The 43,503-nt window shown below is 70.9% G+C and carries 40 protein-coding genes (1 of these 40 cut by a window edge); 19 read left to right on the forward strand and 21 right to left on the reverse strand.

Features of this window, described 5'->3' with window-relative positions; genetic code table 11:
• The 3 genes from HNR00_RS19085 to HNR00_RS19095 form a co-directional block, all read left to right on the forward strand.
• Positions 1–580: the 3' portion of a class I SAM-dependent methyltransferase gene (locus HNR00_RS19085; protein WP_183571973.1), read on the forward strand. Its footprint begins 365 nt before the window's first position; only the last 580 of its 945 coding nucleotides appear in the window; the start codon falls outside the window, past its left edge; its stop codon occupies positions 578–580.
• A 62-nt stretch (positions 581–642) separates the two neighbouring features.
• Positions 643–966, forward strand: coding sequence for a hypothetical protein (locus HNR00_RS19090; protein ID WP_376770396.1), 324 nt, complete (start codon positions 643–645; stop codon positions 964–966).
• Between the two features lie 46 nt (positions 967–1,012).
• The gene (locus tag HNR00_RS19095; RefSeq protein ID WP_183571975.1) at positions 1,013–1,564 is read left to right on the forward strand and encodes a Uma2 family endonuclease; all 552 of its coding nucleotides are present in this window, start codon (positions 1,013–1,015) and stop codon (positions 1,562–1,564) included.
• On the opposite strand, the gene HNR00_RS19100 is transcribed toward HNR00_RS19095, so the two are convergent.
• Entirely contained in the window at positions 1,561–2,604 is a 1,044-nt protein-coding gene (locus HNR00_RS19100; protein ID WP_183571978.1) for a threonine aldolase family protein, read from the reverse strand. The two genes, HNR00_RS19095 and HNR00_RS19100, sit on opposite strands and share 4 nt — an antisense overlap.
• A gap of 240 nt (positions 2,605–2,844) precedes the next feature.
• Here HNR00_RS19100 and HNR00_RS19105 point away from each other — a divergent pair, with 240 nt between their 5' ends.
• Entirely contained in the window at positions 2,845–3,543 is a 699-nt protein-coding gene (locus HNR00_RS19105; RefSeq protein WP_183571980.1) for a GntR family transcriptional regulator, read from the forward strand.
• Here the strand turns inward: HNR00_RS19105 and HNR00_RS19110 are convergent.
• Both HNR00_RS19110 and HNR00_RS19115 read right to left on the reverse strand, forming a co-directional pair.
• Positions 3,530–4,342: an enoyl-CoA hydratase/isomerase family protein gene (locus HNR00_RS19110; RefSeq protein ID WP_183571982.1), complete on the reverse strand. Its 813-nt coding sequence runs from the start codon at positions 4,340–4,342 to the stop codon at positions 3,530–3,532. The two genes, HNR00_RS19105 and HNR00_RS19110, sit on opposite strands and share 14 nt — an antisense overlap.
• Before the next feature lie 22 nt (positions 4,343–4,364).
• A complete protein-coding gene (locus tag HNR00_RS19115; protein WP_183571984.1) occupies positions 4,365–5,585 on the reverse strand; it encodes a CaiB/BaiF CoA transferase family protein in 1,221 nt (406 codons plus the stop codon).
• 301 nt (positions 5,586–5,886) lie between these two features.
• On the opposite strand from HNR00_RS19115, the gene HNR00_RS19120 reads away from it, so the two are divergent.
• On the forward strand, positions 5,887–6,360 hold the full coding sequence (locus tag HNR00_RS19120) for a hypothetical protein (protein ID WP_183571986.1): 474 nt from the start codon (positions 5,887–5,889) through the stop codon (positions 6,358–6,360).
• Positions 6,361–6,639: 279 nt separating this feature from the next.
• On the forward strand, positions 6,640–7,059 hold the full coding sequence (locus HNR00_RS19125; RefSeq protein ID WP_183571988.1) for an FKBP-type peptidyl-prolyl cis-trans isomerase: 420 nt from the start codon (positions 6,640–6,642) through the stop codon (positions 7,057–7,059).
• A gap of 13 nt (positions 7,060–7,072) precedes the next feature.
• Here HNR00_RS19125 and HNR00_RS19130 read toward each other — a convergent pair whose 3' ends face one another.
• The 6 genes from HNR00_RS19130 to HNR00_RS19155 all read right to left on the reverse strand — a co-directional run bounded on the left by HNR00_RS19130 (position 7,073) and on the right by HNR00_RS19155 (position 16,497).
• Complete coding sequence (locus tag HNR00_RS19130) at positions 7,073–11,113, reverse strand: PAS domain S-box protein (RefSeq protein ID WP_183571990.1); 4,041 nt, start codon at positions 11,111–11,113, stop codon at positions 7,073–7,075.
• Positions 11,114–11,388: 275 nt separating this feature from the next.
• Complete coding sequence (locus tag HNR00_RS19135) at positions 11,389–12,402, reverse strand: adenosine kinase (protein WP_183571992.1); 1,014 nt, start codon at positions 12,400–12,402, stop codon at positions 11,389–11,391.
• Positions 12,403–12,726: 324 nt separating this feature from the next.
• Positions 12,727–13,854, reverse strand: coding sequence for a carboxylate-amine ligase (locus HNR00_RS19140; protein ID WP_183571994.1), 1,128 nt, complete (start codon positions 13,852–13,854; stop codon positions 12,727–12,729).
• 144 nt (positions 13,855–13,998) lie between these two features.
• Positions 13,999–14,376, reverse strand: coding sequence for a hypothetical protein (locus tag HNR00_RS19145; RefSeq protein ID WP_183571996.1), 378 nt, complete (start codon positions 14,374–14,376; stop codon positions 13,999–14,001).
• Positions 14,373–15,983 (reverse strand): S10 family peptidase, encoded by a 1,611-nt coding sequence (locus HNR00_RS19150; RefSeq protein ID WP_183571998.1) that lies wholly within the window; start codon positions 15,981–15,983, stop codon positions 14,373–14,375. Before HNR00_RS19150 ends, HNR00_RS19145 begins: the two co-directional genes overlap by 4 nt.
• 61 nt (positions 15,984–16,044) lie before the next feature.
• The gene (locus HNR00_RS19155; RefSeq protein ID WP_183572000.1) at positions 16,045–16,497 is read right to left on the reverse strand and encodes a DNA polymerase III subunit chi; all 453 of its coding nucleotides are present in this window, start codon (positions 16,495–16,497) and stop codon (positions 16,045–16,047) included.
• A 132-nt stretch (positions 16,498–16,629) separates the two neighbouring features.
• Here HNR00_RS19155 and HNR00_RS19160 point away from each other — a divergent pair, with 132 nt between their 5' ends.
• Positions 16,630–16,929, forward strand: a complete 300-nt coding sequence (locus HNR00_RS19160) for a hypothetical protein (RefSeq protein WP_183572002.1) — start codon at positions 16,630–16,632, stop codon at positions 16,927–16,929.
• A 51-nt stretch (positions 16,930–16,980) separates the two neighbouring features.
• On the opposite strand, the gene HNR00_RS19165 is transcribed toward HNR00_RS19160, so the two are convergent.
• From HNR00_RS19165 to secG, 5 genes are all read right to left on the reverse strand, one after another.
• Positions 16,981–18,144 (reverse strand): glutathionylspermidine synthase family protein, encoded by a 1,164-nt coding sequence (locus HNR00_RS19165; RefSeq protein ID WP_183572004.1) that lies wholly within the window; start codon positions 18,142–18,144, stop codon positions 16,981–16,983.
• On the reverse strand, positions 18,144–18,764 hold the full coding sequence (locus tag HNR00_RS19170; RefSeq protein WP_183572006.1) for a DUF1190 domain-containing protein: 621 nt from the start codon (positions 18,762–18,764) through the stop codon (positions 18,144–18,146). Before HNR00_RS19170 ends, HNR00_RS19165 begins: the two co-directional genes overlap by 1 nt.
• A 4-nt stretch (positions 18,765–18,768) precedes the next feature.
• Positions 18,769–19,167 (reverse strand): DUF350 domain-containing protein, encoded by a 399-nt coding sequence (locus HNR00_RS19175; protein ID WP_183572008.1) that lies wholly within the window; start codon positions 19,165–19,167, stop codon positions 18,769–18,771.
• Positions 19,168–19,180: 13 nt separating this feature from the next.
• On the reverse strand, positions 19,181–20,809 hold the full coding sequence (pyrG, locus tag HNR00_RS19180; RefSeq protein ID WP_183572011.1) for a CTP synthase: 1,629 nt from the start codon (positions 20,807–20,809) through the stop codon (positions 19,181–19,183).
• A 168-nt stretch (positions 20,810–20,977) separates the two neighbouring features.
• Entirely contained in the window at positions 20,978–21,442 is a 465-nt protein-coding gene (gene secG, locus HNR00_RS19185; RefSeq protein ID WP_183572013.1) for a preprotein translocase subunit SecG, read from the reverse strand.
• Positions 21,443–21,658: 216 nt separating this feature from the next.
• On the opposite strand from secG, the gene HNR00_RS19190 reads away from it, so the two are divergent.
• Positions 21,659–21,931, forward strand: a complete 273-nt coding sequence (locus tag HNR00_RS19190; RefSeq protein ID WP_183572015.1) for a hypothetical protein — start codon at positions 21,659–21,661, stop codon at positions 21,929–21,931.
• Between the two features lie 95 nt (positions 21,932–22,026).
• Here HNR00_RS19190 and tpiA read toward each other — a convergent pair whose 3' ends face one another.
• Positions 22,027–22,791: a triose-phosphate isomerase gene (gene tpiA, locus HNR00_RS19195; protein ID WP_183572017.1), complete on the reverse strand. Its 765-nt coding sequence runs from the start codon at positions 22,789–22,791 to the stop codon at positions 22,027–22,029.
• A gap of 307 nt (positions 22,792–23,098) precedes the next feature.
• Between tpiA and HNR00_RS19200 the strand changes: the two genes are divergently transcribed.
• The 10 genes from HNR00_RS19200 to HNR00_RS19240 all read left to right on the forward strand — a co-directional run bounded on the left by HNR00_RS19200 (position 23,099) and on the right by HNR00_RS19240 (position 33,894).
• Complete coding sequence (locus HNR00_RS19200; protein WP_183572019.1) at positions 23,099–25,003, forward strand: peptidylprolyl isomerase; 1,905 nt, start codon at positions 23,099–23,101, stop codon at positions 25,001–25,003.
• Positions 25,004–25,011: 8 nt separating this feature from the next.
• Entirely contained in the window at positions 25,012–26,532 is a 1,521-nt protein-coding gene (gene trpE, locus HNR00_RS19205) for an anthranilate synthase component I (RefSeq protein ID WP_183572021.1), read from the forward strand.
• Between the two features lie 254 nt (positions 26,533–26,786).
• A complete protein-coding gene (locus tag HNR00_RS19210; protein ID WP_183572023.1) occupies positions 26,787–27,389 on the forward strand; it encodes an anthranilate synthase component II in 603 nt (200 codons plus the stop codon).
• A 193-nt stretch (positions 27,390–27,582) separates the two neighbouring features.
• Positions 27,583–28,596, forward strand: coding sequence for an anthranilate phosphoribosyltransferase (gene trpD / locus HNR00_RS19215; protein ID WP_183572025.1), 1,014 nt, complete (start codon positions 27,583–27,585; stop codon positions 28,594–28,596).
• Between the two features lie 31 nt (positions 28,597–28,627).
• Positions 28,628–29,476 (forward strand): indole-3-glycerol phosphate synthase TrpC, encoded by an 849-nt coding sequence (trpC, locus tag HNR00_RS19220; protein ID WP_183572028.1) that lies wholly within the window; start codon positions 28,628–28,630, stop codon positions 29,474–29,476.
• Positions 29,477–29,968, forward strand: coding sequence for a cyclic pyranopterin monophosphate synthase MoaC (gene moaC, locus HNR00_RS19225; RefSeq protein WP_183572030.1), 492 nt, complete (start codon positions 29,477–29,479; stop codon positions 29,966–29,968). It abuts the gene before it with no gap.
• Positions 29,969–30,167: 199 nt separating this feature from the next.
• Positions 30,168–31,394: a molybdopterin molybdotransferase MoeA gene (locus HNR00_RS19230; protein WP_183572032.1), complete on the forward strand. Its 1,227-nt coding sequence runs from the start codon at positions 30,168–30,170 to the stop codon at positions 31,392–31,394.
• Between the two features lie 103 nt (positions 31,395–31,497).
• Positions 31,498–31,992, forward strand: a complete 495-nt coding sequence (locus tag HNR00_RS19235) for a hypothetical protein (protein ID WP_183572034.1) — start codon at positions 31,498–31,500, stop codon at positions 31,990–31,992.
• Positions 31,993–32,176: 184 nt separating this feature from the next.
• On the forward strand, positions 32,177–32,302 hold the full coding sequence (locus tag HNR00_RS25860) for a hypothetical protein (protein WP_281383332.1): 126 nt from the start codon (positions 32,177–32,179) through the stop codon (positions 32,300–32,302).
• A 605-nt stretch (positions 32,303–32,907) separates the two neighbouring features.
• Entirely contained in the window at positions 32,908–33,894 is a 987-nt protein-coding gene (locus HNR00_RS19240; RefSeq protein ID WP_183572036.1) for a DUF6925 family protein, read from the forward strand.
• 38 nt (positions 33,895–33,932) lie between these two features.
• On the opposite strand, the gene HNR00_RS19245 is transcribed toward HNR00_RS19240, so the two are convergent.
• Complete coding sequence (locus tag HNR00_RS19245) at positions 33,933–35,720, reverse strand: pyrroloquinoline quinone-dependent dehydrogenase (RefSeq protein WP_312886082.1); 1,788 nt, start codon at positions 35,718–35,720, stop codon at positions 33,933–33,935.
• 249 nt (positions 35,721–35,969) lie between these two features.
• Between HNR00_RS19245 and HNR00_RS19250 the strand changes: the two genes are divergently transcribed.
• Positions 35,970–36,260: a hypothetical protein gene (locus tag HNR00_RS19250; protein WP_183572038.1), complete on the forward strand. Its 291-nt coding sequence runs from the start codon at positions 35,970–35,972 to the stop codon at positions 36,258–36,260.
• A 4-nt stretch (positions 36,261–36,264) separates the two neighbouring features.
• Here HNR00_RS19250 and HNR00_RS19255 read toward each other — a convergent pair whose 3' ends face one another.
• From HNR00_RS19255 to HNR00_RS19275, 5 genes are all read right to left on the reverse strand, one after another.
• On the reverse strand, positions 36,265–37,410 hold the full coding sequence (locus HNR00_RS19255; RefSeq protein ID WP_183572040.1) for a sensor histidine kinase: 1,146 nt from the start codon (positions 37,408–37,410) through the stop codon (positions 36,265–36,267).
• Between the two features lie 136 nt (positions 37,411–37,546).
• Positions 37,547–37,930 carry a hypothetical protein gene (locus HNR00_RS19260; protein ID WP_183572043.1) on the reverse strand — a complete coding sequence of 128 codons (384 nt, stop codon included), beginning with the start codon at positions 37,928–37,930 and terminating at the stop codon, positions 37,547–37,549.
• An 83-nt stretch (positions 37,931–38,013) separates the two neighbouring features.
• Entirely contained in the window at positions 38,014–39,684 is a 1,671-nt protein-coding gene (locus tag HNR00_RS19265; protein ID WP_183572045.1) for a methyl-accepting chemotaxis protein, read from the reverse strand.
• A gap of 370 nt (positions 39,685–40,054) precedes the next feature.
• A complete protein-coding gene (locus HNR00_RS19270; RefSeq protein WP_183572047.1) occupies positions 40,055–42,424 on the reverse strand; it encodes a xanthine dehydrogenase family protein molybdopterin-binding subunit in 2,370 nt (789 codons plus the stop codon).
• Positions 42,421–42,897: a (2Fe-2S)-binding protein gene (locus tag HNR00_RS19275; protein ID WP_056243214.1), complete on the reverse strand. Its 477-nt coding sequence runs from the start codon at positions 42,895–42,897 to the stop codon at positions 42,421–42,423. The genes HNR00_RS19270 and HNR00_RS19275 overlap by 4 nt, the downstream gene beginning before the upstream one ends.
• Positions 42,898–43,503 lie beyond the last annotated feature (606 nt).

Raw genomic sequence — 43,503 nt, forward strand, 5'->3', positions numbered from 1 at the left:
GCAGGCCGATTATACCGGCCTCGATCCGCACTTCTCGGGCGATCCGGCCAAGGATCCCTGGGCGCGCAAGCAGACGCTGGGCGAGCATTTGGCGGAGCGGGCCGGCCGCTACGATGCGGTCTGCGCCTTTCAGGTGATGGAGCATGTCGAGGACCCGCTCGCGCTGATGCGCGAGATGGCCGCCGCGCTCCGCCCCGGCGGGCTCGCCTTCGTCGGGGTGCCGCACGTGCCCTCGGCCCAGAGCCGCATCCCGAACTGGCTCACCAACGCCGTGCCGCACCACCTGACATGGTGGACGGACGGCGCGCTCCGGGCGCTGGCCGAGCGGGCCGAGCTGACCGATGCCGAGGTGCTGGTTTCGCCCTGGTCGCGCGGCGACGTGTTCGTGCACTGGCTCGCCCGGTTCTCTCCGGTGAAGGCGGTGACGCGCCACTACCGCCACGCCGCCGCCTGGCACCTCGCGCCGCTGGCGGCGGCGGTGCCGGCCTATCTCGCCAGCCGCCTTTTGCCCCTGCCCGCGCCGGGACGCGACGAGGGCGTCTCGCTGCTGCTCGTCGCGCGAAAGCCCGGCCTTCCTTGACGCGGGGCGCCGCACTCGGGAGAAGCCGCTGCGTGACGCGGAAGACGGCGGGGAATGCGGCGATGACGATGGCGACACGCGCAGCCCTCGGCCTGATCGGTCTTCTCGCCGGCCCGGCGCTGGCCGCCCCCTGCACGCCGCCGCCCCCTCCCCCGGCCGAGGCGCGCCCGCAGAAGCCGAAGCTCCCCGACAAACCCGCCTGCCTCGACGCCAAGGGAGGCTGCCCCGGCTGGGAAGCCTACAGCTACAACGACGCGATCAAGGCCTACAACGCGCAGGCCCAGGCCTTCCGGCCGCTCGCGGAGGCCTACGTGCAGCGTCTGAACGCCTACGTGAAGGCGAGCGCCGAGTACGCGCAATGCGAGGTGAAGGCGCTGCAACCGTAACGGCCCCGCCTTCGCGCCGCGAAGGCCGCGTGGTAAGCTCATCCTCATGAGCGTCCAGGCCAAACCCGGCATGACCGTCGACGCGTTCCTGGCCTGGGCCGAGGGGCGACCGGGCCGCTACGAACTCATCGACGGCGAGATCGTGGCGATGTCTCCGCAGCGCGCTCGGCACGCCCGTGTGGAGTTCCGGATCCAAACCGCCCTCAGCCGAGCCATCGCGGACGCCGGCATCCCCTGCGAGATGCTGCCTGACGGCATGACGGTGCGGATCGACCCGCGCACCGCATTTGAGCCGGATGCGCTCGTACGATGCGGCGAGCCCGTACCCGATGACGCCGTGGAGGCAGAGAGACCGGTCATTGTGGTGGAAGTGCTCTCGCCCAGCACTGCGAGTATCGACTTTTCGGACAATCTCGACGGCTACTTCCAGATCCCGAGCGTGGCCCACTATCTCATTGTCGATCCCAGGCGGTCCGCCGTCATCCACTACCGGCGCGGTGACGGCGACCTGATCGAGACCCGCATCGCCTCGTCCGGCGAGCTTCGCCTTGATCCGCCGGGGCTGACGCTTTCGGTCGCCGCCCTGTTCGAGCGTTAGCTCCGTTCCGCGAAGGCCAGCGCCGTCGCCCGCATCACCTCGGCCGCCCGCGCGATGCCCGCCTGGTCCACGTCGAGATTCGTCGTGACGCGGATGTGGTGGGTGCCGAGTGCGCGCACCCGCACTCCCTCCTTCATGCAGGCGGCGGCGAAATCCGCCGCCGTGATGCCGAGACCCTCCACCGAGAAGAACAGGATGTTCGACTGCCCCGCGGTCGGATCGAGGCCGAGCCCCGGCAGGTCGGCCACCGCCCGATGGAGCTGCGCCGCGTGGGCGTTGTCGCGGGCCAGCTGCGCGATATGGTGGTCGAGCGCGTAGAGCCCGGCCGCGGCGAGCACGCCCGACTGGCGCATCGCCCCGCCGAGCCGGTACTTCCACTGCCACGCCGCCTCGACGAACGCGGCCGAACCGCACAGAACCGCCCCCACCGGGCAGCCGAGGCCCTTGCTGAGATCGATCCAGGCGCTGTCGAAGCCTTCCGCGTAGTCGGCCGCCGGGATGCCGGTGGCGGCGACCGCGTTGAGGAGGCGGGCCCCGTCGATATGCGCCACCAGTCCGCACCCCTGCGCCACGTCGCGGATGCGGCGCATCTCGGCCAGATCCCACACCGTGCCGCCGGAGAAGCTCGTGGTCTGCTCGATCGAGACCAGCGCCGAGCGCGGGGCGGTGCGCTGGCGCGGTCGGATCGCCGCCTCGACCATGTCCGCCGTGAACAGGCCGACCCGCGTCGGCAGCGCCCGCACCGACACGCCGCCGAGCGCCGCCGCACCCGCGGCCTCGGTGTTGTAGATGTGGGACTGGTCGTCGACGACGATCTCGTCGCCGCGGCGGGTGTGAACGAGGATCGAGGCGAGGTTGCACATCGTGCCCGACGGCATGAAGACACCCGCCTCCATCCCGAGCAGGGCCGCCACCCGCTCGCAGAGTGCGTTGGTGGTCGGGTCGGAGCCCGATTGCTCGTCGCCGACCTCGGCCCGCGCCATGGCCTCGCGCATGCCGGGCGTCGGTCGGGTCTGGGTGTCGCTGAACAGATCGATCATCGCGGCTTCGTGTCCGGGCCCCCCGATGCGGGGCGACCGAAAACGATATTGCATGAAAAATACAATTCATGCCAAGCTCGATCCATGCCAGGGGCGATCGCGGGCGCCCTTCACAGCCGTTCCGTGAAGTTTCCGTGTGACTCGCGAAGTTGGGATGTCGCTCCCGTCTCGACATCGGGCGACCCTATCCTTAGAGCTTGCGACAGGATGTCTCGCATTCAAGAATGATTTGACTGGTCGATGAATAGAATTGAGCCCAGTATCGGAATCAGCCGCCGCTACCTTCACGATGAGGTGGCCGACCGCATGCGCGAGCTGATCAACGACGGCGAACTGGAGCCGCGCGCGCGCGTCAACGAGAGCGAGCTGACCGAGCGCTTCGGCATCTCGCGCACCCCCTTACGCGAGGCGATCAAGATCCTGGCGACCGAGGGATTGCTGGAATTGCTGCCGAATCGCGGCGCGCGGGTCGCCAGCATCTCGCAGACCGAGCTGGAGGAGATGATCGAGATCGTCGCCGGCCTGGAGGCGACCGCCTGCCACATCGCCTGCCGGGTTATCTCCGACGCGGAGATCGAGGCGATCGCGGCCAAGCACGACGCGATGATCGAGGCCTGGAAGGCGCGCGATTTCGTGCCGTATTTCCGGCTCAACCGCGAGATCCACGAAGCCATCATGGAGGCGAGTCGCAACACCAAGTTGCGCAGCCTCTATATCGGGATCAGCGGCCGCATCCAGCGCACCCGCTACACCGCCCACCAGACCGACGAGCAGTGGGCGCAGGCGGTCGACGAGCACGAGCGGATGATCAAGTACCTGCGCGCCCGCGACGGCGAGGCGCTGGCCTCCGTGATGCGCCATCACATCCGCTCGAAGAAGCCGGTGATCGCCGCGATGTACGGCGAGGAGGACGGCGCGGGGGGCGTCACCGCCCCTTAAAGGCCGGCGGGCGCTTCGACAGGAACGCGTCCATGCCCTCGCGGAAATCCTCGCTGGTGTAGCAGAGCACGATCAGGTCGTCGCCGGACTGGTCCGAGCCCTCCCCCGTCGGCCCCTCGGAGAGGCGGCGCAGGCCCTCCTTGGTCGCCTGGAGCGTCAGCGGGGCGTGGCTCGCGAGCAGCGTCGCGAGTTCGCCCGCGCGGGCCTGCACGGCCTCGGCATCCCCCACGACCTCGTTGGCGAAGCCGATGGCGCGGGCCTCGTCGGCGCCGACGAGGCGGGCGGTGAACAGGATGTCCTTCACCCGCGGCGCTCCGATCAGGCCGGACAGCCGCCGCAGCGTCGATTGCGACAGGCAATTGCCGAGCGTGCGCGCGATCGGGATGCCGAAGCGGGCGTCGGCGGAGGCGATGCGCAGGTCGCAGGCCGCGGCGATGGCCATGCCGCCGCCGGTACAGGCGCCAGCGACCGCGGCGATGGTCGGCACCCGCAGGCGCTCCAGGCTACCGAGCACCGTGTCCATGAAGCGCTCGTAGCCCAACGCCGCCTCCGCCGTGCGGAAGTCGCGGAACTGGCCGATATCGGTGCCGGCCGCGAAGGCCTTGTCGCCCGCGCCGGAGACGATCACCGCCTTGACCGAGCGGTCGGCCTCGATCCGCCGGCAGAGGGCGACTAACCCCTCGTACATCGCGAAGGTGAGGGCGTTGCGCGCCTGCGGCCGGTTGAGGGTGATGCGGGCGATGCCGGCCTCGTCCACCGCGTAGAGGAGTTCGTCGGTCGGCGCGGCCTCGAGGGTCATCGATCAGGCTCCGGAGCTTTCATCAGGCTGTCGTCTCGCCCACGATGCCGCGGGCGATCAAGTCGTCGATCTGCGCCGCATCGTAGCCGACCTCTGTCAGGATCGCGCGGCTGTGCTCGCCGAGGAGCGGGGCCGGGCCGTGGACGCGGCCCGGCGTCTGCGAGAACTTCACGGGCAGGCCCAGCGTCTCCATCCGCCCGGCCCTCGCGTGATCGACCGCGACCACCATCTCGCGGGCCCGCGCCTGCGGGTCGGCCTGCATCGCCCGCACGTCGAGCACCGGCCCGGCGGGCACGCCGCCGGCCTCCAGCCGGGCGAGCCAGTCGGCCGACGGGGCGCGGCGGAAATGCGGGGCCAGCGCCTCGGCGAGCGCGGCGCGGTTCTCCATCCGATCGCGGTTGGCCGCGAAGCGCGGATCGATGGCGAGGTCCTCGGCCCCGAGCACGGCGAGCAGCCGCAGCCAGTTGGTCTGGTTGGCCGCCCCGATGGTGATCCAGCCGTCGGCGGTCTCGAACGCCTCGTAGGGCGCGTTGAGGGGGTGGGCCGAGCCCATCGGGCCGGGCGCCACCCCCGTCGCCATCGCGATGGCCGATTGCCAGTAGGTCAGGGTGATGCCGGCCTCGAACAGCGAGGTGTCGACCACCTGCCCCTGCCCGGTCTTCAGGCGGTGGACATAGGCCGCGAGCACCCCCATCGCCGCGAGCATGCCGGCGGTGATGTCGGTGACCGGCGGGCCGCACTTCATCGGCGGGCGCCCCGGTCCCTCGCCGGTGATGCTCATGAGCCCGCTCATGCCCTGCGCCACGAGATCGAACCCGGCCCGCTCGGCATAGGGCCCGGAGCGGCCGAAGCCGGAGAGCGAGCAGTAGATCAGCGCCGGAAACTCGGCCTCCAGCACGTCGTATCCGAGGCCGAGGCGTTCCATCGTTCCGGCCCGGTAGTTCTCGATCAGCACGTCGGCATCCGCCAGCAACCGGCGCAGCACCGCCTTGCCGTCATCGCTCTTCAGGTCGAGGCTGATCCCGCGCTTTCCGCGGTTCATCATCATGTAGGCGGCGCTCTCGCCGTCGATGGCGGGCGGCACCGAGCGGCGGGTGTCGTCGCCGCCGTCGATCTTCTCGACCTTGATGACCTCGGCGCCCATGTCGCCGAGCATCAGCCCGCAGACCGGACCGGCCATGATGTGGGCGAGTTCGACGACCCTGAGGCCGACGAGCGGCCCGGAGCGGGACGGCGTCCCCATCGCGCGCCTCACCGCGTCCGGCCGGAGATGGGCCTCGCGAACGCCTGGCTGCGGGATCGGCCCATCGTGAACACTCCCTTTTCCGCGGCGTCTTCCGGCGCTCGCGCTCCCTGCGGAGAGGCTCCGACAGGTGAATGATGGATCGAATCTACGCGTCGCGCCGACCCACCGCCATTCGGGTTCGGCCGTTTTCGTGGACATGCCCCTTGCCATAGGCGGGAACGTGTCGCACGGCCAAGCGGTTGATGGCGCGAGCGTGACCATTCGGTGCCGGAGCGCCGGGCGACGGGGAGACCAGGGGATGCACGGGGTGAGAACGGCGTTCGGCATCGCGGCGGTCCTCGGCGGGCTCGCGGGCGGTCTGTTGGCCGCCTCGTCGGCGGAAGCCGGCTGCACCCGTCAGATCATCAACCGCTCGGGCTACACCGCCCTGGTCAGCCGAGACGGCGGGCCGTGGGTGGCGGTGCGCCCGCACCGTGCGCAGGCGATCCGCTACGCGCATTCCGGCCGCATCGACGTGGCCCTGACCTGCGGGCGCGGCGCCTTGCCCGAATCCGCCGCCTTCCGGGCGAGCTTCGGCACGGTCGCGGTGATCGACCGCTGCTACATCCAGTTCGGCGACGGCTTTTTCGAGGAGCAGCTCGGCGGCGGTTTCTGGGGCCGCAAGGACACGGGCCCGCTCGCCCTCAACAACCCGCGCCAGGGCGACCTCGTGGTCGGTCCGGCGGCAGGCGCCTGCGCGCCCGAGCGCGGCGCGCTCAGCGCCCGGTACTGACGACCCATCCACCGCTGTCATTCCGGGGCCGCGAAGCGAAACCCGGAATCCACCCGTGATGCGGGATAGCCAGCTGCAGTTGAACCTTCGTGCCAGACATGGATTCCGGGTTCCGCTGACGCGGCCCCGGAATGACGGCGGTGGGATGAAGGAGGGGCGGTGAACCCAAGGGCTCACCTTTGCTTCCGACCGATCCCCGACCCCGAAATTCGCTTTCCGAACAGCAGCGTGGTAACCCGCCGGCCCCGTCGTCACGAACGACGCGCCGAGAAGAGATCCATGCGCTCGATCCTTCCCATCGCCGGAGCCTTCGTCCTCGCCATGACCGCAGCCGCCTCCGCCCAGCCCGTCACGATGCCCTCGGGCCTCTCCTACGTCGACGAGGTCGTCGGCACCGGTCCGGAGCCGAAATCCGGGCAGCAGGTCACGGTGCACTACACCGGCTGGCTCGATGCGGGCGGCGGCAAGCGGGGCAAGAAGTTCGATTCCTCCCGCGACCGCAACCAGCCCTTCTCCTTCACCATCGGCGCCGGGCAGGTGATCCGCGGCTGGGACGAGGGCGTGGCCACGATGAAGGCCGGCGGTCGCCGCATCCTGACGATCCCGCCGGAGCTGGGCTACGGCGCCCGCGGCGCGGGCGGCGTGATCCCGCCGAACGCCACGCTGATCTTCGACGTCGAGCTGATCGGCTCGAAGTAAGCAGGCGAAGCGCCTACGCCGCCCGGGCGTAGGCGCAGTCGGCCATGGCCGAGCGGGCCCGGTCCGTGGCCGCGCGCAGCTCCGCGACCCGCGACCGTCCGTCGAGCCCCGTCGCCCGCCCCTCCAAGTCTCGGCACAGCTCCGACAGCTCGACGAAGCCGAGCTGGCCGCTGAGCGAGACCAGGGCGTGCGCCTCGGTCGCGAAGTCCGCCGCCGCGATCTCCGCCGCGCATAGCAGCGCGACCCGCCGCTCGATCTCGCGCATGGCCACCGCGAGCAGATCGCCGATCCGCTCGCGCCCGACAACGCCCGCCATCATCTCTAGCATCGCCTCGTCGAGCACGCGGGCGGCCGTCCGTCCCGCCGAGGGTTCCGATCGACACAGCCGGTCGATCGTGGCGAACAGGTCCGGCCAGTGCACGGGCTTGGCCACGTGCGCGTCGGTGCCCGCGGAGCGGCAGCGCTCCACCTCGTCGCTCATGGCGTTGGCCGTCAGGGCGATGATCGGGATGCGGGCGCCGCCGTCGCGCCGCTCCAGCGCGCGGATCGCGGCGGTCGCCTCCAGCCCGTCCATCTCGGGCATCTGCACGTCCATCAGGATCACGTCGAAGGCAGCGCCCCCCTGCACCGCCGCCACCGCCTCGCGGCCATTGCCGACGACGGTGACCGCGTGACCCTTCCGCTCCAGGACGGTTGTGACGATCTCCCGGTTGATGCGGTTGTCCTCGGCCAGCAGGATGCGTCGGCGGCTCGGCGCCGCGCCCAGGAGTTCGGGCCGGCCCGCGACCGCGCGCTCGGCCTGGGCCAGCGGCAGGGGCAGCGCGAACCAGAAGGTCGAGCCCTCGCCGATCCGGCTCTCGACCCCGATCTCGCCACCCATCAGCGCAGCGAGCCGCTTGCAAATCGCCAGCCCCAGCCCGGTGCCGCCGAAGCGGCGCGCCATCGAGCCGTCGGCCTGACTGAAGCGCTCGAACAGTTTCGGGACCACCTCGGGCGCGATGCCGATGCCGGTGTCGCCGACCGCGATGCGCACCAGCGGGACGCCGCCGCCCGCATCCTCGCGCGTGACCGTGATGGCGACGCGTCCCTGCGCGGTGAACTTGACCGCGTTGGTGGCGAGGTTGAGCAGGATCTGCCGGATGCGGGTCGGATCGCCCTTGAGCCAGTCGGGCAGATCCGGCGCGATCGAGACGGTGAGTGCGAGGTCCTTGTCGCGGGCGGCTTCCGCCGCGAGGCGTCGACAGCTCTCGACGAGGTCGGAGAGGCTGAACGGCACGCTCTCGATGACGAGTTCGCCGGCCTCGATCTTCGAGAAGTCGAGGATGTCGTTGACGATGGTCAGGAGCGAGCGGCTCGATTCCTGCGCGAGGCCGACGAGGCGGCGCTGGGCCGGATTCAGGCTCGCATCGCTCTGGAGCAGGTCGTGGGTGCCGAGCATGCCCGCGAGCGGCGTGCGCAGCTCGTGGCTCATGTTGGCCAGGAACTCGGCCTTGATGCGCGCGCCGGCCTCGGCCTGCGCCTTGGCCTGCTCCAGGTGGCGGGCCTGACGCTGGCGCTCGGTGACGTCGCGGATCGCCGTGACGATGCGCACGTCCCCCGCGTCGCCCGCGACGCGCCGGAAGGCCGCCTCGACCCAGATGTGATGCCCCGCCTTGTGGCGCAGGCGGTACACGACCTTGGCGGTCGGGCGCGCATCGGTGAGGCCGCTGGTGGTGCGGAACACCTCGGCGATGTCGTCCGGATGGATCCAGTCGCGCATGGCGATCCCGTGCGCCTCCTCCACGGTGTAGCCGAGCATTCCGGTCACCGCAGGCGAGATGTAGCTGCGCCGCCCGTCGGCGTGTCCCAGCACGATCAGGTCGGAGGCGTTGTCGGCGAGCAGGCGGTAGCGGGCCTCGCTCTCCCGGCGGGCCTCGTCGGCCCGGCGGCGCTCGTCGATGTTGCGCACCGAGACCACGAAGCCGCCCGAGCGCCCGCCGGGCAGGGCGAGGGCCTTGAGCGAGGCTTCGATCCAGATCCAGTGACCGTCGCGACGGCGCAGGCGGTTGACGGCCACGGCCCTGTCGCCGCGGCCCGCGTCGAGATCGCTCAGGATCGCCCCGAACTCCGCCGCGTCGTCGGGGTGGATCAGATCGGCGAAGGCAGTGCCGACCAGCGTCTCGGGCTCGCGGCCGAGCAGGTCGCGCACCGCGGGCGACGCGTAGAGGCAGCGCCCGTCCGGGCCGGTCTGCACGACCATGTCGGTCGCCGCGTCCGCGAGCATCCGGTAGCGCGCCTCGTTGGCCACCACCGAGGCCTCGGCCTGGATGCGCTGGGTGATGTCGGTGAAGACGCCGAACAGGCCCGTCACGACGGACGCCTCGCCGTCCGCCGCCCGCCCGAGCATGCAGACGCCGCGCGACTGGACGTAGCGGATCTCGCCGTCCGGCCGGACGAGGCGCCGGGTGAACTCGAAGCTTCCGCGCCGCCCGATCGCCGTGGAAACCATTTCGGCGACGGCGGCGCGGTCGTCCGGGTGGTAGGCGGCCAGCCCGTCCTCCAGGGTCGGGCGAAAGCTCTCCGGATCGCGACCGTGGATGCGGTAGACCTCGTCGGACCAGCGCATGGTTCCGCTCGCCACGTCGAGATGCCAGTGGCCGACCTGGGCCATCTGCTCGGCCATGAGCAGGAGGCGGTTTGCGTCGAGCGCGGTGGCCTCCGCCGCCCGCAGATGCGTGATGTCGCGCGCGCTCGCGAAGATGCGACCGACCCGTCCGTCCGGCCCGGCCAGCGGCACGTGGACGATCTCCCAGATACGCCGGGCGCCCTCGCCGCCGTCCTGCACCTCGAACGCGTGCGGGACGCCGCCGCGGATGGTGCTTTCGAGGTCGGCGGCGACCTGTCCGTACAGGTCCGACGACGGAAACTCGCTCGGCAACCGGCCTTCGAGCGTCTCGGACAGACGGCCGAGCATCTGTGCGGCCCGGCCGTTCAATGCTTCCAGCCGGACGCCGTCGGGCTCGATCCGGTGGACGAACAAGCCGTCGGTGGAGTGGTCGAACAGCGCGCGGAACAGCGATTCGGCCTCGACGACCTCGCTTTCCGCCGCACGGATGCGACGCTCGCGCCGCTCCAGCCCGATGCCGAGGCCAATCAGGGCGACGACCGCGAGGCCGAGGGCGGCGGCCTCGATCGAGGCTTCGCGGCGCCAGCGCGCGACGAGGGTATCGAGGCTCATGCCGACGGAGACGATGAGGGAGGGGTGATGCGCCAGCCGCTCGTAGCCGGTGATCCGGCGCACGCCGTCCACGGCGCCCGGCCGCTCGAACACGCGGGCGGTGCCGAGCCCGGCGCTCATCGCCCGGAAGAAGTCGGTCCCGGCGAAGTCACGGTCCGTCGGGGCGACGGCCGGACGGCGCACCAGCAGGCGGCCGTCGTCGCGCCAGAGCGCGACGGCGCTGCCTTCGGCGAGCAGCACGCTCTCGTAGACGCTCTGGAGCACCGCCGTATCGAGGGCGGCCAGAACGATGCCGCCGAAGCCGCCGTCCGCCCGGGTCATCCGCCGCGACAGCGGGAGGACGGTGCCGGCATGGCCCTCGTCCGGCCGCGGGATCCCGACATGGAGGCCGGTGCCCGGATGCTCGCGATGCCATCGGAGATCGTCGCTGCCGGAGGCCGGGGCGCGGCTCGACGCTTCGGGATCGCGCGAATCCGCGAGCGGCCGCCCGGTCTCGTCGAGCACGGCAAGAGAGCGGACGCCGACGGCTTGCTCGGCAAAGCGGCGGACATCGCGCGACAGCGCCGCGGGGTCCTCGCCGCCGCGCTCGGCGAGTCCCGCGAGCATCGCGTCGATGTCGTCGAAGAGGCCGGCGGAATGTCGGGCGAGCGAGCGGCTGAGATTGGCGACGTCGTCCTGCGCGGCGTCCATCGCCGCGTCCCAGGTCCGCGACACGTGCCAGACGCCGATCACGACGACCAGCACGGCGCAGGCGAACGCCGTCACCGCCCCGGAGCCGAGGCGGAAGGCGTTGAGGCGCTGTCCTCGACCGGTGCGCACGATGTGACGGCCTTCCATGGGGCCGCCCGTACGACGACCGAAACCCGCGACTGCGCCGAGCAGGGCTCGACGCCGCGCACCATTCACGGGACCGGACAAACAAAGGTTAACGCAACGGTAACTCGGTCGGACTTGCCGCGATGCGACGCGAAAAGGTCTGTGCGGCCAGTCCTTTAAAGGACCGCCTCGCGCTTCTCACGATTTGGTGAGCGCCGCCGGCCGGATAAGGCTTTCTCAACCTTCGCGGCGGAACCGGACGATCCTGCACCGTCGGTCCGGTTCGGATGGGCGGATCACACGAGCTTGCGTTCGCGGGCGAGCGCCAGGAGATCGCGCTGCGGGCGGGCGCCGATATGCTCGATCACCTCGGCGGCGGCCAGCGTGCCGAGGCGGGCGCTCGCCACGTAGTCGAGCCCGCGGGCGTGACCGGCGAGGAAGCCCGCGGCGAACAGGTCGCCCGCGCCGGTCGTATCCACGACCTCGCGCACCGGCGAGGCTTCGACCGAGCGGACCTCGCCGCCGCGCACCACCAGGGCGCCGTCGGCCGAGCGGGTGACGAGGCCGAGCAGGTGCTTGCCGTGCCCGCCGCGCTCGTCGCGGAGCGCCGCGATCGCCTTCTCCGGGTCGTCGGTGGAATAGAGGCTCTGCAGCTCGCCGATATTGGCGAACAGGATGTCGATGCTGCCGTCGCGGATGAGCCCCAGGAACTCGTCGCGGTAGCGATCGACGCAGAAGGCGTCCGACAGCGTCAGCGCGACCGCGTTGCCCGCGCCGTGGGCGATCCCGACCGCCTTGCGGAACGCGTCCTTGGCCGCCGGCGGATCCCAGAGATAGCCTTCGAGATAGGTGACGCGCGCGGCGCGGACGGTCGCCTCGTCCACATCGTCGGAGGAGAGCTTCTGGCAGGCGCCGAGATAGGTGTTCATGGTGCGCTCGCCGTCGGGCGTCACCAGGATGAAGCAGCGGGCGGTGGCCGGTCCCTCCCCGGCCGGGGCGGTCTCGAAGCCGACGCCGGTGGCCTTCAGATCGTGGCTGAACAGGCGGCCGAGCTCGTCGTCGCGCACCTTGCCGACGAAGCCGGTCTTGGCGCCCAGCAGCGCCGCGCCGACGGCGGTGTTGGCGCCCGAGCCGCCCGAGACGACGGTCGCCGGACCCATCACCGAGAACAGGGCCTCGGCCCGCTCCTCGTCGATGAGCTGCATCGCGCCCTTGGCCACGCCCTGGTCGGCCAGGAAGGCGTCGTCCGCATGCGCGATGAGATCGACGATGGCGTTGCCGAGGACGAGGAGATCGAGGGGTTGCGACATCGGTCCGTCCAGTCTCGCGGGTCAGATGATCCCGCGCCTGTCGCACCGCATCGCGAGGGCGTCAAGCAAGGCCCCTTCTCGACGTCGGTTCCCGTGCCGCGGGCGAACCCCGATCCGATGGCGTGGGATCCGGGTTGCCCAGCTTCGCCCGGCGCTTCAGGGGCGGCTCACCGGGTTCCTCTGCGCGGCGGATCCGGCGGCGGTTCCTGCCGCCGTCCGGGCGTTAGAGAATCGTCCTGGATCTCGGATCCAGGACGATTCTCTAAGCTTTTGTGCCGCATCGGCTTTTCCCGAAAGCCGGCATCCACCTTTCGGGCCGATGCTCTAGCCGCCGCAATCCGCGGTCTCGCGGGCGAGCCAGTCGATCACGCGGGAGAGCGCCTTGCGCTTGCTCGCGCCGGCATCGAGCGCGGTCTCGTAGGCCGCGATCTGCCCGTCGGCGCTCGATCCGCAGGTGGCGATGGTGAGCGCGTGGGCGACTTGGCTCGCGCAGCCGAGCGCCGCCGCGTCCTCCGCCGTGAGGTCGAGCAGGCGCTCGACGAGACGGCGCACCGGCACGATCTCCTCCGCGGCCTCATCGATGAGCGAGGCGTTCACGCCGTCGCGCTCGGCCCGCCACAGATTTTCCTGGGCGATGCCCCGGCTGGCGCCGGTCAGCGGCACGGCGAGGTCGGGCCGGCGCACGTGGAGACGCACGAGGCAGCGGTAGAGCGCGGCGATCGCCAGCGAATCCTTCAGCCGGGTGCAACTGTCGGCCACCCGCAGTTCCAGGGTCGGGTAGCGCACGGACGGGCGGATGTGCCACCAAAGATGGGTCGCGTCCTCCACCGCGCCGGCCCGCGTCATCACCCGGACGTAGCGGTCGAAATCGGCGGCATCGGCGAACAGCTCGGGCAGGCCGGTGCGGGGCAGTTCGGCGTAGGCGCGAAGGCGGTAGCCGGCCAGTCCCGTGCGATGTCGATCGTAGAAGGGCGAGGATGTCGAGAGCGCAAGCAACACCGGCAGGTGCGGCATCAGCCGGTTGATCAGCGCGATGCGCGCGTCGGGGTCCGGCACCTCGACATGGACGTGAAGCCCGCAGACGACGGAGCGGCGTCCGACCATCTGCAGGTTGTCGATCATCTTGCGGTAGCGCAGCTTCGACGTCTCGCGCTGCTGGGCCCAGATCGCCGTGGGATGGGTGCCGGCGGCGAAGACCTTGAGGCCGTGCTCGCGCCCGATCCGGCACAGGCCGGTGCGTAGCGAGGCCAGGGCGTCCTCGGCCTCGGCGAAGCTTGCCGTGGGCTTAGACGAGATCTCGGCCTGGTTCTCGAGAAGTTCGCGCTCGACCCCTTCGAGGCGGTGGCCCGCGGCCTTGTGGAAGGCGGCGACGGAGGATTGCGGCGCCGCCCGCGTCCGCTCATCCGCCAGGAACAGCTCCTCCTCGATCCCGAACCGATACGCGTGCGCCATTTTCGCCTGATGCCCTGTCGCCCGGACGGGCGCCGGGCTCATACACGGCGCAAGCAATCTCGTATCCAGTTTCGTTCCGACGCCGGAGCATCGGCCCGAACGGTGGGCACCAGCTTTCGGAAAAAGCCGAGGCGGCACAGGACCCTAACGCACGATGCGGTCGAGGCGATTGTTCACGAAGAAATACAGCTCCTTCGCGCCGGGCTCGGCATAGAGCACCTGCACCTCGCGGCCGGCGCGGCCCTCGCCGACCAGCACGTCGGTCGGCGGGCGGCCCTTGAGGCGGACGAGATCGCACTCGCCGATGCCGGGTTCGATGGCCGAAGCCGTGCCGGGGGCTGCCCCGGTGCAGGCGCCGCCGGTATCGAGAACGGGTCCGTAGGAAGCGGCGGGCGCCTTCGGCAGCACCGCGCTCGGGGGCGGCGGGGCCGGGATCGGCGCGGCCCGTTCCGTGGCGGTGCAGCCCGCGAGCGCCGCAAGCCCAAGAGCGGCGAACGCAAGAGCGGCGAAGGAAACCCTCACGGCGTCGGCCTCGCGCGATCCACCTCGTCCCCTGCTCCGGCGCTTCCGTCGGAGCGGGCCTTCAGGGCGCGGGCGAACAGGTCGGCGGCATCGTCGTGGAACGCCTTGCGCGAGTCCGGCCGCGTGTAGAACATGTGCCCGCCCGGATAGACCGAGAGCTTGAGCCGGTCCGGGGCGCCATAGACCGGCATCTGGTCGATCAGCAGCTTCGAGGTGAAGTAGGGCGTCACCAGATCGGTGAAGCCGTGGACGACGAGCACCCGCAAGGCGCCGTCGAGCGCCATCGCGTCCTTCAGCGCACCCATCGCCTCGGGCGGCGAGCGGCCCGAGCCCCAGCTCCAGCCGCGGTTGACCGCGTTGTTGAGGAGTTCGTAGCGCATGCTCTCGACGCGCCAGTTCAGGCGCTCGGCGTAGAGGCGCACCATCGCACCGGTGAACGGCGCGGTGAGCCCGGTGAGCACCGGGTCCTCGAAGCCCGAATGCGGCGCGTTCGGGTCCGGGTCCCATCCGGTCACGCCGGTGTCGTAGGCCGAAGCGACCCGGCCGGCCTCGCGGCCGATCTCGCGCTGGTAGCTGCCCGCCGAGATGCGCCCCGCCTGCCGCCGCACGGTCTCGGGATCGAGACCGGTCAGCGCCGCCACCCGTTGGGTGAGCCGCGCGACCGCTTCGCGGTCGGCCGGCCCCTTCAAGAGGTCGGCGAGATAGTCGCCTGCGGCGTAGGCTTCCGCTTCCTTCATCAGCGAGCGGTTCGGCGCGGTGCCGGCGCGCTCCAGGGCGGCCGCGGCCAAGGAGGGCAGCCGGGTCACGAAGCCCCACGGCGTGGTGCGCGGCGATTGCAGCCACGCGAAATCGAGCACCGGCGACAGCAGCACGAGCCCGGACAGGCCGATCCCGACATCGTCCTGAAGCTTCTGGGCGATCAGCGGCCCGCGGAAGCCGCCGTAGCTCTCGCCGACGAAGAATTTCGGCGAGGCGAGCCGGTCGTTCTGGCGGAGATACCGCGCGATGGTGGCGGCCAGGATCGAGGCGTCGGAATCCACGCTCCAGTACTTCTTGCCGTCGCCGTCCGCGGCGCGGCTGTAGCCGGTGCCGACGGGATCGAGGAAGACGAGGTCGGTGAAGTCGAGCCAGGTCGAGGCGTTCGGCTTCAGGTCGAGCCGCTGGGACGGGCTGATCGTCCCGCCGTCGGTCGGCAGGCGCCAGGGGCCGATCGCGCCGATGTTGAGATAGGCCGACGCCGCCCCCGGCCCGCCATTGATCGCGAAGGTGATCGGCCGCGCCCGCGTCTCCTCCGGCGTGCCGGGCTTGAGATAGGCGATGAAGGCGATCTCGGCCTGGAGCTTGCCGTCCTCGTCGACGAGGCCGAGGCTGCCCGCGGTCGCCTTGAAGCTCAGGGCGCGGCCCTCGCCGAGGTCGATTTTCTGTTCGGTCGTGGAATCGGCCGGCAGGCGTCTGCCCTCGCGCTCGGGCGCCTTCCGGGCCTGCCCCTGCGGCGGAGCGGGCTGGGCCGAGGCGGCGACCGGCGCGAAGCCGATGCCGAGCGCCAGGAGGGCGGCAAGAAGCCATCGACCGATCCCTGCCGCGAAGAGCTTGGTCGGATGCGTCATGCGCTTATCCATCTCTGCGATCGTTGCCACGGAATGAGCGGACTCTCGGGCACAGGCGGTCTCACGCCTTCTTGGCCCAACGGCCGGATTCGTCCTGCTGCCAGTAGGCGACCGTGTGGCCCGCCTCCTTGGCGCCGCGCCACTGCTCGCGGGCGCGAAGCAGCGCGTCGGTGTCGGTGCCGTCGAACAGGACGCAGATGCGTGCGTAGCCGCCGGCATCCTCCGGCAAGTCGGCCCCCTCCACGAGGAAGCGGATCGAGGCGCCGTTCGGGTTCGTCTCCCGCAGGGTCAGCACGACCGGCTGGGTCGCCGCGTCGGTGTCCCGGTCGGTGCCGTGCGGGAGAAAGCTCTCGTCGGTGTAGGTCCACAGGCCGTCGTCGAGGGCCTGGAGCCGCTCCTCGCTCACCGCCTGGATGGCCGCTTGCCAGCCGCGCTCCAGCGACTTCTCGAGGAGGCTCGGCAGCACCTTTTCCAAGGGCTGGCGCTGGAGGTGGTAGAACAGGATCTCGGTCACGGCCCCCTGATATAGGGCCGCGCCGTCCCGGCACAGCGCGGACCGAGCGTCGCGGCACCGGAGACGATTGTTCTGAACATCTCCGACGGTCGTGGGGTTCACCCCCAGGCAACCATCAGGGATGGAACGATCATGAAGACCACGACGATCGCGCTCGCCGCCACGCTGGGCCTCGCCCTCACGGGCACCGTCTTCGCGCAGGTCCCGGCCGGCGGCGGAAGCGCCACCGGCAACATGAACAATCCCGGCAGCGTGAAGAGCAATTCCGAGAAGGGGATGGAGCGCTCCACGGGCTCGGCCACCGGCAACACGACGGGCTCGACCGGGACCGGCATGGCCCCCGCCGCGCCGGGCGCCGCGGGCGGAGCCGCCGACGGCAACATGGGCACCGGTAAAGGCGCCGGTGCCGCGGGCGGCGCTTCCGGCCGCTGACCGATCCGGGACAGGGAGGGCCGGAGCGTTTCCGGCCCTCCCCCCTTGTATTCAGTCAGGCTCGATCCAGTGCGGCACGAACAGGGCGCCGTTGCCTGTGATCGGCCCGTCCGATTCGCGGATGCACAGGCCCGACGCGTCGTCTCCGACCATCCAGGCGCCGACGAGCGGGCGCCGTCCGTCGAAATCGGGCAGGGCGGCGAGCGCCTGACGCACATGCCCCTCGGCGCCGTAGGGTCCCGCTTCCTCGGCCACCGGCATTCCTTGCGAAAATATCTCGACATTGGCGCCCTCGCGGGAGAGCAGCGGCTTGCGCACGAAGCTGTCGCTCAGGTCGGCGCAGGCCGGATCGCCCTCGAAGACGCAGGGCAGCAGGTTGGGGTGGCCCGGCTCGCGCGCCCAGAGATGGGCGAGCAGTCCCTTGTTGGAGAGCACCATCTTCCAGGGCGGCTCGAGGAAGCGCGTCGGTGAAGCCGCGACCGCTGCGCCGAACGGGTCGGCAAACGCCCATTCCCAGGGGTAGAGCTTGAACAAGGTCGCGAGAGGGCGCTCGTCCGGCCCGCAGAAGGGGCCGTCCGGGCGAAGTCCGATCTGCGACAGGTCGAGGAGGGTCGTGGCGCAGCCCGCCTGGACCGCGCAGTCCTGAAGGTAGGCGACGGTGCCGAAATCCTCCGGCGCACTTGCCTCCGCGGCAAAGCCCGTGAGCCCCTTGGGCGCGACGGTGCGCAGCCGCTCGATCAGCCGCTCGTGGACCGCGTTGAACTGATCGCTACCCGGCGGCAGGCGCCCGTCCCGCACACCCTCCTCCAGCCAGAGCCATTGGAACACTGCGGTCTCGTAGAGGGCGGTCGGCGTGTCGGCGTTGTATTCGAGGAGCTTGGCCGGCCCGGTGCCGCCATAGGAGAGATCGAGCCGGCCGTAGAGGCTCGGATCGCCCCGGCGCCAGCTGTCCCGCACCGCGTCCCAGGCGTGTTGCGGGATGCGCAGGCTCGTGAGGATGCGCTCGTCTTCCACCGCATCCGCCGCGAAGGCGAGGCAGAGGGCGTGGAGGTCGCCCGCCGGGCCCTCGATGTCCTCCTCGATCTCGCGGAGCGTGAAGGCGTAGGCGTGGCTCTCGTCCCAGTAGGGCGCGCCGTCGAGGGTGTGAAAGGTGAAGCCCGCTTCCCGCGCCCGCTCGCGCCAGTCGGGCCGGGCTCCGCAGGCGAGGCGCCGCATCAGCCGCCGAACGACGAGAAGCCGCGGCCGCTGTCGCCGAAGCCGCCAAACGTCGTCTTGCCGTAGGACGGGCCGACCGTCGATCCCTTCGACGGCGAGGCGCTGAGCTTGCCCGACGATGCGGCGCTGCCGGAGCCCGTCGAGATCTTCCCACCGGACCCGGTGCAATAGCTTCCGCCGTGGCCGCCATGGCCATCGACGTGATCGTAGACGGGTTCGGGCGTCACGCCCTGCGCGGCCGAGCGGCCGATCATGTAGCCGGCCATGCGCGGCACGAAGCGGCGCGTGCCCGTCGCCGCCGCATCGGCGGAACAGCGGAAGCTGCCGTGGTGGCGCGCGCAGTCATACTCCGTGTCGTAATGCGGCGCCGTGCGCGGATAGGCGGCGCGGGCGATTCCATACTCGCTCCGGCACTCCGTCGCCGGCCGGATGCCCTCCGCGGCACAGGCCGCGGCGTCGGGATAGACCAGAACGTCTTGGGGTGGAGTGGTCCAGGTGAGGCTGCCGAGGCCGAAGGCGGCGAGGCCGGCGCTCGCCACCAGCGCGGTCGAGACGGTCTGCGACCGCTTGGTCGCGGCCTTCCGGCCGATGTCCAGGCGCGGCAGGTCTCGCTCCGCCATCGCCTCAGTAGCTCATGCAGGCGGCGTTCAGCAGGCCGCCCGCGAGCGAGGCGGCGCCGAGCAGCACCGCGGGCGCCGTCTCGCCCTCGTCGATCCGCCGCGACAGGTTCGGCAGCAGCGGGCGCATCAGCCAGTAGACGACGACCTGAACCACCAGGGCGACGAGCCCCCAGACCACGGCGTCGAGCAGCGAGCCGGAATAGCGGATCGCCGCCGAGAGCGGGATGGCGTAGCCGAGCAGGCTGCCGCCGAGCGCGAGCGCGGCGGCGAGGTTGCCCTCCCGCACCAGTGTGATCTCGCGGTGGGCCGTGGCCGTCAGGTAGGTCGCGAGGTAGAGCGCCGTCAGCGCCAGCGAAACGGCGAAGTAGGCCAGGAAGGCGGGAAGGCCCGCGAGCGTGGTCACGGGCTCTTCGCTCCTACACCAGGCGGCTCTGCTCGACGGCGGCCGCCACGAACCCCTTGAACAGCGGGTGCGGCTCAAAGGGGCGCGACTTCAGTTCAGGGTGGAACTGCACGCCGATGAACCACGGGTGCCCCTCGTGCTCGATGGTCTCGGGCAGGAGGCCGTCCGGCGATGTGCCGGAAAAGCGCAGGCCCTTGGCCTCCAGGCACTCGCGATAGGCCATGTTGACCTCGTAGCGGTGGCGGTGGCGCTCGGAGATTTCCGTCTCGCCGTACATCTGCGCGATCTTGGTGCCGGCCTTCAGCGTCGCCCCGTAGGCGCCCAGCCTCATGGTGCCGCCGAGATTGCCCTCGGCCGCGCGCCGCTCCAGCTCGTTGCCGCGCATCCACTCGGTCAGCAGCCCGACCACCGGCTCCCGGGTCTCGCCGAACTCGGTTGAGTTGGCCCCCTCGATCCCGGCGAGCGAGCGCGCCGCCTCGATCACCGCCATCTGCATGCCGAAGCAGATGCCGAAATACGGGATGCGCCGCTCTCTCGCGTAGCGGGCCGCGCGGATCTTGCCCTCGGCGCCGCGCTGGCCGAAGCCGCCGGGCACGAGGATGCCGTGCAGCCCCTCCAGAAACGGCGCCGGGTCCTCGCGCTCGAAGACCTCCGCCTCGATCCATTCGAGGTTGACGCGCACGTTGTTGGCGATGCCGCCGTGGGTGAGCGCCTCGGTCAGCGACTTGTAGGCGTCCTTCAGCCCCGTGTACTTGCCGACGATGGCGATGGTGACCTCGCCCTCGGGGTTGCGCACCCGCTCCAGAATCCTCTGCCAGCGGTCGAGCTTCGGCTCCCCGGGCGGCTCCATGCCGAAATGCGCCAGGATCTCCCGGTCGAGGCCCGCCTCGCGGTAGGAAAGGGGCACGGCGTAGATCGTGTCGACGTCGCGCGCCTCGATGACGGCGCTTTCCCGCACGTTGCAGAACAGGCCGAGCTTGCGCCGCTCCTCCTCGGGGATCGGCCGGTCGCAGCGGCAGAGCAGGATGTCGGGCTGGATGCCGATGGAGCGCAACTCCTTGACGGAGTGCTGGGTCGGCTTGGTCTTCAGCTCGCCGGCGGACGGAATGTAGGGTAGCAGGGTGAGATGCAGGTAGCAGACGCTGCCGCGCGGGCGCTCCTGGCCAATCTGGCGGATCGCCTCGAAGAACGGCAGGCCCTCGATGTCGCCGACCGTGCCGCCGATCTCGACGAGGACGAAATCGTCCTCGCCGTCGCTGTCGAGCACGAAGGACTTGATGGCGTTGGTGACGTGCGGAATCACCTGGATCGTCGCGCCGAGATAGTCGCCGCGCCGCTCCTTGGTGATGATGTCGAGGTAGATGCGGCCCGTCGTGACGTTGTCGGCCCGCGACGCCGGCAGCCCGGTGAAGCGCTCGTAATGGCCGAGATCGAGGTCGGTCTCGGCGCCGTCGTCGGTGACGAAGACCTCGCCGTGCTGGGTCGGGCTCATCGTGCCCGGATCGACGTTGAGATAAGGGTCGAGCTTGCGAAGCCGCACCCGGTAGCCGCGGGCCTGGAGCAGCGCCGCGAGCGCGGCGGAGGCGAGGCCCTTGCCGAGCGAGGAGACCACGCCGCCGGTGATGAAGACGTACCGCGTCATGGGCTTCGGTCCATAAAGGGGCTCGAGCGATTCGCCAAACCGCAACGGTCGCCGCACCCCGCCGGCCGAACGGGGCGCGGCGCAGGCCTCACGGCCCCGCGCCGGTGCGAGATTCTTTTTGTTCGGAGGATGGTGATGCCGCCGACGGGCGCCGACGGCATCGAAGGATCAGCGCGACTGCGGCGCCTCGGGGGTCGACGGCGTCGGCGCGGCGGCGGGCGGCGCGCTCTCGACCGGGGCGGCCGGCGCAGCGGGGGCCGGCGCGGCCGGCTGGTTCGTCGGCGCGTTCTGGCTGCCCTGGCGGAGCGTATCGAGCAGGTTGTCGGCGCTCACCGGCTTGTCGGGCTGCTGGGTCTGGCCCTGCGGCTGGCCGGTGCCGTCGAGGATCGAGCGCGGGGCCGCCGAGCGGTGCGCCATGATCGCCAGCGCCATGCTGGTGGTGAAGAACAGGGCCGCCAGGATCGCGGTGGCGCGGGTGAGCGCGTTCGCCTGACCGCGGCCGGTCATGAAGCCCGACACGCCGCCGCTGCCGCCGCCGCCGAGGCCCAGCCCGCCCTCAGAGCGCTGCAGCAGCACCACGGCGATGAGCGCCAGCACGATGAGGAGGTGGATGACGATCAGGAAGGTCTGCATGTGATTCCGGTGTCCGCTCTGGGCGGAGCCTCGCTGTGCGATGATCCCGCAGGCCGCGCGAAAGACGCGCGCCCGCGTTGCCGCCGCACGAAGTGGGGGCTCCTACACCGTTTGCCCACCCGCGCCAACCGGGCGCCGCGGACTCGGTGCGGGATGGTTCCGGCGTTTCTTTCGCCGGCCCCTCGCCAGAGGACCGGCCGCGTGCGAGGAACGGGCATGAGTGAATACGCAAACGACGCCGCGCGCCTGCGCGCCTTCATCGACCGCGCCGACCGCGAGGAGATCGCCGCCGTGCAGTCCGACCTCCTGCGCATCGCCCTTCAGAAACCCGATCCCGCGGGCCGCGTGGCGGCGTTGGACGGGGTGCAGGCGGCGCTCTCTGACACGATCCGGCCCGACCAGATGAACCCGCTGAGCCAGGCGTTCTACGTGGCGGTCCTGTCGATGATCGAGCGGACGAAGGACGCGGTGTCGAAGACGCCGGCCTGAGTACCCGCCGCGCAACGACGGGGAGAATACACGGAGGCCCCGCTCTTTTACCTTTCCAACCTGCGACCTCGTCCTGAGGTGGCGGGTTAAATGGCTTACTTCGCGTAAGCCCGGCAGATTCCCAAAAAGTCTTCCGCCACGAGGCTCGCGCCGCCCACCAGCGCCCCGTCGACGTTCTCGACCGCCATCAGCTCGCGCGCGTTGCCGGGCTTGACCGAGCCGCCGTAGAGGATGCGGATCTTGGCGCCCTCGGTGCCGGCCATCTTGTCGAGCATCTCGCGCAAGGAGGCGTGGACCTCGGCGATCTCCTTCGGGGTCGGGGTGCGGCCGGAGCCGATCGCCCAGACCGGCTCGTAGGCGATCACCGTGTCCTCGGCGGTGGCGCCCTTCGGGATGCCGATGGCGAGCTGCGCGCGGACGATGTCGAGCGCGCGGCCCTGCTGGCGCTCCTCCATGGTCTCGCCGACGCAGATGATGCCGCGGAGACCCGCGCGGCGGGCACCCAGCGCCTTGGCGTGCACGCCGTCGTCGGTCTCGTAATGGTAGGCGCGCCGCTCGGAATGGCCGACGATGACGTAGGACGCGCCGAGATCGGCGAACATCTCCGCCGAGATCGAGCCGGTGAAGGCGCCGTTCGGCCGGGCGTGCAGGTTCTGGCCGCCGATGGCGATGGGCGAGCCCTTCACCGCCTCGACGCAGGCCGAGACTAGCGTTGCGGGCGGGCAGATCAGGACGTCGATGTCGGCGAGCAATTGGGGCGACAGCCCGTCCCGGATCGCCTCGACGGTGGCGATCGACGAGCGCAGGCCGTTCATCTTCCAGTTGCCGGCAACCAGTGGACGTCGTCCCTCGCTCGCCATGGCGTCCCGGTCCCTCCGCGCGTGTCAATCGGTATGGGGCGGACCTAGCAGAGCAAGCTTGGGCGCGCAAACAGCGCAAGCGCTGATTCCTGAGTTGGCCTCGGTCGCCGGCGCCCGCCTCCGCGGGCTTGGGCTTTCGCTCCGCCAGACGCCTCGGCTGCCGCCGAGGCCGCTGCGCGCGGCGCTCTTCGCGCCCGGCCATACGGAGCCCTTTGCGGCAAAGCCCCTGATCGTCTATCGCGAGCCCAGACAGTGCCCCGCGCGCCACGCGCCGGGGCGACCAGGGTTCGTAGGGTCCGGACGTCCGATGCTCCAGTCCATCCGCAGCGCCAGCCAGACGTGGCTCGGCAAGATCGTGCTCAGCGTGATCTTCACCTTCCTCATCGCGGGCGTGGCGATCTTCGGTGTGGAGGAGTTTTTCCGCGGAGGCTCCAGCACCACGGTCGCCACCGTCGGCAAGACGCCGATCTCGGCCGAGGAGGTCCGCACCGCCTACCAGAACCAGCTCCAGCGCTATCAGCAGCAGCTCAAGCGCACCCTGACCCCGGAGCAGGCCCGCGCGCTCGGCCTGGAGCGGCAGGTGCTGTCCCAGCTCGTCACCGAGGCCGCCCTCGACCAGAAGACCGCCGATCTCGGCCTCGCCGTCTCGGACGCCGCCGTGCTGAAGGCGATCCAGGAGGAGCCCAGCTTCAAGGGCGCCAACGGCAGCTTCGACCGGACGCTGTTCTATCAGACGCTCCAGCGCGCGGGCATGAACGAGGCCCTGTTCGTGCGCGAGCAGCGTTCGGTCATCGCCCGGCTCCAGCTTGCCGATTCGACGGTGGCCGAACTGCCGGTGCCGCAGGCGATGCGGGAGGCGGTCCACCGCTACTCGACCGAGCGGCGCTCGGCCGCCGTCCTGACGCTGACGCCCGCCGCGGCCGGCGAGATTCCGGCGCCGACCGACGACGAGCTGAAGAGCTACTACGAAGCCAACAAGGCGAGCTTTCGCGCGCCGGAATACCGCAGCCTGAACCTGCTGGTGCTGGAGCCCGAGACGCTGGCCAAGCCCGACGCGGTCAGCGAGGCCGACGCGAGAACCGCCTACGAGGCCAACAAGGGCCGCTTCGGCAAGCCGGAGCGCCGCACGATCCAGCAGATCAGCTTCCCCGACGAGGCCGCCGCCCTGGCGGCGCGCGCCAGGATCGAGAGCGGTGAGCAGCCGTTCGAGGCGGTCGCCGTTTCCCGCGGGGTCGATCCCAAGGACCTCGCCCTCGGCACGCTGGCGAAGTCCGAGCTGTTCGACCCGGCGGTGGCGGATGCCGCCTTCGCCCTGGAGCTGAACACGGTGAGCCAGCCGGTCAAGGGCCGCTTCGGCACCGTGCTGCTGCGCGTCACCGGCATCGAGCCCGGCGACGTGAAGCCGTTCGAGGCGGTGAAGGACGAAGTCCGCAAGGAGGTCGCGCTCCGCCGCGCCCGCGAGCAGGGGCTGTCGGAGACCCAGGACGCCATCGAGGACGCCCGCGCCTCGGCCAAGCCACTCGCCGAGATCGCCAAGGAGCGCGGGCTGACCGTGCTGTCGATCCCGGCGGTCGATGCCCGCGGGCTCGACCCGGCCGGCAACCCGGTCGAGGGTTTTCCGGACAAGGACACGACGCTGGCCGCCGCCTTCCGCGCCGATGTCGGCAACGACACCGAGGCGTTGCGCACCAAGGACGGCGGCTCGATCTGGTACGACGTGGTGAAGGTCACGCCGCCCCGCGAAAAACCCCTCGACGAGGTGCGCGACGAGGCCGTGAAGGGCTGGACCAAGGCCGAGACCGACAAGCGGCTCGTCGCCAAGTCCAAGGAGCTGGTCGAGCGGCTGGAGAAGGGCGACGCGGTCGAGACCGTGGCGCAGGAGGCCGGCATCCCGGTGAAGGAGGTGACCGATCTCGGCCGCAACCAGAGCAAGGACGATCTGTCCAGCGAGACCGTCGAGCGCATCTTCGTGACGCCGACCGGCAAGGCGGCGTCCGCTCCCGCGGGCGAGGGCCGCGCGGTGTTCAAGGTGACGGCCGCCACCATGCCGGCCTTCGTCCCCGGCACGCCCACCGACACGCAGCTCGTGAACTCGCTGCGCACGGCGCTCGCCGACGACGTGCTCGGCCAGTTCCTCGCCGAGGTGCAGAAGAACGCGGGCGTGACCATCAACCAGGCGGCGTTCCGGCGCGCGCTCGGCGGCGAGTACTGAGGGCGCCGATGACCGATCCTGTCCACGACGCGGTCCGGCGCGCCTACGCGGCGGGCCGGCCGAGCCTGCTCGGCCTCACGCTGGTGGCCGATCTGGAAACCCCAGTCGCCGCCTTCCTCAAGCTGAAGGGAGGGCATGCGGGCCCCGGCTTCCTGCTCGAATCGGTCGAGGGCGGGGCCGTGCGCGGGCGCTACTCGATGATCGGGCTCGACCCCGACCTGATCTGGCGCTGCCGCGACGGCCGCGCCGAGACCGCCCGCGACGCCGCGCTGACGGATTTCGCGGCCGACGACCGCCCACCCCTCGAATCCTTGCGCGCGCTGATCAGCGAGAGCGCCATCGGCGACGAGCCCGACGGCGCGGCGATGCCGCCGATGGCGGCGGGCCTGTTCGGCTATCTCGGCTACGACATGGTCCGCGCCATGGAGCGGCTGCCGCAGCCGAACCCCGATCCGCTCGGCGTGCCGGACGCGATCTTTGTCCGCCCGCGGACCATGGTGGTGTTCGACGCGGTCGCCGACGCGCTCACCGTCGTCACCCCCGTGCGCCCGGTGGACGGCGTGAGCGCGAGTGCCGCCCTTGAGGCGGCGCAGGACCGGCTCGACCGGGTCGCGGCGGCGCTGGAAAGCCCGCTGCCTATCGAGGCGCGAGTGGACGCCGCCGGCCTCGCCCTGCCCGCCCCGGTCTCGAACACCCCGCCGGACGAGTTCCTGGGGATGGTCGCGAAGGCCAAGGACTACATCATCGCGGGCGACATCTTTCAGGTGGTGCTGTCGCAGCGCTTCGAGGCGCCCTTCACCCTGCCGGCCTTCGCGCTCTACCGCTCTTTACGCCGCACCAACCCGGCCCCGTTCCTGTGCTACCTCGATTTCGAGGATTTCCAGGTCGTCTGCTCCAGCCCCGAGATCCTCGTGCGGGTGCGCGAGGGCACGGTGACGATCCGCCCGATCGCCGGCACGCGGCGGCGCGGCGCCACGCCCGCCGAGGACAAGGCGCTCTCGGAAGAGCTTCTGGCCGACCCCAAGGAGCGCTCCGAGCACCTGATGCTCTTGGACCTCGGCCGCAACGACGTCGGCCGCGTCTCGAAGATCGGCAGTGTGCGGGTGACCGGCTCGTTCTTCCTCGAATACTATTCCCAGGTCATGCACATCGTCTCGAACGTCGAGGGCGATCTCGATCCCGCCCACGACACGCTGGCGGCGCTCGCCGCGGGATTTCCCGCCGGCACGGTCTCGGGCGCGCCGAAGGTGCGGGCGATGGAGATCATCGACGAGCTGGAGCGCGAGAAGCGCGGCCCCTATGGCGGCTGCATCGGCTATTTCGGCGCGCGCGGCGAGATGGACACCTGCATCGTGCTGCGCACCGCCATCGTGAAGGACGGCCGCATGCACGTGCAGGCGGGCGCCGGCATCGTTTACGATTCCGATCCGCTCTCGGAGCAGCAGGAATGCGTGAACAAGGCCAAGGCGTTGTTTCGGGCGGCGGAGGACGCGGTTCAGTTCGCGAGCCGGGCGCGGCGGGGGCAGTAGGGCGGCGCCGCGCCGACGCGTAATCCCTCCGCCGTCATTCCGGGGCCGCGTAGCGGAACCCGGAATCCACCCGTAATGCGCGGTTGTGTATTGCGTCGCGGCCAGTCGTGGATTCCGGGTTCGCTTCGCGCCTCGGAATGACGGCGATAGGTCTGAAAGCTCGCTTCGTCTTGACTCCCGTTCACCGTCTCGCCACCCGGTGACAGACGGTGGGTCGGAAGAACCGCCGATTTCGCCGCAAGGCCTTACGCCCGATGTCCAACGTCCTCGTCATCGACAACTACGATTCCTTCACGTGGAATCTCGTCCACCTGATCGGCCCGCTCTGCGGCCGGATCGATGTGGTGCGCAACGACCAGATCGATGTCGCCGGCATCCGCGCGCGGGCGCCGGATGCGCTGGTGCTGTCGCCGGGGCCGTGCACGCCGAACGAGGCGGGGATCTGCCTCGACGTGGTACGGGAACTGGGCGCGGAGGTGCCGATCTTTGGCGTCTGCCTCGGGCTCCAGACCATCGGGCAGGCCTATGGCGGCGACGTGGTGCGCGCGCCAGCCCCCATGCACGGCAAGGTCTCGACCATCCGCCACGAGGCGAAGGGCGTGTTTCGCGGCATCAACGAGGGGTTTTCGGCCACGCGCTACCACTCGCTGGTGGTCGAGCGCGCGAGCTGCCCGGCCGATCTCACCGTCACGGCCGAGGCCGACGGGCTGATTATGGGGCTGCAGCACCGCGAACTGCCGGTGCACGGCGTGCAGTTCCATCCCGAGAGCATCCTCTCGAACCACGGCGCGCAGATCATCCGGAACTTCCTCGACCTCGCCGCCGCGTGGCGGGCGCAGGCGCGGCCGGGCGCGTGACAAGGGCGGATTAGCCGTGCATTGACGGACGCCTTCCCCTCCCCCCTCTGCGGGGGAGGGTGGCCCTCGCGTCAGCGAGGGTCGGGAGAGGGGAGCGACGTTTCCGGACAGCGCGCTCCCCTCTCCCGACCCTCTTCGCGGGCCACCCTCTCCCGCGGAGGGGAGAGGGCTTCCAGTGGACGATTTGCGGCCCATGGACGCCTTCAAGACCCATCTCGCCACCGTCGCGACCGGCGCCGCGCTCACCCGCGACCAAGCCCGCTCCGCCTTCGACGACCTGCTCTCGGGCGAGGTCACGCCGGTCCAGGCCGGCGCCTTCCTGACCGCGCTGGCGGTTCGCGGCGAGAGCGAGGACGAGATCCTGGGCGCCGTCTCGGCGATGCGGGCGCGGATGCTGCCGGTCGCTGCACCTTCGGGCGCCATCGACATCGTCGGCACCGGCGGCGATCATTCGGGCAGCTACAACGTCTCGACGCTCGCCGCGATCCTGACCGCCGCCTGCGGCGTGCCCGTGGCCAAGCACGGCAACCGCGCCGCCACCTCGCGCTCGGGCGCGGCCGACGTGCTCGCCGCGCTCGGTGTCACCATCGGGCTCGATCCCGAGGCGCTGGGGCGCTGCCTCGAACAGGCCGGCCTGTGCTTCATGTTTGCGCAGACCCATCACGGCGCCATGCGCCACGTCGCGCCGACGCGCTCCGAGCTGCCGTTCCGCACGATCTTCAACATGCTGGGGCCGCTCTCGAATCCGGCCGGCGTCACCGCCCAGGTCTTCGGCGTGTCGCGCCCGGCCTGGGCCGAGCCGCTGACGCGGGTGCTCGGCGAACTCGGCAGCCGGAAGGTCTGGACCGTCCACGGCGCCGACGGGCTCGACGAGATCACGGTCACCGGCCCGACCGCGGTGGTCGCGCTGGAGGACGGGCGGCTGTCGCACTTCACCATCCACCCCGAGGAAGTCGGCCTGAGACTGTCGACCCTCGACGATCTGCGCGGCGGCGACCCCGAGCACAACGCGGCAGCGCTGAACGCCGTGCTGGAGGGCCAGCGCAACGCCTATCGCGACATCGCCGTGCTGAACGCGGGCGCGGGCCTCGTCGTGGCGGGCGCCGTCGGCACCATCGCGGAGGGGGTCGCGCGGGCGGAAAGCGCGATCGATTCGGGCGCGGCGCGGGGCACGCTGGCCCGGCTCGTCGCCGCCTCGAAGGCGTGATAAGGCCCGGCCAGGGTTTGAGGATCAACCGATGGACGACATCGTGGCCGACGTGATCGCGAGCCCCCCGGCGCCGGAGCGCGCCAGCGTGCTCGCCCGGATCGAGGCCTACAAGCGCCGCGAGATTTCCGAGGCGAAGCTGCGCCTGCCACTCGCCAAGCTGGAACAGCGCGTCGCCAAGGCCGAGCCGCCGCGCGGCTTCGCCGCCGCCATCGAGCGCCACATCGCGCAGGATCGCCCGGCCCTGATCGCGGAGATCAAGAAGGCCTCCCCCTCGAAGGGGTTGATCCGTGCCGATTTCGACCCCGCGACGCTGGCGAAAGCCTACGCAGCCGGCGGTGCCACCTGCCTCTCGGTTCTCACCGACACCCCCTCGTTCCAGGGCGCGCCGGACTTCCTGGTGCAAGCCCGTGCGGCCTGCGACCTGCCGGTGATCCGAAAAGACTTCCTGTTCGAGCCGTATCAGGTGTTCGAGGCGCGCGCCTGGGGCGCCGATTGCATCCTCGTCATCATGGCCTGCCTCGACGACGCCGAGGCGCGGGACCTGACCGAGACCGCGCACGATCTCGGCATGGACGTGCTGGTCGAGGTCCACGACGCGGCGGAGCTTGAGCGGGCGCTGCCGCTCGGCACGCGGCTGGTCGGCGTCAACAACCGCAACCTCAAGACCTTCGAGGTCTCGTTCGAGACGGCGATCGACCTGAAGCCCGGCATCCCGGCGGATCGCATCGCGGTCGCCGAGAGCGGCATCGGCAGCCACGCCGACGTGCGGCGGCTGCGTGCGCACGGCCTCGACACGATCCTCGTCGGCGAGAGCCTGATGCGGCAGGCCGACGTCACCGCCGCGACGCGGGCGCTGCTGTTCGGGGACGCGGCTTAAGTGAGCGAGGGCCGCCTCACCCATATCGACGCCACGGGCGCGGCCAGCATGGTCGACGTGTCGGACAAGGCCGCGACCTCGCGCATGGCGGTCGCCGAAGGCGTCGTGGTGATGCGCCCCGAGACGCTGAGGCTGATCCGCGAGGGCGACGCCAAGAAGGGCGACGTCATCGGCACGGCGCGGCTCGCCGGCATCATGGCGGCCAAGCGCACCCACGAGCTGATCCCGCTCTGCCACCCGCTGCTGCTGACGAAAGTGAAGATCGCCTGCGAGCCCGACGACGCGCTCCCCGGCCTGCGGCTCACCGCGGAGGTGCGGGTGCAGGGCCAGACTGGCGTCGAGATGGAGGCGCTGACCGCCGTTTCGGTCGCCTGCCTCACGGTCTACGACATGGTGAAGGCCGCCGACCGGGGCATGCGGATCGAGGGCATCCGGTTGTTGTCGAAGGAGGGGGGCAAGTCCGGGCTCTGGCGGGCGGAGGACGAGGCGTGAGCGCGCTGCGCGCTCCCTCCCCCCTCCGCGGGGGAGGGTGGCCCCCGAAGGGGGTCGGGAGAGGGGAACCCCGCTTCCGGAGCGTTCGCGTCGATGGTGGCCAAGCGGGACTGTCGCTCCCCTCTCCCGCCCGCTCCGGGGGCACCCTCCCCCGCGGAGGGGGGAGGGTTTCTTGCTGGCGCGTCCTGGGACATCGCGCATGAGTCTCCTCCCCGTCGCCGAAGCCCTCCAAAAGATCCTCGCCGCCATCCCCGGCCCGGTCGAGGCGGAAAGGGTCCCCGTCGCGCAAGCCGCCGGCCGCACCCTCGCCAAGAATGTCGCCGCGACGCGCACCCAGCCCCCGTTCCCGGCCTCCGCCATGGACGGCTACGCGGTGCGTGCCGCCGACGTGGCGCAGGTGCCCGCATCCCTGCGGGTGGTCGGGATCAGCGCCGCCGGCCACGGCTACGCGCAGGAAGTCGGGCCGGGCGAGGCGGTGCGCATCTTCACCGGTGCGCCGGTGCCGGAGGGCGCCGACGCCATCCTGATCCAGGAGAATGCTCAAGCCCAGGGCGACACCGTCACGGCTCGCGAGTCCGTCGCCGTCGGCCGCTTCGTCCGCCGGGCCGGGCTCGATTTTTCTGAGGGCGAGACGCTGCTGCGGGCGGGCGAGACCCTCGACGCGCGCCGCCTCGCGCTGGCCGCCGCCGCGGGTCACGCGATGCTGCCGATGCGGCGGCGCCCTCGCGTCGCCGTCATCGCCACCGGCGACGAACTGGTGCGCGCGGGCGAGGCGCCGGCCTGGGACCAGATCGTCGCCTCGAACGGGCTGGCGCTCGCCGCGCTCGCCTTGGAAGCCGGTGCCGAGGCGATCGATCTCGGCATCGTACCCGACGATCTCGGCGCCCTGCGCGAGGCGATCGGCCGCGCCCGCGGCGTCGGCGCCGACCTCGTCGTGACGCTCGGCGGCGCCTCGGTCGGCGATCACGATCTCGTCCAGGCGGCGCTCCGCGAGGAAGGGCTCGAACTCGGCTTCTGGCGGGTGGCGCTGCGGCCCGGCAAGCCGCTGATGTTCGGGCGGCTCGGGCCCATGACGGTGATCGGGTTGCCCGGCAATCCGGTCTCGTCGATCGTCTGCGGCCTGCTCTTCGTGGTGCCGGCAATCCGGGCGCTGCTCGGCGATCCGGCCGCGGGTGCGGACCGCAGCGAGCCGGCGGTCCTCGGCCGCGACATGCCCGCGAACGACCAGCGCCAGGACTACCTGCGCGCCCGGCTCGAGACGGCGCCCGACCGTCTGCCGGTCGCCCACCCCGAGAACCGGCAGGATTCCTCCATGCTCTCGGTGCTGGGATCGAGCGAGGCGCTCCTCATCCGCGCCCCCCACGCCCCCGCGGCGAAGGCGGGCGAGGCCTGCCGCATCATCCGGCTCGACCGACGGATCGTCTGACCTCGCCGCACGACGACGGCGTGGCGCAGCGCTCGGTGCACGAAACCTGAGCCGGACCCGTCGGCCAAGCGGAACGATAAGCTTGGCGCTACGTTCTGCAGGCATGGAACACTACAAGTCCACTCTCGGCACCACCGCCGCTGCAATATCCGCGCTGGTCCTGGCCGCCCAGATCATGCAGGCCGGTCCCTTCGCCGTGTCTCCGCCGCGGGCGGAGCGGGTCTCCGCCGGTATCGAGGCCACCGCGGAGGAGACGGCATGGGTCAACCCGCCGGTTCGGATGCTGGCCGAGGCGAAGCCCGATGTCGCCCCCGAAGAGTTGAAGTCCGGCGGCGTTCCGGCAGTCGTCGCGCCGGTGGCGGCCCAGGCGGTCGCGCGTGAGGCGGCACCCGCACCGCGCAAGGCGGCGGCCCCCCACCGCCGCAAGGTGGCCCAGCGCCCGGCCCGGACGCGTCAGGCCACGCTCGAGACGCGGGCGACGACGGAGAGCGCCGCGTCCCAGGCCACGGTGCAGCCGCCGCAGCCGGCGGAGGCGAGGCGGATCGATCCGATCGGCGATATCATCCGCGGCCTCGGGTTCGGCGGCGGCCAGGGATGAGGACCGCCGCCGAGCGACGGCCGCGGCACCGGCGAGACAGACGAAAAGGCTCCCGTCGCCATCCGGCGACGGGAGCCTTTTCGTCGTCGGCCTCGACGATCCGCAGGAACCGGCCGCGTCCCCTTCGGTCGCTGCGGCGGAACGCGCCGTGGCCGGGGCGGTGTGCGGCGGCTAAGCGGCGGAGATGGACAGTCTCGCTCTTGCCGTCATGGCCTCCGCCGCCTTCTTCTCCGGTTTCGTCGTTCTGGTCGGCTGGCGCTGGAACTTCGTGTCAGGCCTGCGTCCGGCCGTCGGCCCGGCGCAGGAGTGAGCGACGAGGCTCCAGGTCTTTGCGCCGCATCGTCTTTCTCAAGAGCCCGGGCTGCCTTTCGGTGAGCGAAACCATCGGCCCGAACGGTGATAGCCGGCTTTCGGATAAAGCCAATGCGGCACGAGAAGCCAGCCCATCGTGCTGCATCCGATATCCCGTCCGATGCTTTAGCTGAACGAACCGAAACCCTCGAAATCGTTCGTCGGTGCAACGACGCGGCCGGTCTCCGAAGGGGTGCCCGGCGCCTTCGCCGCGCCCGCGGGCGCCCTTACGAGGCCTCCGAGCCGTTGTGCGGAGGTGGACGTCCGGCCGGTCCGCTTCGGCGCGGACGGGGAGAGGCGGCCGATCGTCTGGCTATGGTCGCGCATGTCTGCTCCCTGTCGTTCAAGCTTTGGAGGAAGGTCCGGATCGTCCGCTTCATGAAGCGTTAGGATGTCGGATCGTGCAGCCAACGCGGCATGTCTGCCCGCGTTCCAGGCAGATCGCCGAGCAATCGATCACTCCGGCAGTGCGCTGCGGGCCGGCGGGTATCGGCCCTTCGCCGGCCCTGATAGTCCTCGCCGGCAACGCCGAGGCCGGTCCGTCCCGTGGCGGAGGAGTGAAGCATGACCGCAGCCGGACTGGGCGAACCCGGATTGGAGGCGGTCACGGCGCTGCTGCGGGAGGCTCTGGCCGATCCCGGCACCGCCTGGAGCCTCGGCAGCTTCGGTGCCATCGCCGAGTTCCTGCGCGACGCCGACGAGCCGGTGATCGCCCTGTCCGACCGGCGCCTCGGCCTCGCCACCGCCCGCGGCGCCATCGCCCTCGACGTCCTGCCGGACCTGCGCCCGCTCGCCTACGAGACCGGTTTCAGCTCGGGCTGGAACCACGCCGTCGCCCTGTGCCTGCCGGAAGGGGCCTGCGCCATGGGCCGGCGCACGGTCGTGACCGAGCTCGGCCCGGACGGCGAGGCGGCCCGGCCGGAGGATCGCGACGCGATCCTGTTCGATCTCGGCCTCGGGATGCTGGCCGTCGACGCCTGCATGCGCACGCGCGACCCGGTAGCCCTCGCCTGCCTGCGGGCGGGCGTCGGCCGGCCGCTGTTCGATCCCGCCAACCCGATCGGCGCGCGACTCGCGGCGATGAGCCCGCACCGGGTGTTCCGCGCCCGCTTCGGCCGGATCGAGGTGTTTTCGGACATTCCCGGCCCCGGCGGCACCAGTCCCGACGGGCCGCACACCCATGTGCTGCCCAAGCTCCTCAAGGGCAGGCGCACGCATGCCGCGACGACGCCGATCCCGGCGGGCCTCGTGCTCTGCGCGGCGATCCACCCGCCGCATCCCTACAAGGACGGGATGGGGAGGCGCATCCCGTTCGAGCCGGGCCGGCTCGCGTCGTTCCGGGCGCTGCTAGAACGCTGGGCCGATCCCGACTGGCTCGCGATCAAGCACGGCGGCGAGCCCAGGCTGGGTGGCCCGATCTCGCCCAAGCATGCGCGATCGGCCCGGCGGGCGACCGCGTCGCAGGCGCAGCATCTTCGGGGCGAGAGCGCGGACGAAGAGGAGGAGATGCACGCGCTTGAGCGTCGTCTCCCATCACATCCCTCGTCCTGAAGGGGATGGATGGGACGGGCCGATGCAGCGACGTTCCCTCACTCCGGCAGCGCGAACACCACCAGCGCATCCCCGATGCCGAAGCCGGACGCCTTGGTGAAGGAGGCGCCGCCCGCGGCGACCGCCACGTATTGGCGTCCGTCGATGGCGTAGGTGACCGGCGGGCCGCCGATGCCGGCGCCGCACTGGAAGCGCCACAGGATCTCGCCGGTCGCGGCGTCGTGCGCGTCGAGATGCCCGTCCTCCTCGCCGGAGAAGACGAGGCCGCCCGCGGTCGAGAGCGTGCCGCCGGAGAGCCGGCTGCCGGCCTTCTTCGACCACGCCGCCTTGCCGGTGCCGAGGTCCACCGCCGTCAGCGTCGAGAAGGCGGGCTCGCCCTTGGCCTCGCTGGTCTCGGTGTAGCGGATCTCCGGACGGTTGCCGGAGGCCGGCACGGTCTTGACCGTGTAGGTCGCGGCCCCGTGGCGCACCTGGGCGAAGGCGCGGTTCGAGACGGCGTCGTAGGCCACCGGATGCCAGGAGATCGCGCCGAGCGGGCCGGGGCTCACCACGGTGCCCTCCGGGCTCGGCGGGGCGAACAGGTTCTTTTGGGTGATCACCGGCTCGGAGCGGGAGAGGAGCCGCCCGGTCGCGCGGTCGTGCAGGTAGATGAAGCCGGTCTTGCTCGCCTGGGCCACCGCCTTCACCGGCCCATCCGGAGTCTTCGCGTCGAGCAGGAAGGGCGGGCTCGCGACGTCGTAGCCCCATTGCTCGTGCGGCACCTGCTGGAAGTGCCAGCGCAGTTGGCCGGTGCGCACGTCGAGCGCCACGAGGCTCATGGTGTAGAGGTTGTCGCCCGGCCGGGTCAGCCCGAAATTTTGCGGCGCCGGGTTGCCGGTCCCGAGGAAGATCAGGCCCGCCTCCGGATCGTAGGCCGGCGTCATCCACAGCGAGCCGCCGCCGACCTTCCAGGCCTCGCGGTGCTCGGGCGCCGCCGCCTTCTCGGCGGCGATGTCGCGGTTGAGGGGCAAGCCGTCCGGCGTCGTCTCGGCGAAGACGCCCTCCCAGCCGTCCTCCTTGGTGACGTACCAGCGCCAGCGCTCCTCGCCGGTCCCGGCGTCGTAGGCGGCGAGCCACCCGCGGCGGCCGTAGCCGCCCTCGATGCCGACCACCGAGCCGCCGTCGAGCCCGCCCTTCTCGTCCTCGACATGAAGCCCGTAGCCCGCCCCCGTCACGCCGACGATGACGAGGCCTTCCGCCACCAGCGGCGGCATCTTGAAGCCGAGCCGGCTCGATCCCTGGACCGGCTTGTCGCCGAGGCTGGCGGCGAGCGCCGAGGCCGTCTCGGTCTCGCCCTCCTCCGGGCGCACCGCCTCGCGGTCCCAGACGAGGCGGCCGGACTTCGCGTCCAGCGCAATCACCCGCCCGTCCATGGTCGCCTCGAACACGAGGCCGTTCGCGACGGCCACGCCCCGGTTCGAGGGCGGCCCGAAGATCTTTTCCGTGCGCGCCTTGTGGGTGTAGGTCCACAGCACCCGGCCCGACTTGGCATCGAGCGCGGCGACGTGGTTGCCGGTGGTCGAGACGTACATCACGCCCTCGACGATCACGGGCTCGGCCTGGAAGTAGCCGGTGACGCCGGTCTGGAAGATCCAGGCCGGACGCAGACGCGTGACGTTGCCCCGGTCGATGGCCTTGAGGGGCGAGTGGTGGACGTTCGAGGCGTCGCGTCCGAAGGCGGGCCAGTCCTGCGCCGCCTCCCCGGCCGCAGCGCCGAAGCTTCCGTAGAGGGAAAGGAGCGCCGCCGCTCCGAGACGCGCCGCATGCCCGCCTGCTCGATCCGTCACGCCGTCATCCCTCCCAGATTTTCCATCCGTTATGGCGGTGCCCTTCCATCGATCAAGGGACGGGCCGACCTCTCGTGGGTCGGGCGAGCGGACGTCGACGTGCGCCTGCACCCGGTGATGCGCCGTCCCCCGCGCCGGGGCACTCGAGCGTCGCATCATGGATACATCGCGGCCGAGGGAGGTTGCCCTACCGACACCGGGCGGCGGGTCGTACGACCTCGACCGCCGGACACGACGGAAGGAAACACGATGCGCGTCTCGATTCTCGCCGGCACCCTCGCCCTCGCGGCGGCCGGATTCACCCCGGCGCTGGCCCAGACCACGGCCCCGGCGGCCCCGCCGCAAGCGGCCCCCGGCGCGCCGGTCACCAGCGGCCAGAACAACACCGGCGGCGACCGCAACGTCACGGTTCCCCGCGGCTCCACCGGCGCCGATACGGTGCAGACCGACTCGGCCGCGGGCGGCAATGCCGGTCAGCCCTCGCGCGCGGTTCCGCAGGGTAGCGCGGGCGGCGGCAGCAGCTCCGGCGGCGGCAACTGATCGATCAGGCGCGGGGCGCCATCCGCAATTCGAAGCGGGCGCCCCGCCCCGGCACCAGTACGAGGGTGCCGTCGAGCTGGCGGGCGAGGTTGTTGATGACGCGCATGCCGAGGCTCGTGCGCGACTTCAAGGGATCGAAGCCCTCCGGCAAGCCGACGCCGTCGTCGGCCACGGCGACGGTCAGTCCGCCGTCCTCACGCGGACAGGCCTCGATGCGGATCTCGCCCTGCCCGTCCGGGTAGGCGTACTTGATCGCATTGGTGACGAGTTCGTTCACGAACAGCCCGAGCGGGATCGCGAGATCCGCCGGCATGGTCACGGCCGCGGCGCGGCAGCGGAGCGCGTGCGTCCCGGCGCTCTCGGACAGCTTTTCGCACAAGGCGCCGAGGAAGCCCGCCAGATCGATGCGGGTGATGTCGGGCTGGCGCCAGAGCTGATCGTGGACCTGCGCCACCGCTTCGACCCGGGCGCGGGCGTCGGACAAAGCGTTCTTCACATCCGCATTCTCGGTGCCGCGGACTTGGAGCGCCAGCAGACCCGCCACGACGGCGAGGCTATTCTTGACACGGTGGCTCATCTCTCGGGTCAGCAGGTCCTGCCGCTCCAGGGCGACCTTGAGCTGCGCCTCCGAGCGCAGCCGCTCGATGGCGCTGCCGAGCAGGTTGGCGAAGCCCTGCATGAAGGCGATGTCGGCCTCGCCGAACACGCCCTCGCGGGTGTCGTCCACCTCCAGCACGCCGTAATGGCCGTCGCGGTTGGTGATCAGGACGTTCACCGCCCGGCGGATGCCGTGGTCGGCCATCAGGGCGGGCGTGCGGAAGCGGGTCTCGTTCTCGAGATGGTTCGAGATCACCGGCTGGCCGGTCTTTAGCGCGTAGCCCGCGGGCGAGTCGAGGTCGGCCCCCACCACCGCCTTGCCGACGGAGTCCGGTTCCCAGCCGACGCCCGCGCAGACGAGCAGCATGTCGTGCGACGGCTGATACTCGAGCGCCTTGCAGAACTGCGCACCCATGCCTTCGGCGCAGAGTTCGGTCGCCCGTTGCAACAGCGGCATCAACGCGGTCGCCCGCAGGGCCTCCACACCGAATTCGGACAGGATGACTTGCTGGCGAAGGCGGAGTTCGAGCGCTCCCTGCGCGGTCGGCGTCATGATGGTCGGCTCAGCGTCTGCGGATCGGGATGCCTCTCGGGAGCGCCCTTGCAGGCAAGCATGTCCGCATTGGGACGGAGGGCGCGCGACCTTACGCGATTTCGCCCCCCGTCAACCCCGTTTCAACCCGGTCTCGTCACGGCTTGGTTTCGAGGAGCTTCTCCGCCCGCGCGGTCGCGGCCTCGCAGCCCTTCTGGTCGCCCTTGCCGTCGGCGGTGCGGGCTTCCTCCAGGGCGACCTTGGCCTGCTGGGCCTGATCACCCCCCTTTCCGGCCTCGGCCGACTTCTCGGGGGGCGCCTCGCGCCGGTCGGTCTGGCCGCCGGTGCCGGTCTGGCCCTCGCCCTCGCGATGGGCCGCCACTGTCTTGCTGCCGGTCGAGGCCGAGATCGCCTCGGTGGCCTGGGCCTTCACCCGCCCGTCGAGGGACGCGATCTTGTCCGAGCACGGCGAGGCGAGCGCCGGGCCGGCGGCGAGCAGGAGGAACGGGAGGAGGCGGGCGGCGCGGGCGGCCTGCATCATGGAATCGGCTTCCTTAATCGCTGAAGACGACGGGGAAAGCCGCGAGGGGGCCTCCGGGTTGCGAGCACTGACTCGGCCTTGCGTCAGGCCGCCTTGATCGTCGCTAGGAAGTCCGCGACCGCGGCACCGAGATGGTCGGAGCGCCGCGAGAGTTCGGAGGCCGAGACGAGGACCTGCGCCGAGGCCGCCCCGGTCTGCCCGGCGATGTCGCGCACGGCGGCGACGTTGCCGGCGACCGATTGCGTCGCCTGCGCCGCCTGGCTGACGTTGCGGACGATCTCCTGCGTGGCCGCGCCCTGCTCCTCCATCGCCGCCGCCACGCCGGTCGCGATGGCGCGCAGCTCGACGATGGTCTGGCTGATCGCCCGGATGGCGGCCACCGCCTGATGGGTCTGCGCCTGGATCGCGCCGATCTGCTCCGAGATCGTCTGGGTGGCGCGGCTCGTCTGGTTGGCCAATTCCTTCACCTCGCCGGCCACCACGGCGAAGCCGCGGCCCGCCTCGCCGGCGCGGGCCGCCTCGATGGTGGCGTTGAGCGCGAGCAGGTTGGTCTGTCCGGCGATGGCCGAGATCATGCCGACCACGGCGCCGATGCGCTCCGTACCCTCCGACAGGCTGCGGATGATCGTGTCGGTGCGCGCGGCGTCCGCGGCGGCCCGGTCGGAGATGCCCGAGGAATGGGCGACCTGCGCGGCGATCTCCATGATCGAGGAGGACATCTCCTCGCTGGCGGAGGCCACCGTCTGGACGTTGGACGACATCTGCTCCGCCGCGCTGGCGACGCTCGCCGACTGCTCGGTGGTGACGGCGGCCGAATCCGACATGCCGCGGGCGGTCGCCTCCATCTCGGCGGCGGCCGAGGACAGCGCCCGGGTCAGGCCCGAGACCTCGTCCTCGAAGTCTCGCGTCGCCCGGTCGAGGGTCTGCGCCCGGCGCGACTTGGCCTCGGTCGCGCGAAGCTCGGCCTCCGCGGCGTCGCGCTCGGCGACCATCACCTCCTTGAACACCCCAACGGCACGGGCCATGGCGCCGATCTCGTCGCGGCGGCCCGCACCGTCGATCGTCGCCGCGAGGTCGCCGCCCGCGAGCCGGCCCATCGTCGCGGTGATCCGGTCGAGCGGCCGCACCACGCCGCCCATCACGGTCACGACGCCGAGGCCGAGGCCGCCGCAGGCGAGCAGCAGGCAGACGAGCAGCGCCACGCCCAGCCGGTCGGCCTTGACCTGCGAGCGGGCATATTCCGCGCGCGCCTCGTCGAGTTGGAGGGCGGTGAGCTTCGACATGGCCTCGGTGATCTGCGGCATCCGCATCGTCAGGGTCTCGTGCGCCTCGGCGTGGGCGTCGAGGCGGCCGGCGGACAGATGCCCGGCGAGGTCGCCGACGATCTTGCCGTTGCGCGCGAGATGGCCGCCCATCACGTCGGCGAGCTTCCGCTCCTCCTCGGTCAGCGTCGTCGCGAGGAAGTCGCCCCAGGTCCGGCGCAGGTCGGCGAGGGCGCGCTCGATCGTCTGCGCCGCCGCTTTCGGGGCGCTCTGGCCCTCGACCGCGCCGCGGGACGTCTCGAGGATCTTGTCGCAGAGGTCGCGCATCGTCAGGAATTGGCTCAGCGGCACGAGCCGGTCGTCGTAGGTCGTCTTCAGGCTGGCGTTGCTCCACACGAGGGCGGCGCCGCCGACGCCTGTGGAGATCAGGAGCAGCAGGCCCATGAACGACAGCATGACGATCAGGCGGCTCTTGATCGTGACGGGCAGCATCAGGGCGTATCCTCGTTCTCGCGTCGAGAGCCACGCGAAATCACGGTTTCGATGGACGCACAGCACCAAGATGAAGGCGGACACTCGCCTCAGCGATATGTTCACACGGTTGAGAGCGCGTTAATGCAGTGACGACCCCACCGGCTTTGTCATCGTCGCGGTTCGGCTCTGTATTCGCGAGACAGGGCCGTGACTCTCCGGCCACGGCGACGCGCACGCTAGGCGGGAGAGGACATGAAAAAAGCGCTCCCGGAGCGGTCCGCCGAGCCTCCTGCGAGACTCGGCGGACCACTCCGGGAGCGCCTGTCGCGCCACCCGAACGTCCGGCGCGGTCGATCCCGACTGTGGGGTCGGGATCGATGCGAGCGGATCAGCTGCTGAGCTGATCCCGCAGCGGCAGCTCGCGCACCCGCCGGCCCGTCGCGGCGAAGACCGCGTTGGCGATGGCCGGCGCGACCGGGGGCACGCCCGGCTCGCCGACGCCGCCGAGCGGACCGTCGAAGGTGCCGGTCGGGACGAGATGCACGCGCACCACCTTCGGGGCGGCGTCGATGCGGGTGATCTCGTAGGTGTCGTAGTTCGTCTGCTCGGTGCGCCCGTTCTTGAAGGTGATCTTGGAGGTGAGCGCGAGGCCCATCCCCATGATGACCGCGCCCTCCATCTGCGAGCGGATGCGCTCCGGGTTCACCTGCGGCCCGCAATCGACGGCGATGTCGACGGCGTGGACCTTCACCTGCCCCTTGGCATCGACCTCCACCTCGGCCGCGACCGCGGTGTAGGTGACGAAGCTGTAGTGGCCGGCGATGCCGAGGCCCCGGCCCTTCTCCAGCTTGCGGCCCCAGCCGGCGCCCTTGGCCACCGTCTCGATCACGTTGCGCAGGCGGCCGGTATCGACCGGATAGCGCTTCGGATCCTCGCCGTAGTTCCACACGTCGCCGATCTCGGTCGGATCGATTTTTCGGGCCGGGCCGATGAGATCCAGCAAATAGTCCTTGGGGTCGCGGCCCGCCGCGTGGGCGAGTTCGGCCACGAAGGACTGGATCGCGAAGGCGTGCGGGATGTTCGAGACCGAGCGGAACCAGCCGATCCGGGTATGGGCGGCGGCCTCCGGGTTCTCCAGCCGGATGTTCTTCAGGTCGAACGGGTTGTTGACTAGCCCCATGCCGAGCTCGAACGGCAGCTCGTGCTTCGGATCGGGCGCGAAGATCGAGCCGATCGTCGGCGCCACCGAGCGGTGCAGCCACGCCACCGGCATGCCCTTGTCGTCGAGCCCGGCCTCGATCCGCTCCACCGAGATGGTGTGATAGTAGCTGTGCTGGATATCGTCCTCGCGGGTCCAGACGAGCTTGACCGGCGCGCCGTCGACGGCCTGCGAGCAGAGCGCCGCCTCGACCACGTAGTCGGGCTTCGACTTGCGGCCGAAGCCACCGCCGAGCAGCGTCACGTTCACCCGCACCTTGTCGGCGGGCAGGTTGAGGCGCTTCATCAGCCGATCGTGGGCGGCCTGTGGTCCTTGCGTGCAGGCCCAGGCCTCACAGGCACCGTCCTTGACGCGGGCGACCGCTGCCGGGTTCTCCATCGGCGCCTGGACGAGGTGGGGGACGAAGTACTCGGCCTCGATCTTGGTCTTGGCCGTCTTCATCGCGGCATCGACGTCGCCGGAGGTGCGGACCACCTTGCCGGGCTTGCGCGCGGCGGCCTCCAGCTCCTTACGGAAGGCGTCGGTGTCGTAGCCTGCGTTCGGGCCGTCGTCCCAGGTGATCTTGAGGGCCTCGCGTCCCTTCATCGCCGCCCAGGTGTTTTTCGCAATGACCGCGATGCCGCCGAGCGGCATGAACTCGGAGGGAATCTCGCCCCCCTCGATCTTCACGATCTTGACGACGCCCGGCACCTTCTTGGCCTCGGTGTCGTCGAACGACTTCACCTTGCCGCCGTAGACCGCCGGGCGCGCCACGACGGCATACAGCATCCCGTCGAGCTTCACGTCGAGGGCGTAGATCGCCTTGCCCGTCGTGATGTCGTGGTTGTCGATGAGGCCGACCTTGCCCTTGCCGATGTAGCGGAAGGCCTCCGGCTTCTTGAGCGACACGCTCTCGCGGGCCGGCACCGGCAGGCTGGCTGCCGCCTCGGCGACGTCGCCGTAGCCGAGTTTGCGGCCCGACTTGGCGTGAGTGATGACGTGGTTCTCGGCCGTCACCTCACCAACCGGCACGCCCCACTGCTTGGCGGCTGCCTGGATCAGCATCAGCTTGGCGGCCGCACCGACATGGCGGAAGTGCTGGAAGAAGTGGCGGAGCGAGCGCGAGCCGTCGGTGTCCTGGTTGCCGAAGCGCTGCTCGTCGCCCCAGGCCTGGACCACCTTCACCTTCGACCAGTCGGCCTCCAACTCGTCGGCGACCGTGAAGGCGATCGAAGTGCGCACGCCGGTGCCCATCTCGGAGCGGTGGTTGGTCACCGTCACCGTGCCGTCCTTGGCGATGGCCACGAAGATCTTGGGATCGTCGCGCCAGCCGTTCGGCATGCCGTCGGCGCCGAATTTCTTGGCCTTCTGCTCTTCGGTCTGGCCCTCGTCCGCCTTGGCCTTATCCGAGAGAGACAGGGCAAGCACCAGGGCGCCCATTCCGCCCAGCACGCCGCGGCGGCTAAAATTGTCGATGATCACGGGGCCCGCGGCGTCCTTCGACGCGGCGCGTTCGTCCGTCAGCTTGGCCGATGTTTTTGAAAAGAAATCTTGAATCACAGGCGCTCTCCCTTGTTGGCGGGCGCGTTGCCGGCGGCCTGATGGATCGCGGCGCGGATGCGCGGATAGGTGCCGCAGCGGCAGATGTTGCCGCTCATGGTCTCGTCGATCTGCTGATCGGTCGGCTTGGGCGTATCCTTGAGGAGGGCCGCCGCCTGCATGATCTGGCCGGTCTGGCAGTAGCCGCACTGGGCGACGTTGAGGTCGCGCCACGCCGACTGCACCGGGTGGTTGCCGTCGGGCGAGAGCCCCTCGATGGTGACGATCTCCTGGCCTTCGGCGCCGGAGACCGGGGTGATGCAGGCCCGCGCGGCGGTGCCGCCGATATGGACCGTGCAGGCGCCGCACTGGGCGATGCCGCAGCCGAACTTCGTGCCGGTGAGGCCGAGTTCGTCGCGCAGGTACCACAGCAACGGCATCTCGGGATCGCCGTCGAAGCTGCGTTCGGCTCCGTTGACCGTCAGTTTTATCATCGCTGCCATCTGCCGTTTCAGGATGGAGCCGCCCAGGCGGACGCATGCCCGCCGAGTGGCCGATCGTGACTGTCCGTCCCCATGGGGTGCCGTGGCCGAACCGGTCCGGGCGCCGATCGAGGCGGGCGGTCCGATGCCGTGGCGGCCGGTTTGGCGCGGACCTCGCAGAGGCGTCCGCCCGGCTCTTGACTAGCAGGCCATGCCGGGACGCGCCCGGTCCGGAACCGGTCAACGGCCCCGCCTGCATGCATTATCTGGAATTAGTCAGAACTGGCCGCCCTGACAATCGGCCGAAGCCGTCGCTCCGCCGTAGATCGAGCCACGGGATGGGTTCGGGGAGGGTTCGGAAGGGTGGTCTGTGCGTTCGCGCACATGGAGGGGTGGGGATTGAAAACGCTAAGGTAGCGGCTCAATGCCTTGGGACTTCTCTGAAGAATCCACGACCGTCATTCCGGGGCCGCGAAGCGGAACCCGGAATCCACCCGTGATGCGCGGCCCTACGAGGCGTCGCGGCCAGTCGTGATGGGGTGGACGGCCCCCGACGGCATCGTGTGTGCCAGATTGAGGTCGTTGCAGATCTCAAGCGAGGAGGCCGTCCATGGAGCA

Origin of the sequence: Methylorubrum rhodinum (assembly GCF_014199935.1) — a bacterium.
GTDB lineage: Bacteria > Pseudomonadota > Alphaproteobacteria > Rhizobiales > Beijerinckiaceae > Methylobacterium > Methylobacterium rhodinum.

Bases quoted from the DNA above. Each gene is read 5' to 3' on its own strand.
- HNR00_RS19100 (WP_183571978.1), bottom strand. From the start codon at position 2,604: ATGATCGATCTGTTCAGCGACACCCAGACCCGACCGACGCCCGGCATG.
- HNR00_RS19125 (WP_183571988.1), top strand. From the start codon at position 6,640: ATGCGCTCGATCCTTCCCATCGCCGGAGCCTTCGTCCTCGCCATGACC.
- HNR00_RS25860 (WP_281383332.1), top strand. From the start codon at position 32,177: ATGGACAGTCTCGCTCTTGCCGTCATGGCCTCCGCCGCCTTCTTCTCC.
- HNR00_RS19120 (WP_183571986.1), top strand. From the start codon at position 5,887: ATGCACGGGGTGAGAACGGCGTTCGGCATCGCGGCGGTCCTCGGCGGG.
- HNR00_RS19200 (WP_183572019.1), top strand. From the start codon at position 23,099: ATGCTCCAGTCCATCCGCAGCGCCAGCCAGACGTGGCTCGGCAAGATC.
- HNR00_RS19190 (WP_183572015.1), top strand. From the start codon at position 21,659: ATGAGTGAATACGCAAACGACGCCGCGCGCCTGCGCGCCTTCATCGAC.
- HNR00_RS19110 (WP_183571982.1), bottom strand. From the start codon at position 4,342: ATGACCCTCGAGGCCGCGCCGACCGACGAACTCCTCTACGCGGTGGAC.
- HNR00_RS19165 (WP_183572004.1), bottom strand. From the start codon at position 18,144: ATGCGGCGCCTCGCCTGCGGAGCCCGGCCCGACTGGCGCGAGCGGGCG.
- HNR00_RS19265 (WP_183572045.1), bottom strand. From the start codon at position 39,684: ATGCTGCCCGTCACGATCAAGAGCCGCCTGATCGTCATGCTGTCGTTC.
- secG (WP_183572013.1), bottom strand. From the start codon at position 21,442: ATGCAGACCTTCCTGATCGTCATCCACCTCCTCATCGTGCTGGCGCTC.
- HNR00_RS19090 (WP_376770396.1), top strand. From the start codon at position 643: ATGACGATGGCGACACGCGCAGCCCTCGGCCTGATCGGTCTTCTCGCC.
- HNR00_RS19275 (WP_056243214.1), bottom strand. From the start codon at position 42,897: ATGATAAAACTGACGGTCAACGGAGCCGAACGCAGCTTCGACGGCGAT.
- HNR00_RS19150 (WP_183571998.1), bottom strand. From the start codon at position 15,983: ATGACGCATCCGACCAAGCTCTTCGCGGCAGGGATCGGTCGATGGCTT.
- HNR00_RS19170 (WP_183572006.1), bottom strand. From the start codon at position 18,764: ATGGCGGAGCGAGACCTGCCGCGCCTGGACATCGGCCGGAAGGCCGCG.
- HNR00_RS19130 (WP_183571990.1), bottom strand. From the start codon at position 11,113: ATGGAAGGCCGTCACATCGTGCGCACCGGTCGAGGACAGCGCCTCAAC.
- HNR00_RS19140 (WP_183571994.1), bottom strand. From the start codon at position 13,854: ATGGCGCACGCGTATCGGTTCGGGATCGAGGAGGAGCTGTTCCTGGCG.
- HNR00_RS19240 (WP_183572036.1), top strand. From the start codon at position 32,908: ATGACCGCAGCCGGACTGGGCGAACCCGGATTGGAGGCGGTCACGGCG.
- HNR00_RS19135 (WP_183571992.1), bottom strand. From the start codon at position 12,402: ATGTCGCAACCCCTCGATCTCCTCGTCCTCGGCAACGCCATCGTCGAT.
- HNR00_RS19105 (WP_183571980.1), top strand. From the start codon at position 2,845: ATGAATAGAATTGAGCCCAGTATCGGAATCAGCCGCCGCTACCTTCAC.
- pyrG (WP_183572011.1), bottom strand. From the start codon at position 20,809: ATGACGCGGTACGTCTTCATCACCGGCGGCGTGGTCTCCTCGCTCGGC.
- trpC (WP_183572028.1), top strand. From the start codon at position 28,628: ATGGACGACATCGTGGCCGACGTGATCGCGAGCCCCCCGGCGCCGGAG.
- trpD (WP_183572025.1), top strand. From the start codon at position 27,583: ATGGACGCCTTCAAGACCCATCTCGCCACCGTCGCGACCGGCGCCGCG.
- HNR00_RS19250 (WP_183572038.1), top strand. From the start codon at position 35,970: ATGCGCGTCTCGATTCTCGCCGGCACCCTCGCCCTCGCGGCGGCCGGA.
- HNR00_RS19160 (WP_183572002.1), top strand. From the start codon at position 16,630: ATGAAGACCACGACGATCGCGCTCGCCGCCACGCTGGGCCTCGCCCTC.
- tpiA (WP_183572017.1), bottom strand. From the start codon at position 22,791: ATGGCGAGCGAGGGACGACGTCCACTGGTTGCCGGCAACTGGAAGATG.
- HNR00_RS19210 (WP_183572023.1), top strand. From the start codon at position 26,787: ATGTCCAACGTCCTCGTCATCGACAACTACGATTCCTTCACGTGGAAT.
- HNR00_RS19235 (WP_183572034.1), top strand. From the start codon at position 31,498: ATGGAACACTACAAGTCCACTCTCGGCACCACCGCCGCTGCAATATCC.
- HNR00_RS19095 (WP_183571975.1), top strand. From the start codon at position 1,013: ATGAGCGTCCAGGCCAAACCCGGCATGACCGTCGACGCGTTCCTGGCC.
- HNR00_RS19230 (WP_183572032.1), top strand. From the start codon at position 30,168: ATGAGTCTCCTCCCCGTCGCCGAAGCCCTCCAAAAGATCCTCGCCGCC.
- HNR00_RS19255 (WP_183572040.1), bottom strand. From the start codon at position 37,410: ATGACGCCGACCGCGCAGGGAGCGCTCGAACTCCGCCTTCGCCAGCAA.
- HNR00_RS19260 (WP_183572043.1), bottom strand. From the start codon at position 37,930: ATGATGCAGGCCGCCCGCGCCGCCCGCCTCCTCCCGTTCCTCCTGCTC.
- HNR00_RS19115 (WP_183571984.1), bottom strand. From the start codon at position 5,585: ATGGGGACGCCGTCCCGCTCCGGGCCGCTCGTCGGCCTCAGGGTCGTC.
- trpE (WP_183572021.1), top strand. From the start codon at position 25,012: ATGACCGATCCTGTCCACGACGCGGTCCGGCGCGCCTACGCGGCGGGC.